This window comes from Micromonospora endophytica (assembly GCF_003236305.1).
In the GTDB taxonomy this organism is placed as follows: domain Bacteria; phylum Actinomycetota; class Actinomycetes; order Mycobacteriales; family Micromonosporaceae; genus Micromonospora; species Micromonospora endophytica.
In genome coordinates this window covers 1-57,235 of the sequence record NZ_POTX01000005.1, presented here as the reverse complement: position 1 = coordinate 57,235, position 57,235 = coordinate 1, and the positions used below count along the sequence as shown (strand labels likewise).

The 57,235-nt window shown below is 69.4% G+C and carries 51 protein-coding genes (1 of these 51 cut by a window edge); 25 read left to right on the top strand and 26 right to left on the bottom strand.

The genetic code is table 11. The features are described 5' to 3' along the window. The 7 genes from C1I93_RS01795 to C1I93_RS01765 form a co-directional block, all read right to left on the bottom strand. Window positions 1-1,507, bottom strand: the 5' portion of a protein-coding gene (locus C1I93_RS01795) for a putative phage tail protein (RefSeq protein ID WP_111241428.1). The gene continues 575 nt to the left of window position 1, outside the view; the window shows 1,507 of its 2,082 coding nt (coding positions 1-1,507); the start codon lies at window positions 1,505-1,507; its stop codon lies off the left edge, out of view. An 84-nt stretch (window positions 1,508-1,591) separates the two neighbouring features. Further along, window positions 1,592-2,527: a carbohydrate ABC transporter permease gene (locus C1I93_RS01790; RefSeq protein ID WP_223256429.1), complete on the bottom strand. Its 936-nt coding sequence runs from the start codon at window positions 2,525-2,527 to the stop codon at window positions 1,592-1,594. Continuing rightward, a complete protein-coding gene (locus C1I93_RS01785; protein WP_111241426.1) occupies window positions 2,524-3,462 on the bottom strand; it encodes an ABC transporter permease in 939 nt (312 codons plus the stop codon). The genes C1I93_RS01790 and C1I93_RS01785 overlap by 4 nt, the downstream gene beginning before the upstream one ends. Window positions 3,463-3,515: 53 nt before the next feature. Beyond that, window positions 3,516-5,129, bottom strand: coding sequence for an extracellular solute-binding protein (locus tag C1I93_RS01780; protein WP_111241425.1), 1,614 nt, complete (start codon window positions 5,127-5,129; stop codon window positions 3,516-3,518). Next, window positions 5,122-8,664 carry a glycoside hydrolase family 38 N-terminal domain-containing protein gene (locus C1I93_RS01775; protein ID WP_111241424.1) on the bottom strand — a complete coding sequence of 1,181 codons (3,543 nt, stop codon included), beginning with the start codon at window positions 8,662-8,664 and terminating at the stop codon, window positions 5,122-5,124. Before C1I93_RS01775 ends, C1I93_RS01780 begins: the two co-directional genes overlap by 8 nt. A 5-nt stretch (window positions 8,665-8,669) precedes the next feature. Then, the gene (locus C1I93_RS01770; protein ID WP_111241423.1) at window positions 8,670-10,196 is read right to left on the bottom strand and encodes an FAD-dependent oxidoreductase; all 1,527 of its coding nucleotides are present in this window, start codon (window positions 10,194-10,196) and stop codon (window positions 8,670-8,672) included. Window positions 10,197-10,255: 59 nt separating this feature from the next. Next, entirely contained in the window at window positions 10,256-11,944 is a 1,689-nt protein-coding gene (locus C1I93_RS01765) for an FAD-dependent oxidoreductase (RefSeq protein ID WP_111241422.1), read from the bottom strand. A gap of 192 nt (window positions 11,945-12,136) precedes the next feature. On the opposite strand from C1I93_RS01765, the gene C1I93_RS01760 reads away from it, so the two are divergent. Together C1I93_RS01760 and C1I93_RS01755 are read left to right on the top strand one after the other, a co-directional pair. Then, window positions 12,137-13,690, top strand: coding sequence for an FAD-dependent oxidoreductase (locus C1I93_RS01760; protein WP_181444966.1), 1,554 nt, complete (start codon window positions 12,137-12,139; stop codon window positions 13,688-13,690). Between the two features lie 16 nt (window positions 13,691-13,706). Further along, window positions 13,707-14,783: a LacI family DNA-binding transcriptional regulator gene (locus C1I93_RS01755; protein WP_146603401.1), complete on the top strand. Its 1,077-nt coding sequence runs from the start codon at window positions 13,707-13,709 to the stop codon at window positions 14,781-14,783. A gap of 61 nt (window positions 14,784-14,844) precedes the next feature. Here the strand turns inward: C1I93_RS01755 and C1I93_RS01750 are convergent, their stop codons facing one another. The 6 genes from C1I93_RS01750 to C1I93_RS01725 are packed head-to-tail and all read right to left on the bottom strand — an operon-like array spanning window position 14,845 to window position 21,045. Continuing rightward, window positions 14,845-15,795, bottom strand: coding sequence for a class I mannose-6-phosphate isomerase (locus C1I93_RS01750; RefSeq protein ID WP_111241419.1), 951 nt, complete (start codon window positions 15,793-15,795; stop codon window positions 14,845-14,847). Further along, window positions 15,792-17,009, bottom strand: a complete 1,218-nt coding sequence (locus C1I93_RS01745; RefSeq protein ID WP_111241418.1) for an ADP-dependent glucokinase/phosphofructokinase — start codon at window positions 17,007-17,009, stop codon at window positions 15,792-15,794. Before C1I93_RS01745 ends, C1I93_RS01750 begins: the two co-directional genes overlap by 4 nt. A gap of 1 nt (window position 17,010) precedes the next feature. After that, window positions 17,011-17,874 carry a ketose-bisphosphate aldolase gene (locus tag C1I93_RS01740; RefSeq protein ID WP_111241417.1) on the bottom strand — a complete coding sequence of 288 codons (864 nt, stop codon included), beginning with the start codon at window positions 17,872-17,874 and terminating at the stop codon, window positions 17,011-17,013. A 49-nt stretch (window positions 17,875-17,923) separates the two neighbouring features. Then, complete coding sequence (locus C1I93_RS01735; RefSeq protein ID WP_111241416.1) at window positions 17,924-18,766, bottom strand: carbohydrate ABC transporter permease; 843 nt, start codon at window positions 18,764-18,766, stop codon at window positions 17,924-17,926. 3 nt (window positions 18,767-18,769) lie between these two features. Next, a complete protein-coding gene (locus C1I93_RS01730; protein WP_111241415.1) occupies window positions 18,770-19,705 on the bottom strand; it encodes a carbohydrate ABC transporter permease in 936 nt (311 codons plus the stop codon). Window positions 19,706-19,761: 56 nt separating this feature from the next. Further along, window positions 19,762-21,045 (bottom strand): ABC transporter substrate-binding protein, encoded by a 1,284-nt coding sequence (locus C1I93_RS01725; RefSeq protein ID WP_111241414.1) that lies wholly within the window; start codon window positions 21,043-21,045, stop codon window positions 19,762-19,764. A 269-nt stretch (window positions 21,046-21,314) separates the two neighbouring features. Here C1I93_RS01725 and C1I93_RS01720 point away from each other — a divergent pair, with 269 nt between their 5' ends. Continuing rightward, entirely contained in the window at window positions 21,315-22,160 is an 846-nt protein-coding gene (locus C1I93_RS01720; RefSeq protein WP_111241413.1) for a DeoR/GlpR family DNA-binding transcription regulator, read from the top strand. Here the strand turns inward: C1I93_RS01720 and C1I93_RS01715 are convergent. Beyond that, entirely contained in the window at window positions 22,157-22,912 is a 756-nt protein-coding gene (locus C1I93_RS01715) for a hypothetical protein (protein WP_111241412.1), read from the bottom strand. The genes C1I93_RS01720 and C1I93_RS01715 overlap by 4 nt on opposite strands. Window positions 22,913-23,104: 192 nt before the next feature. Here C1I93_RS01715 and C1I93_RS01710 point away from each other — a divergent pair, with 192 nt between their 5' ends. Both C1I93_RS01710 and C1I93_RS01705 read left to right on the top strand, forming a co-directional pair. Continuing rightward, on the top strand, window positions 23,105-23,881 hold the full coding sequence (locus C1I93_RS01710) for a hypothetical protein (RefSeq protein WP_111241411.1): 777 nt from the start codon (window positions 23,105-23,107) through the stop codon (window positions 23,879-23,881). Beyond that, window positions 23,878-24,243: a GntR family transcriptional regulator gene (locus C1I93_RS01705; RefSeq protein ID WP_111241410.1), complete on the top strand. Its 366-nt coding sequence runs from the start codon at window positions 23,878-23,880 to the stop codon at window positions 24,241-24,243. The genes C1I93_RS01710 and C1I93_RS01705 overlap by 4 nt, the downstream gene beginning before the upstream one ends. Window positions 24,244-24,309: 66 nt before the next feature. Here the strand turns inward: C1I93_RS01705 and C1I93_RS01700 are convergent, their stop codons facing one another. Then, window positions 24,310-24,915 carry a cadmium resistance transporter gene (locus C1I93_RS01700; RefSeq protein WP_111241409.1) on the bottom strand — a complete coding sequence of 202 codons (606 nt, stop codon included), beginning with the start codon at window positions 24,913-24,915 and terminating at the stop codon, window positions 24,310-24,312. 89 nt (window positions 24,916-25,004) lie between these two features. Next, complete coding sequence (locus C1I93_RS01695) at window positions 25,005-25,475, bottom strand: RICIN domain-containing protein (RefSeq protein ID WP_111241432.1); 471 nt, start codon at window positions 25,473-25,475, stop codon at window positions 25,005-25,007. On the opposite strand from C1I93_RS01695, the gene C1I93_RS31315 reads away from it, so the two are divergent. Both C1I93_RS31315 and C1I93_RS01685 read left to right on the top strand, forming a co-directional pair. Next, window positions 25,468-26,268 (top strand): DUF6650 family protein, encoded by an 801-nt coding sequence (locus C1I93_RS31315; RefSeq protein WP_181444965.1) that lies wholly within the window; start codon window positions 25,468-25,470, stop codon window positions 26,266-26,268. The genes C1I93_RS01695 and C1I93_RS31315 overlap by 8 nt on opposite strands. A gap of 69 nt (window positions 26,269-26,337) precedes the next feature. Beyond that, a complete protein-coding gene (locus tag C1I93_RS01685; protein ID WP_111241408.1) occupies window positions 26,338-26,946 on the top strand; it encodes a GNAT family N-acetyltransferase in 609 nt (202 codons plus the stop codon). A gap of 15 nt (window positions 26,947-26,961) precedes the next feature. Here C1I93_RS01685 and C1I93_RS01680 read toward each other — a convergent pair whose 3' ends face one another. Next, complete coding sequence (locus tag C1I93_RS01680) at window positions 26,962-27,450, bottom strand: YcxB family protein (RefSeq protein WP_111241407.1); 489 nt, start codon at window positions 27,448-27,450, stop codon at window positions 26,962-26,964. A gap of 68 nt (window positions 27,451-27,518) precedes the next feature. Then, window positions 27,519-27,953 carry a VOC family protein gene (locus C1I93_RS01675; RefSeq protein ID WP_111241406.1) on the bottom strand — a complete coding sequence of 145 codons (435 nt, stop codon included), beginning with the start codon at window positions 27,951-27,953 and terminating at the stop codon, window positions 27,519-27,521. 483 nt (window positions 27,954-28,436) lie between these two features. Here C1I93_RS01675 and C1I93_RS01670 point away from each other — a divergent pair, with 483 nt between their 5' ends. Further along, a complete protein-coding gene (locus C1I93_RS01670) occupies window positions 28,437-29,975 on the top strand; it encodes a TROVE domain-containing protein (protein ID WP_111241405.1) in 1,539 nt (512 codons plus the stop codon). 48 nt (window positions 29,976-30,023) lie between these two features. Here C1I93_RS01670 and C1I93_RS01665 read toward each other — a convergent pair whose 3' ends face one another. After that, window positions 30,024-30,452 (bottom strand): cold-shock protein, encoded by a 429-nt coding sequence (locus tag C1I93_RS01665; RefSeq protein WP_111241404.1) that lies wholly within the window; start codon window positions 30,450-30,452, stop codon window positions 30,024-30,026. A gap of 408 nt (window positions 30,453-30,860) precedes the next feature. Here C1I93_RS01665 and C1I93_RS01660 point away from each other — a divergent pair, with 408 nt between their 5' ends. Beyond that, entirely contained in the window at window positions 30,861-32,705 is a 1,845-nt protein-coding gene (locus C1I93_RS01660; RefSeq protein ID WP_111241403.1) for a glycoside hydrolase family 3 protein, read from the top strand. On the opposite strand, the gene C1I93_RS01655 is transcribed toward C1I93_RS01660, so the two are convergent. Further along, window positions 32,702-33,043 (bottom strand): hypothetical protein, encoded by a 342-nt coding sequence (locus tag C1I93_RS01655; protein WP_223256427.1) that lies wholly within the window; start codon window positions 33,041-33,043, stop codon window positions 32,702-32,704. The genes C1I93_RS01660 and C1I93_RS01655 overlap by 4 nt on opposite strands. Window positions 33,044-33,179: 136 nt before the next feature. Here C1I93_RS01655 and C1I93_RS01650 point away from each other — a divergent pair, with 136 nt between their 5' ends. The 3 genes from C1I93_RS01650 to C1I93_RS01640 are packed head-to-tail and all read left to right on the top strand — an operon-like array spanning window position 33,180 to window position 36,398. Further along, window positions 33,180-33,629 carry a helix-turn-helix transcriptional regulator gene (locus C1I93_RS01650; RefSeq protein WP_111241402.1) on the top strand — a complete coding sequence of 150 codons (450 nt, stop codon included), beginning with the start codon at window positions 33,180-33,182 and terminating at the stop codon, window positions 33,627-33,629. A 5-nt stretch (window positions 33,630-33,634) separates the two neighbouring features. After that, on the top strand, window positions 33,635-34,045 hold the full coding sequence (locus tag C1I93_RS01645) for a VOC family protein (protein ID WP_111241401.1): 411 nt from the start codon (window positions 33,635-33,637) through the stop codon (window positions 34,043-34,045). Next, complete coding sequence (locus C1I93_RS01640; RefSeq protein WP_111241400.1) at window positions 34,005-36,398, top strand: ATP-binding cassette domain-containing protein; 2,394 nt, start codon at window positions 34,005-34,007, stop codon at window positions 36,396-36,398. Before C1I93_RS01645 ends, C1I93_RS01640 begins: the two co-directional genes overlap by 41 nt. Window positions 36,399-36,467: 69 nt before the next feature. Here the strand turns inward: C1I93_RS01640 and C1I93_RS01635 are convergent, their stop codons facing one another. After that, window positions 36,468-37,115 (bottom strand): DUF4360 domain-containing protein, encoded by a 648-nt coding sequence (locus tag C1I93_RS01635; RefSeq protein WP_111241399.1) that lies wholly within the window; start codon window positions 37,113-37,115, stop codon window positions 36,468-36,470. Window positions 37,116-37,593: 478 nt separating this feature from the next. Between C1I93_RS01635 and C1I93_RS01630 the strand changes: the two genes are divergently transcribed. The 12 genes from C1I93_RS01630 to C1I93_RS01575 all read left to right on the top strand — a co-directional run bounded on the left by C1I93_RS01630 (window position 37,594) and on the right by C1I93_RS01575 (window position 50,323). Next, window positions 37,594-38,247 carry a DUF4360 domain-containing protein gene (locus C1I93_RS01630; RefSeq protein ID WP_181444964.1) on the top strand — a complete coding sequence of 218 codons (654 nt, stop codon included), beginning with the start codon at window positions 37,594-37,596 and terminating at the stop codon, window positions 38,245-38,247. A 154-nt stretch (window positions 38,248-38,401) separates the two neighbouring features. Beyond that, window positions 38,402-39,982, top strand: a complete 1,581-nt coding sequence (locus tag C1I93_RS01625) for a GGDEF domain-containing protein (protein ID WP_111241397.1) — start codon at window positions 38,402-38,404, stop codon at window positions 39,980-39,982. 331 nt (window positions 39,983-40,313) lie between these two features. Next, window positions 40,314-41,909: an alpha/beta hydrolase gene (locus C1I93_RS01620; RefSeq protein WP_111241396.1), complete on the top strand. Its 1,596-nt coding sequence runs from the start codon at window positions 40,314-40,316 to the stop codon at window positions 41,907-41,909. Window positions 41,910-42,027: 118 nt separating this feature from the next. Beyond that, complete coding sequence (gene pdxY, locus C1I93_RS01615; protein WP_111241395.1) at window positions 42,028-42,879, top strand: pyridoxal kinase PdxY; 852 nt, start codon at window positions 42,028-42,030, stop codon at window positions 42,877-42,879. Window positions 42,880-43,133: 254 nt separating this feature from the next. After that, window positions 43,134-44,669 carry a cellulase family glycosylhydrolase gene (locus tag C1I93_RS01610; RefSeq protein WP_111241394.1) on the top strand — a complete coding sequence of 512 codons (1,536 nt, stop codon included), beginning with the start codon at window positions 43,134-43,136 and terminating at the stop codon, window positions 44,667-44,669. A gap of 94 nt (window positions 44,670-44,763) precedes the next feature. After that, the gene (locus C1I93_RS01605; protein ID WP_111241393.1) at window positions 44,764-45,321 is read left to right on the top strand and encodes a dihydrofolate reductase family protein; all 558 of its coding nucleotides are present in this window, start codon (window positions 44,764-44,766) and stop codon (window positions 45,319-45,321) included. A 56-nt stretch (window positions 45,322-45,377) separates the two neighbouring features. Continuing rightward, window positions 45,378-45,704 (top strand): DUF2071 domain-containing protein, encoded by a 327-nt coding sequence (locus C1I93_RS01600; protein ID WP_111241392.1) that lies wholly within the window; start codon window positions 45,378-45,380, stop codon window positions 45,702-45,704. Window positions 45,705-45,951: 247 nt separating this feature from the next. Continuing rightward, window positions 45,952-46,923: an ABC transporter substrate-binding protein gene (locus C1I93_RS01595; RefSeq protein WP_111241391.1), complete on the top strand. Its 972-nt coding sequence runs from the start codon at window positions 45,952-45,954 to the stop codon at window positions 46,921-46,923. Window positions 46,924-46,995: 72 nt separating this feature from the next. Continuing rightward, the gene (locus C1I93_RS01590; protein WP_111241390.1) at window positions 46,996-47,796 is read left to right on the top strand and encodes an ABC transporter permease; all 801 of its coding nucleotides are present in this window, start codon (window positions 46,996-46,998) and stop codon (window positions 47,794-47,796) included. Then, window positions 47,793-48,617 carry an ABC transporter permease gene (locus C1I93_RS01585; protein WP_111241389.1) on the top strand — a complete coding sequence of 275 codons (825 nt, stop codon included), beginning with the start codon at window positions 47,793-47,795 and terminating at the stop codon, window positions 48,615-48,617. The genes C1I93_RS01590 and C1I93_RS01585 overlap by 4 nt, the downstream gene beginning before the upstream one ends. Continuing rightward, window positions 48,610-49,422, top strand: a complete 813-nt coding sequence (locus tag C1I93_RS01580) for an ABC transporter ATP-binding protein (RefSeq protein WP_111241388.1) — start codon at window positions 48,610-48,612, stop codon at window positions 49,420-49,422. Before C1I93_RS01585 ends, C1I93_RS01580 begins: the two co-directional genes overlap by 8 nt. A 22-nt stretch (window positions 49,423-49,444) precedes the next feature. Further along, a complete protein-coding gene (locus C1I93_RS01575; protein WP_111241387.1) occupies window positions 49,445-50,323 on the top strand; it encodes a PaaX family transcriptional regulator in 879 nt (292 codons plus the stop codon). Here C1I93_RS01575 and C1I93_RS01570 read toward each other — a convergent pair. The 4 genes from C1I93_RS01570 to C1I93_RS01555 are packed head-to-tail and all read right to left on the bottom strand — an operon-like array spanning window position 50,238 to window position 54,129. Further along, on the bottom strand, window positions 50,238-51,767 hold the full coding sequence (locus tag C1I93_RS01570; RefSeq protein ID WP_111241386.1) for an acyl-CoA synthetase: 1,530 nt from the start codon (window positions 51,765-51,767) through the stop codon (window positions 50,238-50,240). The genes C1I93_RS01575 and C1I93_RS01570 overlap by 86 nt on opposite strands. A gap of 46 nt (window positions 51,768-51,813) precedes the next feature. After that, window positions 51,814-52,266: a MaoC family dehydratase gene (locus C1I93_RS01565; RefSeq protein ID WP_111241385.1), complete on the bottom strand. Its 453-nt coding sequence runs from the start codon at window positions 52,264-52,266 to the stop codon at window positions 51,814-51,816. A 19-nt stretch (window positions 52,267-52,285) separates the two neighbouring features. After that, complete coding sequence (locus C1I93_RS01560) at window positions 52,286-53,182, bottom strand: amidohydrolase family protein (protein WP_111241384.1); 897 nt, start codon at window positions 53,180-53,182, stop codon at window positions 52,286-52,288. A gap of 20 nt (window positions 53,183-53,202) precedes the next feature. Further along, window positions 53,203-54,129, bottom strand: a complete 927-nt coding sequence (locus tag C1I93_RS01555) for an SDR family oxidoreductase (RefSeq protein WP_111241383.1) — start codon at window positions 54,127-54,129, stop codon at window positions 53,203-53,205. Between the two features lie 83 nt (window positions 54,130-54,212). Between C1I93_RS01555 and C1I93_RS01550 the strand changes: the two genes are divergently transcribed. After that, window positions 54,213-54,680: a MarR family winged helix-turn-helix transcriptional regulator gene (locus tag C1I93_RS01550; protein ID WP_111241382.1), complete on the top strand. Its 468-nt coding sequence runs from the start codon at window positions 54,213-54,215 to the stop codon at window positions 54,678-54,680. A 115-nt stretch (window positions 54,681-54,795) separates the two neighbouring features. On the opposite strand, the gene C1I93_RS01545 is transcribed toward C1I93_RS01550, so the two are convergent. Beyond that, window positions 54,796-56,919, bottom strand: a complete 2,124-nt coding sequence (locus tag C1I93_RS01545; protein ID WP_111241381.1) for a DUF6351 family protein — start codon at window positions 56,917-56,919, stop codon at window positions 54,796-54,798. Window positions 56,920-57,235: the final 316 nt, after the last annotated feature.

Genomic DNA, 57,235 nt, shown 5'->3' with positions numbered 1-57,235 from the left:
TGCCGCCACCGGAGTAGCCGCCGGAGTAGGCGACCTCGGGAAGGTCGAACGTGGTGGGGTCGACCACCTCGATCGACCGGGTGCCGTTGGCGCCGGTGACCCCCTGGATCGAGATCCGGTCCCCGGTCTCCCAGCCGTGCGCCGACCCGGTGCTCAGCCGTACCCTGCCCGCGCCGTTGTCGGCCGCGCCGGTGATCGTCCGGGCGAAGCTCGGATGCGCGGTGCGGCCGTTGTTGCCGATCAGGCAGCCGGTGACGGTGATCCGGGTCGACGCGATGTCCAGGCCGTTGCGGCCGCAGCCTCGGATGATGCTGTTGCTGAAGGTGGCGCTGCCGGTGAAGCCCGCGCCGATCCGGACGTTGTCGTGCTCGTTGTCAGCCGAGATGTAGGTGTTGGTGAACTGGGCCTGTGCGCCCGCCTCCAGCAGCACCGGCACACCGTGGCCGTTCTCGAAGCCGCCGCCCTCGAAGTAGAGGAACTTGGGGATCGACGCGCCGGGAGTGTTCTTGAGCCAGATGCCGTTTCGGCCGAACAGGATCGCGGTGGCAATGAACTTGATCGAGCCGCCGAGACCGTCGATGACGAGGTTGTCGGTGCCCGGGTTGGCGCTGCCGGCGGCGATCCCGCACTGGACGAACTCAACCGGGTCCGCGCGGGAGTCGTTGTTGACCCCGTTGAGCAGGATCACCTGCTCGCCGTTGAAGCCGTTCCAGACGCAGTTGGCGAACCGGACCGTGTTGCAGGCGCGCAGCGTCAACCCGTTGTAGCCGTCCTTGAACCGGACGTTGGTGAACGTCAGCATGTAGTTGCCGTCGGTGCCGTTGCGGCTGGTGGACAGGATGCTGCCGCCGGTCAGCCCGGCACCGCGGACCTGGAGGTCGCGCAGGCCGCCGCCGCGTACCCCGGACAGCCGGAACCCGTCCTCGGCGCCGGTGGCCAGCACGTACTGGGTGGAGTATTCGTCGTTGTCGCTCACCCCGGCGCCTTGGAACACGATCGGCACACCGACGATCTCGATGGTGTCTTCGAGGCGTACCTTGCCTGGCCCGGCGGCGATGGTGCCACCGGTCGGCAGCGCGCCGACGGCGGCCTGCACCTTCGGCGAGTCGTTCTCCGTGCCGGTGCCCCGCCAGCCGAACCAGGCCAGGTCGATCCGGGTGTCGTGGGGACGCTTCCAGCGGCCGGTGGCGACCCCGGTGACGGCGAAGACGGTGCCGCCGTTGTCGTCCTCGGTGGCGTCGGCGTCCCAGTACAGTGGCCCGCCGCCGACGCCTGGCAGGTCGGCGTGGTAGCCGAGCAACTGGACCTGTTCGCCGTCGCTGGTTCCGGCGGTGCCCCGCAGGTCGGCGACGCTGGCGCGGGCGTCGGCGCCGGCGAAGGCCCGGCCCGGCCGCGCCGGGGCGGCGACGGCGGTGGCGGGTACGAGCTGCGAGCCGGCGGCGAGGCCGGCCAGGCCGAAGGTGGCCAGGGCGCGGCGTCGGACGGTGCCGGGAGACCTTTCGTCCATGGGGATTCTCCTGTTTCCGGGCAGCCTGCGACGCGACGCCGGATCGGCGCCGGCCGCGGCCAGGGGTGGGGGTGTGGGGGTGGTTCAGCCCTTCACGGCGCCGATGACGACGCCCTTGGCGAAGTGCCGCTGGAGCAGGGGGTAGACGAGGCAGATGGGGATCAGGGAGACGACCAGGATGGCCATCTGCAACGACTGCTGCGGCGGGACGACCTCACCGGGCAGGTCGGTGCCGATCTGGGTGTTGTCGACGACGTAGGTGCGCAGCACCAGTTGCAGGGGCCACTTCTCGGTCGAGTTGATGTACAGCACCGCGTTGAAGAAGGCGCTCCAGTACGCCACCGCGTTGAACAGCGCGATGACCGCGATCACCGCCTTGGACAGCGGCAACATGATCCGGGTGAGGATCTGCAGTTCCCCCGCGCCGTCGATCCGCGCCGCGTCGACGATCTCCCTGGGCACCTCCATGAAGAAGGCCCGCATGATGATCACCTGGAAGGCGGAGGTGAGTCCGGGCAGGATGAGCGCCCAGTACGAGTCGATCAGCCCGAGTTCCTTCATCAGCAGGTAGTTCGGGATCATGCCGGCGTTGAACAGCATGGTGAAGAGCACCAGCAGCAGGATCGGCCGGTGTCCCCAACTGCCGGGCCGGGAGAGCGAGTACGCCAGCAGCGCCACCACCGACACCGACAGTGCCGAACCGACCACCGTGATGCCGACCGAGACCAGCGTGGCCCGGGTCACCACGCCACCACGGAAGATCGCCGCGTACGCGTCGAAGGACGGGTTCGTCGGCCACAGCACGTAGCCACCCGCGTTGGTGATCTGCTCCTGGTCGGCGAGCGAGGTGGAGATGACGGCGACGAACGGCAGCACCACCACGGCACAGCAGAGCAGGAGCACGATGCCTTTGAGGCCGCGTACGGCGGGGTGGGGAACGGGTGCGCCGTTGATGGTGCGGCGGCGGCCGGGCCCACCGGGTGGTCGTGGTGACGTCGTCCGGCGATCGATAGTGGTCACCATTTCGAGTAGATCCCCCTCTCCCCGAACAAGTGCGCGACCTTGTTCGCGCCCAGCACGAGAATCGCGCCGACCAAGCCCTTGACCAGTCCCACCGCCGCCGACACGCCCCAGTTGCCGCCGACGATGCCGCGGTTGTAGACGTACGTGTCGAGCACTTCGGAGGTCTCCAGGCCGACCTGCCCCTGTTGCAGCACGATCTGTTCGAAGCCGACGGTGAGCACGTCGCCGAGTTTGAGGATGAGCAGCAGTACGATGACCGACCGGATCGCCGGCAGGGTGACGTGCCAGAGTTGGCGCAGCCGACCGCCGCCGTCGACGGCGACCGCCTCGAACAGTTCCAGGTCGACCCGGGAGATCGCGGCGAGGAAGATGATGGTCCCCCAGCCGGCGTCCTTCCAGATCGCCTGCGAGGTGATCAGGGCGAAGAACAGGTCCGGGTCGCCGATGATGCCGAGCAGCGGCAGGTCGTGTTGACGGGCCCAGTTGTTGTAGATGCCGGCGTTGCCCAGCATGTGCTGGAACAGCGCGACCACGATCACCCAGGACATGAAGTGCGGCAGGTAGAGCACCGACTGCACGACGCGTTTGATCCGTTCGCTGAGCAGGCTGTTGAGCAGCAGGGCCAGCGCGATCGGGATCGGGAACACCACGACGATCTGGAGGAACGAGATGATCAGTGTGTTCTTCAGGGCGTTGAGAAAAGCCGGGTCCCCGTTGAAGATCACCTCGAAGTTGGCGAACCCGACCCAGGGTGACTCGGAGATGGTCAGATACGGCTGGTAGTCCTTGAACGCGATGACGTTGCCCAGCATCGGCACGTACTGGAACAGCAGTACCAGCGTGACGCCGGGCAGCGCGAGCAGGAGCAGGAAGCGATCCCGCTTGAAACGCTGCCAGCGGGTGTTGCGCTTGGCCGGCGCGCTGGTAGCCATACGGCCTCCGTTCCGAGTTCCGCGGGGGATGGGCGAGACGACCCGACCGGGTCCTACTGCTGGTCGGCGAGCGCCTTCTCGTACTCGCCGCGGATCTGGTCCCCGCCGGCGGCCTTCCACTGGGCGACGGCGTCGTCCCAGGCGCTTATCGGTTTGCGGCCGGCCACGATGTCCAGCTCGGCGGTGTCGATGATCTTGAGGAGTTCGCCGGACTTGCTGACCGAGGTCTCCGAGTTCAGCCCCTCGGTCGGGTTACGCAACAGGTTCGGCACCACCTTCTCCTGGTACGCGCGCTGCGCGTCGACCCGGGTGCGCTCGGCGGGACCGAGCACGTGCGGCGATTCGGCGACGTACTCCAGCGGGAGCTTGACCTCGACGTTGCCCAGGTCGGTGCGGACCGGCACGTCGTCCTGCCAGGTGTAGTGCCGGCCCTCGACGCCGAACTTGCGGAACATGTACTCGCTGGTGCCCAGCGGCGCCGCCAGCCAGTCGGCCAGCCGCAGCAGCTTCTCCAGCCGGTCCTTCTCGGTCTTGCGGAACGCGGTCAACGCGAACGTCGGCGTGCCCGAGCGATGTACCGGCGTACCGCCGTCGTAGCCGGGGGCGGGGATCCCGCCGACCTGCACCGGGTAGGTGTCGGCGAGGATGTCCCAGGCCGCGTAGCCGTCGGAGTTCAGCGCGATGGTGCCGTTGCCGAACAGGTCGCGCAGTTGCAGCCGGCCCCCGATCGCGTCCGGGTGGAAGAGCCCGGCCTGGTACATCTCGGCGACCCGGGCGACCGCCTCCTTGCGCTGCGGGGTCTCGACCTCCGAGACGAACCGGCCGCCCTCCTCCCGCCAGGCGTTGGGCACGCCGAGCATGTTCCCGACGAAGGTGATGACTCCCTTGGCGCTGCCGAACGCCCACCGGTTCGCCCGTGCATCGGTCAGGCCCCGCGCCAGCTCGACGAACTCGGCGTAGCTGCCCGGCGTCGGGTTCAGGCTCCGCTGGGCGATCAGGTCGGTCCGGCCGAACATGATCGTCCCCACCACCGACCGGGAGATCGGCACCGCGAAGATCCCCCCGCCGTACGCGGTCGACAGCCACGAGTCGCGCGGGATGTTCGCCAGGAACGGGAAGTTGGCGGCGGCCGGGCCGGAGAGAAACTCCGACAGGTCCGCGCAGAGCCGGGTGAGCACATCGGCCCGGCGGGCCAGCCGAGCCGAGATCAGCATGATGTCGGGCAGATCGCCGCTGGCGATCGTGGTCGACAGCTTGTTCAGGTAGTCGGCCGACGGGGTCATGGTGATGTCCAGGTTCGCCCCGACCCGGTTGTTCAGTTCCTGCCAGTACTGGTTGCTGCCGGCGGCCGGCGGCACCGGGTTGAACATGTTGGTCAGGATCCGGACGTCGCCGAGCCCGGCGGCCGGCTTGACGTCGAACGCGTCGACCAGTTGCCGCGGGTACCGGTAGTAGCCGGCCATGACACCTTCGGGGGTCGGTGGCAGGTCCGGGCGGACCAGTTGCGACGGCACGTAGTCAGGCAGCACGGCGCTCTTCGCGCCGTCCGGCGCGCTCGTCGACGTGGCGTCGCCGCAGCCGGCGAGGGCGCCTCCACCAGCCAGGGTGACCGCGGCGCCACCGGCCATGGTCAGGAACCGGCGTCTGTTCAATCTGTTGTCAGTCATGGTCCACGCTCCGATCTGATGCGGCGGTGGACGGGGCCGGCTCGGCCCCGTCGAGGGGGTACAGGATCAGGGAAGCGACCTGCCAGGCGCCGAGGCGGACCGGGACCGCGCCACTCGGATCCGCCGGGCAGGGGGCGATGACGCGCTCGTCGGCGTGACACCAGGCGGCAGGCGCGTCCGGGCCGGCCGGATGCCGTACGGAGAACTCGCTGGCGCGGCCGGACAGGTCCTGGAGCCGGACCAGCAGCCCGGTCCCGGCCCGCGCGGGCGCTACGCTCGCCTGCACGTGTTCCGGCAACCCCAGGTCGAGCAGACTTCCGGCGGGTCGGTGCAGTGGTCGGGGCGCGGTGTCGAACTTGTCGAGCCGGTTCACCTCGGAGACCGCGAGTGCGGCGCGTACCTCCCGGCCGAACCGGCCGGCGGCCACCAGGTCGGGCGTGGGCAGCGGGGTGAAGGCGTACCGCAGCCGCAGTCGTCCGTCCTGCTCCGGCGGGGTGTTGGTCGGCCAGTAGTTGTTCAACACCCAGGAGAAGACCGCTCCGCCGGCGGGGGTGAATCGTTCGTGCCAGTGCCCGCGCACGATGTCCCCGGCGGTGAACAGTGGGGCGTGGGCGGAGGTCCAGGCCACCGCGGGCCCGTCGACGCCGTCCTGCACGAGCACCCCGTACCCGGTGGTGAACCAGTCGTGGCAGGCGCCCGGCGCGTGGTCGCTGGCCGGGTCGATCCAGCCCTGCTGCCGGTCGTAGCGGAAGCTCGGGTCGGCGGCGGCGAAGGGGAACGCCACGTACACCGACTCCTTGGCCAGCACCCGCCGCTTGTCGAGATCGACAAGCACGTCGACCCGGTCATCGGTGTCGCGCAGCAGCACGTCGACCTCGATCCGGGGCAGGCTCGGCGCGTCGCCGACGGTCCGCAGCCGCCAGCCGTCGTACGTGCGGCGCAGCCCGACCGGCCGCATCGTCGCGGGCAGCACCGTCAGCTCCGGAAGGTTCTGGTCCGGGCGTCGGCCGAGCAGGGTGCTGCGCGGGTAGGGGGCATGATGGTGTGGCCGCCCGCTGTGCTCGATGCCGTCTCCGGCGGCCGACACCGCACCGCCGTCGCCACGGGTCACCGTCTCCGGGCCGTCGAGCACGTACAGCACCTGCCCGAGGGTCCACTGCGTGCTGTCCAGCAGGTCTCGGCCGGTGGCCCGGTGCCGCAGCCCGCGTACCGCACCCGTCCGGGGGTCGAGGGTGACCTCCCAGCGGGCGGTGACCAGCGACGACGGCACCGGACGCCAGCCGTCGGCGGAGTCGACCGCCGCCGGCCCGGGCTCGACCGCCGCCGGGTCGCTGGCCGGGGTGCCGGCCTCCTCACCCGGCGACAACGTTCGGGCGGCGTCCATCGGCAGGGCCCGGTAGCCGAAGGCGGGCACGTCCGGCACGGTCACCCGCAGCGTCCGCAGCCCGTTGCACTCGGCGAGCACCTCGACCGGCAGCGGCCCGTCCGGCCCGACCGGATCGGCCCGGACGGTCTCCACGAGCACCTCGATGTCCCGCCGCCAACCCAGCGGATTGTGCACCAGCAGCGTCGGGCCGTCGGTGCTGACGAGTTCGCCGAGCTGGCTCAGGGCCCGACGGACCTCGTCGAGCGCACCCCGGTAGGCGCCGTGCACCTGGTGTCGTTTCCAGTCCAGTTGGTCGTCGACCTGGTGCCCGTGCGGGTGGGCGGTGCCGTGTGCCCAGGTCCAGGTGTGTTCGCAGCCGTAGAGCGCACCCTCCCACGCGGCGTCCAGCGCCGCCCGGTTCGGCCGGTAGACCGGGTCGACCAGCCGGACGAGGGCGGCGAGCCCTTCGGCGGTCGGCAGCAGCGACTGCACCCGGCGGTGCTCGGCGGTGACGGCCGCGCCGGTGCCCACGCCGTCCTCCCAGTAGCTGCCGCCGTCGCCCCGCCACACCGGCAGCCGGTCGGCCAGTGGCCGGACGGTGGCGAGGTACTCCTCCATGGTGGAGACCCGGATCCGCGGGTACGCGTACCGGGCGTTCCACCGGGCGGCGAACCCGGCGTCGCCGTCGGCCAGGTCTTCGTTGTCGGCGTGGGTGCCGATCACCGCGAGGTCGGTCGGCAGGTAGTCGGGCCGGTCGTAGCGGGCCAGCAGCCGGGGGAGGGCGTGCGCGCCGCCGACGATGGTCTGCGGGTCACCGACCATGAACCGTAGCTGCGAATATGTGTCGGAGAAGTGGGTCAGCACCCGGGCCCCGTCGACGCCCTCCCACAGCACCGGGCTGGCCAGGTGTTGCAGGTCGCTGTCGGCGTTGCCGCCGCGATGGTGGTTCTCGATGCCGACGAACGCGTCGATACCCAGCGCCCGCAGCATCGAGGGCACGGCCGCGCTGTACGACGGCACGTCGGTCAGGTTCGCGTACGTCACCGGCACCCCGTGCTGCTGCCGGAGCCGGCTGGCCAGGTACGCCGCCCGGTACACCTCCTCCAGCGACGCGATGCCGGACAGGAACAAGCTGTGGAACGCGTTCACGGCCAGCCGGCCGGAGCGCAACGCGGCCAGCACCCGCTCCGCCCGCTGCGCCGAGCGGGTCGCCAGGTACTGGTCGACGACCAGCGACCCGTCGACGGAGAACGCGAAGTCCGGGTCGCGGTCCAGCGCGTCCAGCGCCCGGTCGAGGTTGCGGCTGTGCAGTTCGAGAACCTTGCCCTGCACGTCGGTGTAACCGACATCCAGATGCACGTGCGGGACCAGGTGCAGCGTCCACCGCCGGGCCGCGACCAGGTCGAAGACCTTCGGCGGTACGTCGTCGAGCCGCACCTCGGCGGTGGCCGTGTCGAAGGCGGGCACGGCGAACCTGACCCGTACCTGGCCGAAGTCGCGGCCGGGACGGCGCAGGTCGAACTCGTAGTGGTGGCCGGCGAGTTCGACCCGGGCCACCCGGGGCCAGGTGGGTGTGCCGGCCGGCACCGAGACGGTCAGCTCGACCAGTTCGTGCAGCTCGCCGTCGCGGTCCAGGTAGAGCGGGGTCGCGGTGAGGTCGACGGCTGCCCTGGTCGGGTGCGGCGCGGTCGCGTCGAGGCTGAGCCGGTGCCAGGTGATGCCGCTGCCGAAGTGGTTGCCGAACTGCTCCCGGTGCCGGCGTTGCTCACCGGCCGGCGGCTCCACCGGCCCGGTCGCCGCCGCCGGGTCGACGGTGGTGGTGATCGTGACGAGGTGGTCGCCCTCGGCCAGCCAGCCGGCCGGCAGCGGCACCTCCAGCAGCACGTCACCGGCGATCGGGCCGTGCCGGTAGGTCTCCGACCGGTCCTCGCGGCGCACCACCGGGTGGAAGAACCCCCGGTGTACGCCGTCGATCTCGATCTCCAGGTCTGGGCAGGGTCCGTGCCCGGCGGCGAACTCCAGCCGCAGCAGATAACCGGCGGCGTGGTCGGCGCCGATCCGCACCGGCAGCTCGACGCGGTGCGGCTGCCAGCCGGTGGACGCGTTGAGCGGCCCCGGCTGGAACGCCGGCAGGTCGACGCCGGGCACGGCGAGGATCAGTGGGAACATCGCCGTCAGTCCAGTCCGGGCAGCGTGAGCACGCTGCCGTGTTCGACTAGGGCGGCGGCCAGCTCGGCGTACCCGAACTCCTGCACCGGCCGCCCGGTGGCGATCGACTGGGCGGCGAGTTCGCCGCACGCCTCGCCGAGCATCCCGTAGTTGGGTTCCATCCGGGGCGAGGTGTAGCCGACATGGCTGGCCGAGAAGCAGATGCCGACGGTGATGTTCTCGATCCCGCCACGGGCCGGGAAGAGACACTCGGCCGGCATCTGGTACAGGTCGACAGGTGGGTTGGTCTCGTCGCCGCTGAGCGTGCCCTCACCGACAATCGTGTCGTCGCCCTCGGGGTAGTACTGCACCAGGTGGCTGTCCATGCCGTACTTCCAGCAGCAGACCGGCTGGGCCTTGGTGTTGTTCGGCTTGAGCAGGTCGTGCTGGGTCAGCACGGAAGCGCCGATCATCCGGCGGGCCTCGCGGATGTAGAGGGCGTGTGGGAAGCCCTGCCCGTGCGGGCTGTCGACGAACTCGTCCGGTGGCAGGCCGAAGGTCTGCGCGTCGGCGCGGAACGACTCCGGCAGCGACGGGTCGTTGGCCAGCCAGTAGAGCTGCCCCTGGTGCCAGGCCACCTGCTCGGCGATGATCTCGTCGCGCCGACGCCAACTGCCGTCCGGGTAGTCCCAGTTGACGCCGGGCAGGTCGAAGCCGAAGTAGAGCGCCTGGTTGGTCTGGTACTTGCCGTTGGGCAGCAGCGCGGTGTGCGTGACGATCGACGACAGGCCGGGCAGTCGTCGCTGCCGCAGGAGCTGCCCGAGGTACGTGTACCGCGCCGGGTCGTAGTCCTCGGGCTTGGGGAACGGGATCCGGTCGGCGTTCGTCGACAGCACGCCCCGGAAGTTGTACGCCTGCGTCTTGTCGTCGCCGTCACCGGCGGCGAGCTCCGGCACCGCCCTGACCGGGTACAGGGTGTTCGGGGTGAACCCCCGCTTGCGGTACGCCTGCACCGGCTGGAAGCCGGCGAACGGCTCGTCGTAGGTGGCGCGGGGTTCCCGGCCGAACGTGTACGGCACCCCGGCGGCGGCCATCAGGTCGCCCTCGTATGACGCGTCGATGAAGAACCGAGCCCGCCGCCAGCCCTGGGTGGTGCGTACGCCTCGGATCCGCCGGCCGGTGACCTCGACGTCGTCGGGTCCGTGGATCCGCTGGTGCAGCAGCACTGTCGCCTTGGCCTCGTCGAGCAATTGCCGGGAGACCTTCGCGGCGACCTTCGGCTCGAACCGGTACTCGGGGCCGTCGAGGCCGTACTCCGCGCCGATGCCCTCGAAGAACCGGGTCAGCGTCAGCCCGGCGAGGGCCTCGGGGACGTTCGGCGCGTCGGTCTTGACCAGGCCGCCGGCGACGATGCCGCCGACGTGCCCGGTGGGTTCCAGGATCAGGCTGCTCAGGCCGCGCAGCCGCAGTCGCAGCGCCGCCATGATGCCGGCGAGGCTGGCGCCGTAGATGATGACGTCGTACCCGTCGTCGGTGGGCTCGGGGATTGGCATGTCCGGGCGGATCCTCTCGGGGCGTCGCGGGTCGCGGCGTTCGGGTTCGCGGGCGGGGGTCAGTTCGTCCGGGTCACGGTCGGTACGCTGCGCTGGCGCGGCTTGGCCAGGACCGGCGTCGCCCCCTTGGCAGCCTGCGACGGTCGCATCCGGCGGATCTCGTCCGGCCAGGCGATCGGGATGCCGAGGGTGTCGCGCAGCAGGCGCTGCACGTCGGCGGTGCGGTCCGGGGAGTCGGCCACCGCGTGTGGCTCGCGCTGTTCGGTGACGCAGTACGCGGCCAGCGCGCCGACCGCCTCGCCGATGCTCCACTCGACCGGGTGCAGCCGGTAGCAGCCGTTGGTGATGTGCGTGGTGCCGATGTTCTTGTTGGCGGGCAGCAGGTTGCGGACGCGGACCGGGACCAGCGCGCCGAGCGGGATCTGGAACGGGTAGCACTCCAGGTTGACGTAGTTGACGCCGGCCGTGCTCGGGTGCAGGTCGATGTTGTAGTGGCCGATGCCGACCGAGTCGGGGAAGACGACGGCGCCCGCGCCCTCCGGGCGGTCGACCACGGCGACGTGCTGCTCCAGCACCGTGAACCGGGCGCGGATCCGTCGCGACTCCCGGATGTACGCGCTCTTGGCCAGCCCGTCGTCGGTGCCGGTCAGGTCGGGGCGCAGCCGCAGGCCCGGGTAGCCGTACCCGCCGTCCGGGCGGGGTGCCTCGGTCTGCATCCAGTGCAGGTACGACAGCGACAGCTCGCGGCAGCGGCGCAGCGCGGTCTGCCGAGCTTCCTGGTCGATGTCCGCGCCGACCAGTGGCGACTCCCAGTAGTCGATGTTGGGCCAGTTGACCAGGGTGATGTCGGTGTCGATCAGGGCGGGGTCGAACTGGCTGCGGGCCCGGATCCGGCGGAAGTGCCAGAGGTCCGGCAGGTGCACGCCGTCCAGATCGCCCTCGAAGATGCGGTTGGTCCGTCCTTTCATGGTGTGGATGTCGATCTTTTCCCAGGAGAGCTGGGGGCCGGGCCAGAACGGGTCGACGTGCGTCTTCCAGTGGTCGTACGACGCGGGCCGGTCGACGATGTGCTCCTCGCCGGGGCGGTACTCCAGCGGGAAGCACCAGGTGATCGCCTGCTGGTCGGTCGGGTCGGCGACCGGCGACGCGTAGGGCTCGCCGGTCTCGGCCTGCGACTCGGCGCCGACGACGTGCTCGACTCCGGCCAGGTCCAGCAGGTCGCCGAGTTCGGTGGCGTCGACGACGAACGGTGCGGTGACAGTGGTCCGGGTGCCGGTGCGGCGGTTCTCCAGGGTCACCGCGGCGATCCGGTCGCCGTCGGTGGCCGCGGCGACCGGGACGTGCTCGTACAGCACGCTGATCCGGTCGGCCGAGCGGTAGCCGGCCAGCATCTCGTCGATGACGGCGACGCCGACCCGCGGTTCGTGGCAGAGCCGGCTCACGTTGCCCAGTCCGGGGTTGAGGGTGGGCAGCTCGGCCGCGGCCGGCCGCAGCGGGTAGTTACGCCGGTAGTAGTCCCGGATCCGGGTGCGCAGCTCGTGGTAACCGGGCGAGGTGTGCCCGGACTCGATCCACGGGTGCTCGTCGGAGGGCACCGACTGGGCGGTGAGCTGGCCGCCGAGCCAGTCGGTCTCCTCGGTCAGCACGACCCGCAGCCCGAGCCGGGCGGCGGTCAGCGCGGCGGCGACGCCACCGAGCCCGCCGCCGACCACGAGTAGGTCGGTGTGCCGTTCGGAGGGATGACCCATGCTGCGCACTCCTCGACTCTGCTAATATCTGCTGATCGATTCGGTCTCGATCGATTGCGAGTACGTTACATCTCGTCATCGCCGGCATGTCAAGACGCTCGCAGCCAGGAGTTTCGGTGAAGATGCGATAACTTCGGATTAGCTTTTATTAGCGATTCCCAATCGGTCCGCAACATGTTAGAAACGCAGACCATGAAGACCGCACCAGCGTTGCCCGGGTTGCGCTACTACCTCCCGCCGGTCACCGCGCCCGACGCCGAGCCGACCCGCGCCGATGTGGTCGTCTACGGCGCGACCTCCGGCGGGGTCACCACGGCCGTGCGTGCCGCCCAGGAGGGGATGTCGGTGCTGCTGCTCGCCTTCGACGACCACGTCGGCGGTATGAGCGCCGCCGGCCTCGGCACCACCGACGTCGGCCGACCGGAGACCGTCGGCGGTATGGCTCGCCACTTCTACGCCCAGGTCGCCGCCGCCTACCACGCCCCCGACCCGCACTGGGGCGTCGAGGCACACGTCGCCGAGGAGATCTTCACCCGCTGGCTGAGTGACGCCGGTGTCCGGGTACGCCACCGCCAGCACCTCACCGGCGTCACCATGACCGATGGGCGGATCACCGAGCTACGCACCGACGACGGCAACCGGTACCGGGCCACCGTCTACGTGGACGCGTCGTACGAGGGTGACCTGATGGCCGCGGCCGGCGTGACGTACACGGTCGGCCGGGAATCCCGGGACAGCTACGGTGAACCGCTGGCCGGCGTGCAGTACAGCGACAACCACCAGTTCACCCTCGACGTCGACCCGTGGCGGGAGTCGGGGCGGCCGGAGAGCGGGCTGCTGCCCGGCATCAGTGCCGACCCGTACGAGGCGATCGGCACCGGCGACCACCGGGTCCAGGCGTACAACTTCCGGCTGCACGTCACCACCTCCGCCCGCCGGCTGCCCTTTCCCGAACCCGAGGGCTACGACCCCGACCGGTACGAGCTGCTGCGCCGCTACGTCGAGGCCGGCGGGTACGAACTCTTCGGCCGCACCACCGAGGTCCGCCCCGGCGTCTTCGACATGAACAACCACGGCGCGGTCTCCTCCGACCACATCGGCGCCAACTACGACTGGCCCGAGGCCGACTACGCCCGGCGCGAGGAGATCTTCCAGGACCACGTCCGCTATCAGGCGGGCCTGTTGCACTTCATGGCCACCGATGCCCGGCTGCCGGCGGCGGTCCGGGAGGACACCCGGCGCTACGGCCTGGCCCCGGCCGAGTTCACCGGCACCGCACACTGGCCACACCAGCTCTATGTGCGGGAGGCCCGCCGGATGGTGTCGAGCTATGTCATCACCCAGCACGACGCGGCCGGCCGGATCGCCGCCGCCGACCCGGTCGCGCTCGCCTCCTACGTGATGGACTCGCACAACACCAAGCGGGTGCTCGTCGACGGCCGGCCCCGCAACGAGGGCAACGTCCAGCATCCGGTAACCGTGCCGTTCGGCGTGCCGTACCTGTCGATCGTCCCGGGGCCCGGCGAGTGCGCGAACCTCCTGGTCACCTGGGCCTTGTCCGCATCACACGTGGCGTTCTCCTCGGCCCGGATGGAACCGGTGTTCATGATGATCGGCGAGGCCGCGGGCTGCGCCGCAGCCCAGGCGATCGAGAGCAGGGTTTCGATACCCGAGGTCGACTATGAGACGCTGCGTAAGGCTCTGCTACGCGGTGGATCGCTGCTGACGTGGCCGCCGTCGGCATGACCGGAGAGGAAACGGCGTGAGTAATCGACGGGGGCGGACCTCGCGGCAGGCCGACATCGCTCGCGAGGCCGGTGTGTCACAGTCCACCGTGTCCATGGTGCTGCGTGGCGCGGGCGACGTCAGCCGGATCTCACCGGACACCCAACGCCGGGTGCTCGGCATCGCACGTCGCCTTGGCTACCAGACCACCAACGGCAGCCAGGCACGGGCCGGCCTCGAACGACGCACCGTCGCGCCGTACCTGATGGGAGTGCACACCTTCGAGCCGATCTTCCCCACCAGCGCCGGTGACTACTACTTCGAGTTCCTCCAGGGCATCGAAGAGCAGGCCGGGGTCGAAGGCTGCAACCTCGTGCTGTTCACCGCCGCCCGCGACGAGAACGGCGTGCGCCGGATCTACCGCGACGGCGTCAACGCACTGGGCCAGGCGGCCGGCAGTGTCCTGCTCGGCCACCACGCCAACCGCGACGACCTGCTTCGGCTCGCCCAGGACGGCCACCCCTACGTCTATATCGGCCGGCGGGAGATGGCCGGCGTCGACATCTGCTACATCGGTGGCGACTACCGCTCGGCCACCGGCCGGATCGTCGACGACCTCGTCGCACTCGGCCACCGTGGCTTCGCCTACCTCGGCGAGGCCACCCGACACGAACCCCAGGTGGACCGCTGGGACGGCTTCGCCGCCGCCCTGGACCGCTTCGGCCTGCCGGTCCCCGCCCCGGCGTTCACCCATCCCGACCAGCTCACCGCGCAGTGGCTGGACACCGCGATCACCGGCGGAGCCACCGCGGTCCTGGTCGAGTCCGTCAGCCTGCTGCGAGTCCTGGCCGCGATGGCCAGCCTCCGCGGGCTGGACATCCCCGCCGACCTGTCCGTCGTGCTGCTCGTCGACGACCCGGGCGGTGAGTTCGGCCCCAGCCGATGGGCGTCGCTGAACATCCCCCGCAACGCGATGGGCCGACGCGCCGTACGCATGCTCGCCGCTCTGCTCAACGACCCGACCGGCGAACACGAGCGGCAGGTGCTGCTGCCCTGCGCACACACCCTGGCCCCGACCGTCGCCGCGCCCCGCCACGGCGTCAAACGTTCGTGAACTTGTCCGCGTGAGCGTCAAGCGTGCGGGCATCGGCGACCCGCCTTCTGGGTGAGGGAAGTCAGGGTGCTGCTGCCGCCAGGCGGATCACCTCGAGGTCACCGTCCACGCGCAGCGGGCCGGCGGCGTACGGAACCAGCAGGGTGTCTCCCCGCCGCAGCGACAGGTCGTCCTGCTCGCCGGTCAGCCGGCCCTCGCCTGCCACCACGACCAGGACGCTGAAGCCCTGCTCCAGCCGGTCACCGCCGTGCAGCCGGTGGGCGGCGAAGAACTCGTCGGCGGCCTCGGGCAGGAGTCGCTGCCCGCCCCGCAGGCGGTCGAGACGCTCCGGTGTCCACCGGCCCCGGTCGACACATCGCAGGGCCAGGTCGTAGCCGAGACCGAGATGGCCGTCGGTGAGGCCGAAGTTCTCGTATTCGAGCAGCACCGAGAAGTCGGTCGGCTCCTGGACCTCGACCAGCAGGATGCCGTCACCGATCGCGTGCGGCAGCCCGGCCGGGCAGAGGATCGCGTCGCCGGCCGACACCGGGATCTTGTTCGTGGCGTCGAGCATCTGCGCGGTCCGCTGCCCGCTCACCCAGCCGGCCAGTTCGTCGGCGGGCACGTCCCGGGCGAAGCCGAGGTGGACGTACGCGCCGGGGCGGGCCGAGACGATCACCCAGGCTTCGGTCTTTCCGTACGGCGAGGCCAGGTGGGCGGTGGCGAAGCGGCGGTCCGGGTGTACGTGCAGCGGCAGTCGCTGGCCGGCGTCGAGCAGCTTGACCAGCACGCCGGTGTCGGTGCGCTCCGGACCGAGCCACCAGCGCGGATCGGCGGTGATCGCCTCCGCGAGCACGCGCCCGTCGGAGAGGGTGGACAGCCCGGACGGGCCCAGCCCGAACCGGGTGGTCACCGAGCCCACCCAGTCCTCGGGGCGGTCGGGTAGCGCGGGAACGTTACGGAATCCGGCGATCCGGCCGGCACCCCGGTAGAACGTCTCCGGCTGGTTGGCGGGCAGCACTTCAACTGTCATCGCTCTGCGGTCCAATCAACTTCTGTCCGCGCGAGCGCGGCGAGGAAGCCGCCGACGAAGGTGTCGCCCAGCCCGACGGTGGTGGGGTTGCGGACGTCGAGTGCGAACCCGGGGACGCAGTGGACCGTGTCGCCCATCCGGGTGTGCAGCGCTGCGGCGAAGGTCACCGACTCGGGCCGGCGGGGTTGCCGGCGTAGCCGGGCGATATCGGAGTCGGTGAAGTCGTCACCGTGGCAGTAGCGGACGGCGGCCATGACGGTGCCGGTGTCGAGCGCGTCGGCGTACCGGGAGGCGGCGGAGCCGAGCGTGACCGCCCAGTACTTCGTGTGCAGGACCAGCGTCGGTACGGGGATGAGCGCGCGTACCTCGGTGAGCGCCGCCGCGACCTCCGCCGGGGACAGCAGGTCGACCGGATGCCCGAGGTACGACTGCAACTCGTCCTCGTTGAGCCCGTACACGTCGATCGCGTCGAGCAGCGTGTCGCGGACCTGGCGGCTGAACGCGGGCTCGTGGTACGCGGCGTCCTCGAAGTAGGTCACCGCCCCGGTCGGCAGCCGCCGCATGTGGGTGCGCAGCTCGGTGAGCCGGTGCGCGAGTTGGGTTGCGGAGCGCATGGCGTTGAAGCCGGAGATCAGGAACACGTCCGCGGTGCTGAGCCGGTCGCCGAGGTCGCCGCTGAGCAGCAGGTCGCTGTTGGCCGGGTCGTTGACGTAGATCAGCCGGTTCGGGTACGGCGCGGTGAGGTCGAGGTCGCCGGCGCGGATCCGCAGGCCCTGGTCGTACTGGACGATCAGGTGGGGGTGGTAGGTGTCCTCGACGCTGCTGGAGAAGTAGTCACCGCCGGCCGGCAGCAGGGTGCGGACGGTGTCGTTGACGCTCACCAGGTGCAGCGTCGACGGTATGCCCAGCCGGCTCATCAGGATCCCGGCCCGTACCGACGTGCCCCCGAGTGCCACCCGGTGCGGGAACCGGCCGGCGAAGGTCTCCAGCGCCGGGGCGGAGGCGACGAAGTGCTCGCCGCCGCCGCCCCGGGCGAGGTAGCCGAGGATCGACACCACCAGGTCCCGTTCGCTCGTCACCGTGGCTGGCGAGATCAGTTCCGCGGCGACGATGCCGTAGTCGGCGACGAGCTGTTGCAGGACGTCGGCGGTCAGCTTCAGCTCGTAGTCGACACAACCGCCGAGGCCGAGGAGCACACGGGACGCGTCCGCCATGTCAGTAGAGCGAGCCCTTGCCGGCGGCGCCGAACAGCTCGATCTTCTGGGCGGCGACCACCTTCATGGCGTCGATGCAGGCGGGCTGGATGGCGTTGGGCTCGCGCGTCTTCGGGTCGTTGCCGAGCACCTCGCGCATCTTGGCGTGGTAGGCGAGCTTGATGTCGGTCGAGATGTTGATCTTGTTGATGCCGATCTGCGCGGCCTCGCGGATCTCGTCGTCCGGGTTACCGGAGCCGCCGTGCAGCACCAGCGGGATCTGCACCCGGCTCTTGATCTCCTTGAGCAGGTCGAGCTTCAGCTCCGGCTTGAGGTGCGCCGGGTACATGCCGTGGAAGGTGCCGATCGCGATGGCGAGGCTGTCCACGCCGGTCCGCTCGACGAAGGTGACCGCATCGTCGGGATCGGTGTAGATGATCTCCGCAGCGCCCGCTTCCGCGTAGCTGTCGTTCCCGCCGATCGTGCCCAGCTCACCCTCCACTGACACGCCGACGACGTGCGCCGAGTCGGTGACCCGCTTGGTGATGGCGACGTTCTCTTCGAACGGCTTCAGCGAGCCGTCGATCATCACCGAGGTGAAGCCGAACTGGACCGCCTCCAGGAGTTGCTCGTAGGTGGCGCCGTGATCCCAGTGGATCGCGATCGGGACGCTCGAATTGTGCGACCGCTCGATGATGCCGGTGACCATTTCGCGCCCGATGTGCCGCACCTCGTCCGGGTGGATCGCGACGATCAGGGGAGCGTCCGTCTCCTCGCTGACCTCCACGATGCCCTTGAACATCGCCCAGTCGCTGATGTTGAAGGCGGGCACGGCGAAACTGTGCGCGTTGGCGACGTCGAGGATCGCCTTGCCGGTGATCAGCATTTCCGAATTTCTCCTTTGTTGCCGGTTGGGTCAGGGGTTGCCGGTCGGGTCATGCCTTCACAGCTCCGGCGGTGAGCCCGCCGATGAACCGCCGCTGGAAGAAGAGGAAGAGAAGGAGGACGGGAATGGAGCCGAGGACGCTCATCGCCATCATCTGGTTCCACTCGTACGAGTGCTGGCCCATGAGCAGCTGGATGCCGATGGGCACCGTCCGCATCTCGTCGGTGCGGGTCAGCGTGAGCGCGAACAGGTACTCGTTCCACGAGATCATGAACGTGTAGACACCGACCGCGATCAGGCCGGGCACCGCGGTCGGCACCAGGATCCGCCACAGCGCGGTCCAACCGCTGCCCCCGTCGACCTTCACCGACTCGTCCAGTTCACGCGGCAGCGTGTTCAGGTACGCGGTGATCATGATGATCGCGTACGGGAGGGTGAACACCATGTGCGTGAGGATCAGACCGAGATAGGTGTCGTACAGCCCGAGCGCCACGATGAGCCCGAAGTACGGGATGACGAGCGTGATCGGCGGCACCGCCTGGACGCTGACGATCACCGCGTTGATGGTCTTCTTGAAGGGGAACGTGAAGCGGCTGAAGGCGTACCCGGCCAGGATGGCCACCAGCAGCGTCAGGATGGTCACCGCGATGGCGACGATGTAGCTGTTGAGGAAGAAGCGCAGCTGGGCGCCGTCGCCCAGGATCGCGCGGTAGGCGTCGAACGAGAAGCCCTCGGTGATGAGCTGCGGCGGGTTCTGGAAGACCTCGCCGTTGTTCTTGAACGAGGTGGAGAGCAGCCACAGGACCGGCAGGCCGGCGAAGAGCCCGCCGACGACCAGGCCGCTGACGACGCCGACTTTCGCGAAGGTACGCCGCATCTTGACGGTGGTCATGTCTCACCGCTCCCTTTGCGAGCGTACGTAGAAGAAGGCAAGCACCATGGTGAGCAGCAGGACGATCACGGCGGCGGCGGACGCGGTGGCGAACTCGTACTCGCTGAACGCCTGCTTGTAGGTGAAGGTGCTGAGCATCTCGGTGGAGTTCAGCGGTCCACCTCCGGTGGTCATCCAGATCAGTGCGAACTGGTGCGAGGTCCAGATCAGGTCGAGCACCGCCATACTGATGATCACCGGCCGGAGCTGGGGCAGCGTGACGTGCACGAACCGCTGGAACCAGTTGGTGCCGTCGACCGCGGCGGCCTCGTACAGGTCGCCGGGGATGCCCTGCAAGGCGGCCAGCAGGCTGATCATGAAGAACGGGTAGCCGGCCCAGATGTTGACGAAGCTCACCGCCCAGAGCGCCATGCTCGGGTCGCTGAACCAGTTCACCCCCTGCTCGATGAGGCCCAGGGTCTGGAGCACGTGGTTGACCACGCCGGCCGGGTCGAGCAGCAGCCGCCAGATGACGGCGATCACCGCGATCGTGAACAGCCAGGGCAGGATGTAGACGATCCGGAAGATGGCCTTGGTGACGCCGCCGAGCAGCGGACTGTTGAGCATCATCGCGAAGGCGAGCCCGAGGACCAGGTGCGCCGCGGTGCTGACCGAGATGAAGATGGCGGTGTTCTTGAGCGCGGACAGGAAGCTCGGGTCGGTGAGCACCTTCGTGTAGTTGGCGAACCCGGCGAACACCGAGTTCTCCTGGACGATCACGTTGTCCCGGAACGAGTAGCCGATCACCATGACGATGGGGACCACCATCAGGACCACGATCAGCAGCACAGTGGGGGACAGGTAGCCGTACGGGACCAGGCGCCGGGTCAACGTGGAGCGGGACCGCCCGGGGACGGCCGGCGCGGCCCGAGTCGAGGTCTCCGGTGCTGTCAGAGTCATGGCTGTCTCCTTGGTCGGGCGCCGCGCCGGCGGGCCGGCGCGGCGCCCGGGGCGGGCTACTCGATGACCGAGGACCAGTTCTCCTGCGCCTTGGCGAGGGCCTCGTCGACGCTCGTCTTGCCGGTCAACACGAGCTGCAGCTGCTCGGCGAAGCTGCGCATCAGGTCTTCGGACTTGGGCAGACCGACGAACTCGTTGGCCGGGTAGCCCTGCTGGTAGATGTCGAAGGCGGCCTTGAACAGCGGGTCGCTGTTGCTGAAATCGGGTTCCGCGGTCTTGTTGCCGGGGAAGCCGTTGGCGATCGTGCTGAGCTTCGCGTTCGTCTCCTGGCTCATCAGGTACGAGACGAACTTGAACGCCTCGGCCTTGTGCTCGGTGGAGTCGGAGATGCCGATGCCCCAGGACGCGTACGGGATGCCGCGTTCGCCGGTGAAGCCGTCCTCGGCCGGCAGGGCGGCCACCTCGAAGTTCAGGTCCGGCTTGTTCTCCTTGATCAGGTTGATGTGCGCCAGTGAGTCGATCATCATGCCGACCTGGCCGTTGCTGAACTTCTCGACCTTGTCCTGCTCTTTCATGGTGAGCGAGCCGGGAGCGATGACGCCGGCGTCATTCAGGCTCTGCACGAACTCGACGGTGCTCTTGACCTCCGCGCTGGTCAGGTTCGGCTTGCCATCGTCGGTCAGCATGCTGCCGCCGGAGGCCCAGAGCCAGGACATGACGTCGTTCTGGACGCCGTTGGGCACGGCGGTGTCGAGCGGGAGCACCCAGCCCTTGGCGTCGCCGCCGCTCGCGCTGATCTTCTTGGCCGCATCGAGGAACTCCGTGCGGGTGGTCGGCACCTTGTCGACGCCGGCCTCGGTGAGCAGGTCCTTGTTGACGAAGAGCGGGTAGACGAAGTTGACCACCGGGATCATGTACGTCTTGCCGTCGAGCTGGATCTGGCTGGCCAGCTCACTGTCGTCGTAGCCGGCGTCGGCCATCAGCTTGGTGATGTCGGTGATCGCGCCCTGCTTGGCGAAGTCGTTGACCCAGGCGCCGTCGAGACCCACCACGTCGGGCAGGGTCTTCGAGGCCGCGCCGGTGAGCAGCTGCTGCTTGGTCGAGGCGTACGGCGCGCTGAGCAGCTTGATCTTGATGTCCGGGTTCTGGGCCGTGAAGTCATTGATGATTTTGTCGAACTCACCCGCTGGTAGTTCGGCGCCCCACCACTGGGCGAACTCCAGCGTCACGGTGCCGTCCGAGGCGGTGTCGTCCGAGCCGCATGCCGCGACGAACGCCACCATCGTCGCCGCAGTCACCGCCCCGATCACTCGCTTCAGCCGGGTAGCAGGAAGCGCCATGGCGAACTCCTTCGATATCGAGATCCTTCTGTTCTCTGCGAGATTGGCGTCACGTTAGCAACGTGTTACCAGCAAAGACAAGAGGAGAACAGCACGAAAACGCGAACTACGGCAAAGCTGTGCGGCGGGTATGAGGCCCGCGCCGGGCGGCCTGGGTGCTGGGCAGGATGTCTACGTCGCCCTCCGGTGCCGTCCGATGCTGTTCTCTGCGGCGGCCAGCGCACCTCGCGCGGGGTTGTGGCATACTGCCGCACTGACAAGGGGGACGCATGGGTGTCGACAAGGACGAGCGGCAGCGCCATCTGCCTGCCGGGCGCAAGGCGCAGTTGGCCGCGTACGTCGCCGACGCCGGTCAGGTCACGGTCGGTGAGCTGGCCGAACGCTTCAGCGTCTCCATCGACACCGTCCGACGCGACCTCGATCAGCTCAGTGCCGACGGGGTCCTCGTACGCACGTACGGTGGTGCCGTCAGCCTGTCCACCGTCTACCGCACCGACCGCGCCGTCGACCAGCGCCTCACCCTTCAGGAGCAGGAGAAGGAGAAGATCGCGGCACTGGCCGCGACAGTGGTCCAGGACGGCTCGACGATCATGATCAACGGTGGCACCACCACCCTGGCCGTCGCCCGCAACCTCGGCCAACACCGGGACCTCACCGTGGCGACGAACAACCTGCTGGTGCCCGGCGCGTTACCACCCACGGCGATCCGCGACATCTACCTCTTCGGCGGCGCGGTGCGTACCCTCACCCTCGCCACCATCGGGCCGGTCAGCTTCCGGGCCGGCGGCGGCGCCGAACTGGACATCAGCTGCGACCTGGCGCTGATCGGCGTCGGCGCGGTCGACACGGAGGCCGGCTACACGACGAGCAACCTCGCCGAAGCCGCGATGATGCAGGAGATGATTTCGCGTGCCGGCCGGGTGGCTATCCTCGCCGACTCCTCCAAGTTCGGCCGCAGGCTCTTCGCCCAGGTGTCCGAGCTGGGCAGCGCCGACTATCTGATCACCGACACCATGCCGCCCGCCGGCCTGCGGGACGCCCTCGCCGCGAACGAGGTGAAGATCATCACCCCGGCGGCCTCACCACGTCAGCGTGCGGCGCGGAGCGCGGACTAACTAGCAGGGGTGCGTTGGTGGCCCTGTGCCCCGGCGGGCTCCGCCGCGCGGGCCGGCTGGAAGGCGACGTCGGTCACGTCGGCGACCAGCTCGGTGAAGTCGGTGCCGTACGCGGCTGGTTCCACGATTCGCAGCACCAGCGCGAATGGCCGGTCAATGCCGTAGGTGCGGGCGAGTTCGGGATGGTGCGTGGCCAGGTAGCGGGCACCGGCGAGGTTGCTGCCCGCGGTCAGGCCGCCGATGAAGAACACCGGGCGTCCACCGACCGGCCCCCAGAACCGGGCGAGCAGGACGTAGCTGGTCTCCGGACTGTAGACGTACTCGGTGCCGCCGACCGTGAACGACCTCCGACGCTTCTCCTCGTCGAAGGTCTCGTACGTCACGCCACGGAGGATCGCGCGTACGTGCGTGACGCTGCGCGGGCTCGCGCCGCCGGGGCCGCCGACGCAGAATTCGGTCAGCCGGCCGATCTCGCCGGTCGGCTGGTTCTCGCCGACCCGGTCGGCGTGCGCGCCGCATTCCCGGGCGATGGTCGCCAGCTCCACCAGCGCGGCGACGTCGCGGCGGTGGACGCTGAACTCGCGCGGCGACGAGGCGTGCCGGGACACCACCAGCAGGCAGCGCGCTCCGGCGGTGAGGCCGAAGAAGGCGCGGGCCTGGTTCAGCTTGCGCCGACGCAGCAGGAAGCCCGCGAGCCAGACGGCCGTGCCGGCGATGACACTCGCCAGCAGATTGATCAGAAGGTCGCCCATGCCTCGATGATGTCCGATCCGGACTACGCTTTCGCTGGCGGTACGGACCGCAAGAGCAAGCCCACTACCCGGTGCCAAAAGGACCACCAGCACGGAGACCTCGTGAGGCGCAGCGCCCGCCCCGGGTTGACATTGTCGCATGCTATGACTCATCGTGTTGATACAAGGCATGCGACATTCGGAGGTGGTGGCATGCGACAGGCAGATCACGCGGAGGCCGGGCGGTGGCTGGCCCGGCACGGCCTGGCCGACGTCGAGCCGACCCCGCTGCTGGCGGCGCGGCTGGCGGTGCGGCGGCGTGCCAAGCTCGCCGACAGTCTCCTGCTGGCCGCGTTCCTGATCGGGGCGGCACTCACCCACGCGTTGCGACTCACCTATGCCTCGTCCTCCTGGCTGCCCCTGCTGGCGCTGACGGCGCTGGTGGTCGGATTGCTGGTGGCGCAGTGGCTGCTCCGCTGGTGGGTGCGGCGCGTCGACCAACGGGCCGGCGCGCAACTGTCCCGACGAGTCGCCCACCCGGTCAAGCTCGGCTGGCCGGCGGTGTTGGACTGGCCGTACACCGTTTTCACGGTCGCCGCCTTCACCAGCGCCGTGCTGCTCGCGGTGAGCGTGCTGCCGGTTCCCGACTCCGGCTTGCGGTTCGGGGCGATCGTCGTGCTGATCGGCCTCGCCGGCGCCGGCGCCGGCACTGTCATGCAGCTGCGCCAGGTGCTGGCGAGCCCGGCCGTGGCAGAGGACGAGGCGTCGCTCACCGCCGATGTCGTCATGCGGGTCGAGGACGCCCGCGCCCTTGTCACACCCAGCCTGGTGTGGTCGCTGCCGGCCATCTTCCTGTACGGGGAATCGCTCGGCTGGTGGAACGCCGTCGCGCTGGCGCTCGTGGTGGTGGGCGTCCTCGCGCTCAGCCTGATCCAGATCCGGACCAGCGGCGCCGGGACGGCGGCACGGCGCGCCATGGCCACCCGATGATCGTCATCGACGCGGCCTCGCCAACGCCGCCGTACGAGCAGCTCCGGGCCCAGCTCGCGAGGCAGATCCAGGACCGCTCGCTCGCTGTCGGTACGAGGCTGCCGACGGTCCGCCGGCTCGCGGCCGACCTCGGCCTCGCCGTGAACACCGTCGGCCGGGCGTACCGGGAGCTGGAGGAGGCCGGGCTGATCGAGACCCGCGGGCGGGCCGGCTCGTTCGTCTCGGCCGCCGGCGACCAGGCCCTCGAACAGGCCCGCCGCGCCGCTCGCGACTACGCAGCGGTGGTCACCAGCGTCGGCATCGATCCCACCGAGGCGATCCGGATCGTCGAGGCGGCACTCGGCCATGATTCAAAACGGTAACCACCGTTCAGCGGGACATCGCTCGACGTGGCCGGGTCGGCGGCATAGGGATGGCAGGTGCCGGTGTCAGGCCAACTGGGCGAGAACGCCGGACTCGATCACGATTACCGCACCGATCAGCATGAACACGCCCGGCACGATCCAGTGGCCGTACCGTTCGATGACGTTGACCACGGTGCGGCGGGAGCCGAGCCACGAGCCCGCCAGGCACCAGACAGCGACCCCGACGGCGAACACGGCGACCGTTACCAGACTGGCGGTTACTCCGATCGTGCGGAACATCGGCGTGTAGACGGAGATGTTGTCCGCACCGTTGGCCACCGTGATCCCGACGACGGAGAGAAGTCCGGAAGCCACCGCCGGGGCAAGCGGCTCTTCGTCGCCGCGGCTGCGGATCGCGCCGACGAGACCCCGCACGCCCAGGCCCAACGGGACCAGTCCCAGCAGCCCGACCCACTGGTCGGGAATGATCGTCAGGCCGAGAGCGGCAATTGCTGAAACGACGACCAGGGCTGCGATCCCGGTGTACTGGCCGACCCAGACCTGCCATGGCCGAGGCTTGCCCGACGCCCGAGCGGACAGGAACAGCACCGCCAAGACGATGAGGTCATCGACGTTCGTACCCGCGAAGACCCCGGCCGCGGTGGCGATGATCCTGAGGAGGTCTTCCATGGGCAGCCACTCTACGGATTGTGATCACGACACGGATTGACGACGCCGCCGGGCTCATCTGCGTAAGTCGGCTCAGATATCCGGCATCGTCATGACGTACGGTTCGCCCGCTGGGTGGCGGAGATGAAGAACTCCTGGTCGTCAGCCCCGGAGCAGGGCGTCTGCACCGCCTCGGCACCGATGTTCACCTCAGCCGGGCCGCCGAGGATGCCGATGCAGAGACCACTGTGGACCGGGCGGAGACGGTAGTTGTTTGCTGTCGAATCGTCGACCGGGTCCAGCAGATAGCGTTGATGGGTGGCTCCGACGCAGTTCGACGGGGCCAACAGCGCGCCGTCGCCGGTGTGCGCGTCGTCCACGGTCAGGCACCCCGCGCCCTCCGTCGGGTGGTGCCACTGAAGCTCGTACACATCGTCGCCGACTTCTTTCAGGTAGGTGTCCGGGGACACCTCGTCGCACGGCCGCTGCACCGCCAGCGGCCGATCGCTACGGCGGTTGCGCTCCCGGCCTTCGCCCAGGCACAGGCTGCGGTCCTCGATGTGGGGCGAGCGCGTGTTCATCAATCAGGGATGCTTCTTCCTCGACTACGGCGGGATCAGAATCGGGGACCGGGTCCTGATCGGTCCCCGGGTGACACTCAGCACGGCTGGACACCCCGTCGAACTCGACGAACGGTACGACTTCATCACCCACGCGCCCATCGTGATCGAGGACGATGTGTGGATCGGTGCCGCAGCCACGATCACGCCGGTAGCCGGAGACGGTGGAGCAGTACCGAGCGGAGGTGTCGGCCCGCGCACTGTGACGGTGCCCCATAGAGTGTGCGCCATGAAACCGAAGGAGCTGAGTTTCTCGATCTTTGGTCTCGGAGCGAGGTGGGAGTTCGGCACGACGAACAAGGACATCGCCCGTCGTACGATCCGCTTCCTTGAGGACCGTCGTCTGCTGTTCGGTCCCCGTGGCGTTGATCCCCACGACCTGCATTACTGCGTGAAGTCCGCGCAGGAGATCCGCCAGTTCCTCGGCGACCAACTGCAACAGCATGATCCGGGGCCGAAGCTCCTGCGTGCGCTCCAGGAGATGCGCGCTGCCTGCCGGCGCTTCCTGGATGCGGCTGCCGAAAGCGGCGGCACCGGCCAACTCGGCGGGCGACGGTTCCTCGTCGCGGTGGGTGAACTCCGCTCGACCTTCGGCTTCTACGTCGCCGCGCTGGCCGACCGTTACGACCTTGAAGTGGACGAAGACCTCCGGGCGATCATGCCTCCGGTGCCGGAGGACGCCAGCGGGGAGCCCACTGACCTGGCGACGCTCCTGGACAGCGCCGGCGAGCCCGACCGGCCGGGTCGCCCCTGACCGGCGGCACGCGGCAGATCGGCGGAAAAACGGATCGCGTGGGCGGCACGGTGGTGCGATCGTTGCCGCATGCCGCAGCCGATCTTGCGTACCGACCGTCTGTTGCTGGTGCCGCTCGCCGAGCGGCACCTGCAGTGGGAGATCGAGCTCGACGCCGACCCGGAGGTGCTGCGTTACATCAGCGGCCGGGCGCGATCCCGAGAAGAGGTGATCGCCTCCCACGCCCAGCGGCTGGCGCTGGCCGGCAAGGTGGAGGGCCTGGGGTACTGGTTGGCATTCGGAACTGACGGCGGTGTGCGCGGATCGAGGCCGCCTGCGGGTGAGGGCGACGGCGAGTTCATCGGGCTGATGATGCTGCCGCCGGCGCACGGACCCGATCAGCCTGACGACCCGACGGTCGCCGAGCTGGGCTACCGCCTCGTCCGTCGGCACTGGCGCAAGGGCCTGGCCAGCGAGGCGTCGCGGGTCCTGCTGCGGCACGCCTTCGACACGGTCGGGCAGCACCGGGTCATCGCCCAGACGATGGCAGTGAACGCCGGCTCCCGCGGAGTGATGGAAGCCGTCGGCATGCGCTACGTGCGTACGTACTTCGCGGACTGGGATGAACCGCTTCCGGGATCGGAACTGGGTGAGGTCGAGTACGAGATGACCCGCGAGATGTGGGCACGCATCGCCTGACGGCCCCGCCCGGCACTACCGCAGCCCACGTCCGGCCAGGAAGACACGCAACGTCTCGGCGTCGTCGGCGGACATCAACCATCGCGGGATCACGGTCGCCGGCATCTGCCCGACGTACACGATCCAGAACTCGGGGGTGTCCTTCACCTGGGTGACAGCTTCCCAGGCGATGCCGGCGGACTCCACGCCGCTGCGCATCATGATGTTGTCATCGGTGATGTCGTAGCCGCCCTCGACGGCGTAGCGACCGGAGCGACGCCGGGCGCGCCACCGCATCAACGGCCAGTAGAGCATCGCCAGCAGGCCACCCACGATCATCGCCATCCACAGCGGCGTGACCTGCGGGCCCCAGGAGAATCCCCGGGAGACGGCGAACACGACAACCCCGACCGCCGTCAGCACCGCACCGACATAACCGTACTTGCGCAGTTGCACGCCGGTGAGCGCGGCGGCCACGCGGCCCGGGTAGGTGGGATCGGCGGGTACGTCGAAACGGATGTGCACGTCAGCACCATAGTGCCCACACCGGTTGTCGTACCGTCGTGTGAGGCTTCGGTCATGGCGACTTTCGTTCAGTCGAGACAGAACTCGTTGCCCTCGACGTCCTGCATCACGAGGCACGACTCGTTGACACCGTCTGCCCGCAGCAGCCGTACGCGTACCGCGCCGAGGGCGACCAGCCGCGCGCATTCGGCCTCAAGGACGGCCACGCGCTCGTCCCCCACCAGCCCGGTGCCGACCCGCACGTCGAGGTGCAGCCGGTTCTTGACGACCTTGCCTTCCGGCACGCGCTGGAAGAACAGTCGCGGGCCCACGCCTGTGGGATCGGCGCAGGCGAACGCCGCGCCTTGGTGCTCGGGTGGCAGCGTGCGATCGAACTCGTCCCAGGTGGCGAAGCCCTCCGGTGGTGGCGGTACGACGTACCCCAGCACCTCGCACCAGAACCGCGCGACGCGCTCAGGTTCCGTGCAGTCGAAGGTGACCTGAATCTGCCTTACCGATGCCATCGGCCCACCATAGAGGCATGCTGTCGTGTTGACTTGCCTTTTTTGCGATGGGCAGGGCGGGTGTCGGCGTGCACCGGCCGACCACTCGCTGAGCGAGTTTTGTGTTTGCCGACGAAGGTGAGAGCCCTTACGGTGATCCCCGCACCTCCCGGTGCGCAGGCAACGGCTACTTCCGCTCATAACGGGGAGACGCGGGTTCGAATCCCGCCGCCGCCTCTGGCGGTGTCGACCAGCGGCCCAGGTCACCTTGGCCCGCAAGGGCCAGTCGCCGTCGCCGCTTCGATCTCGGGAGGCGCGACCACACCGCATACCCGGTGCGCAGGCAACGGTTACTTCGGGATCCGCAGGTTGGGGGTTCGAGTCCCCCGTACGCCTTCGGGCTGATAGCTCAATCGGACAGAGCGGCGGACATGTTCCGTGGCCGACTTCTGATCTCGGGTATGCGGTGTGGTGGCGCCTCGGTGAGTGACACGGGGGAACGTGATGGCCAAGTTCAACATCAAGCTGCGCCGGCAGCACCACGGAACGGGCGAGGCGGTGACCGCCGAGGGCGCGCCGGGCTTCAGCCGGGAGCCGCGCGCCGAGTTGTTTCTGCTCGCGGTGTCGAACATGGTCGGTGAGGACACCTTCTACGAGGGTGCCGCTCACCGCGACGCCCGGTTTCGTGAGCTGGTGGCCGCGGTCGCGGTCACCGACCCCGAATGGTTTGCCCGGTTCGTGCCGTGGCTGCGTACCGGTGCGATGCTGCGTTCGGCGGCGGTGGTGGCGGCCCTGGAGGGCGCCCGGGCACAGGTCGCGGCGGGTGTTCCCGGTTCCCGGGCCATCGTGGACGCGGCGTTGCAGCGTGCGGACGAGCCGGGTGAGGCGTTGGCGTACTGGCTGGGTCGTCATGGCCGGGCGCTGCCGAAGCCGGTGAAGCGGGGGATCGCGGATGCGGTCGTGCGCTTGTACCACGAGCGTAGCCTGCTCAAATACGACGCCGAGGGCAGTGCCGTGCGGTTCGGTGACGTCATCGACCTGACCCATCCGAGGGCGCGAGACGAGCGGCAGGGGGAGCTGTTCCGGCACGCGCTGGACCGGCGTCACCAGCGTGACAACCCGCTACCCGAGTCGCTACCCGTGCTGGCGGCGCGGGCCGAGCTGATGGGACTTCCGGTCGGGCAACGTCGAGAGGTAACCGACCCGGCGGTGCTCAGCGCGGCCGGCATGACCTGGGAGGCGCTCGCCGGCTGGCGGCAGTCCGCCATGGACGCCGCGGCCTGGGAGGCGATCATCCCGACCATGGGCTACCTGGCGTTGCTGCGGAATCTGCGCAACTTCGACCGGGCCGGGGTCAGCGACGCCGTGGCCGAAGCGGTGGCGGCGAAGCTCGCCGACCCGGGCGAGGTCGCGCGCTCGCGGGTACTGCCGATGCGCTTCCTGTCGGCGTACAACGCGACGCCGAGCTTGCGTTGGGCGTACCCGCTGGAGCAGGCGTTGCAGCATGCACTGGCGAACGTGCCCGCCCTGGACGCGCGGACGCTGATCCTGATCGACACGTCGTTCTCGATGAGCAGTGCGTTCAGCAAGGACGGCACGCTGTGCTGCTGGGACGCGGCCACCGTGTTCGGTCTCGCCCTTGCCGCTCGGGCGCGCAACCCGACAGTGGTGTCGTTCTCCGATGCCAGCCGGGTGTTTCCGGCAGTCGCGGGCGAGTCAGTGTTGACCGCGGTGCGTCGATTCAAGGACGGCGGCTACTTCTACGGTGGCGGAACCCGGACGGAGCAGGCTGTGCGGGATCACTACGACGGGCACGACCGGCTGGTCATCCTCACCGACGAGCAGGCGCACTGGCATGGCGAGGCAGACGTGACGGCGGCAGTGCCCGCGCGGGTGCCGGTCTACACCTGGAACCTGGCCGGGTACCGGGTCGGGCACATGCCGACGGAGGGCAACCGGCACACCTTCGGTGGCCTGTCCGACGCCGCGTTCGCGATGATCCCACTGATCGAGGTCGGATCCCGCGATCAGTGGCCGTTCTGATGCGCGTTGCGGCATCGGCCCGGCAGGCCGACGCCGCAACACCGGACCTCAGCCGTCGACCCAACCGTGGGCGCGGCTGAACTCGACGAACCGTTCCCTGATGTCGATGATCTGGGCACCGGTCAACGACGGCGAACAGCGCAGCAGCACTTCGGTTATGGCGCTGGTGAACTCGGCCGGTGCCAGCACGTCACACATCTCTTCGTCACCCTCGATGCGGACGCGGGGCCGGCGCTCGATGCCGTTCGTGGTCGCGTCCGACGATCCGATCGGCTCGATGATGCGCACCGAGGCGGCCTTCAGGCCGCGGTCGCCCTCCACCGCTTCGTATTCGACCGGCAGGCCCAGCCGCACCAGGTGGCGGTGCTCGCCGAAATCGTTCGCGTGGACGAAGATGTCCTCGCCGCCACCGGACGGGGCAATGAATCCGTAGCCGCGAACGTCGTCGAAACGGATGATTTTACCCACAGAAGCCACAACCAACTCCCACACCTACTCAACGCCAACAAACTCACACAACGCCTGTTGCAATTGTCGCAACAAACAGTAACCGGAGGGGGTGCCCGGCGCGGTCAGTCCTCCGATCGTCGCTTGACCGGCCCCTGCTCAGATGGGATCTGAGCGTAGTCAGCCACATCCTCGTTGTCGATGATGGCGTGGGTTGAGCCGACCCGGCGGGGCATCCGTTCTGCCTGTTCGTCACGGCACCGGTCTCGGCCTGATTGGCCCCTCCCGGCCCCGCCAGGGGCAGCTGTCACCTTGGCCGCCGGTATCGCCACTCCTGGGTGATTTGAAAGCGACAAACCCGCACATTCATGTCTGCTCGGGGAGGGTGCCAGGAGGTGGACGCCGACGGTCGGGGTCCTGATACGGGAGGGCAGCCCCATGTTCCGTCGGATCGGATCCGCCCTACGGGTTCCCGTCGTCCTGGTCGTCGCGTGCGGCCTGATGCTCTCCGCCGGCGGTTCGGCGGGGGTGGGCTCGACACCGGAGCGCAGCGCGTACCGAGGCGACGGCGGGCCGCCTGCCGGCCATCAGCCGGACCAGCGGGTCCGGGCGGTCATGGCGAGGATGACGCTGGCGGAGAAGGTGGGCCAGATGTTCGTCCTCCAGGTGTACGGCGACACCGCCACCACCACGAACCCCACCGACGTGGCTGCCAACCAGGCGCTCTACGGCAGCGACATCCGCAATGGCGCCCAACTGCTGCGGAAGTACCACCCCGGCGGCATCATCTACTTCACCGCCTCCAACAACCTGAACAATCCGCAGCAGGTCGCCCTGCTGTCCAACGGGTTGCAGAAGGCGGCACTGGCCGACAAGGGCGTACCGGTGCAGATCAGCACCGACCAGGAGGGCGGATTCGTCACCCGGATTCCGCCACCGTCGGCGATCTCTCCGGGCAACATGGCGATCGGCGCGACGTTCGACCGCGGGCTGTCGTACTCGACGGCCGCCGCGACCAGCCGGCAGCTGCGCGCGATGGGCATCAACATGGACCACGCACCGGTGGTCGACGTCAACACCAACCCCCGCAACACCGCCGACGGGACCCGCTCGTTCGGCGACCGGACCAGGCCGGTCTCCGCCTTCGGCGCGGCGGCCGTGACCGGATATCAGCAGAGCGGTCGGGTCGCCGCCACGGCCAAACACTTCCCCGGGCTGGGCAGCGCGGAGGCCAACCCGGACACCGGGATCGCCGTCGTCGACGAGAGCCGGGAGGAGATTCTGCGTACGGACATCCCGCCGTTCCGGGCCGCGATCGAGGCCGGCGTGAAATCGATCATGCCGACGGCGGTGATCGTGCCGGCGTTGGATCCCACCCGCACGCCGGCTCTGCTCTCCAAGCCCATCATCACCGGACTGCTGCGCGACAAGCTCAAGTACGACGGGGTGGTCATCACCGACGCGTTGCGGGCCTCGGCGCTGGCGAGCATCCCGCAGGAGCAGGTGATCCTCGATGCCGTCAACGCCGGCAACGACGAGTTGCTCCTGCCCACGGATCCGCCCGCCGCCATCGCCACAGTGCTCGACGCGGTACGCGACGGCACGATCAGCCGCCACCGCATCGACCAGTCGGTGTACCGGATCCTGCGGATGAAGGCTGAACTGGGGCTCTTCGACGACCCCTTCACCACGAGCGAGGCCGTCGACTCGTTCGTCGGCACCGCCGCCGACCAGCAGACCATGTCCGTTGCCGCGCACCGGTCGATGACACTGTTGCGCAACCGGAACCAGGTGCTGCCGTTGGCGGCGCAGTCGGGCCAACACCTGCTGGTCACCGGCTGGGGCGTCAACGCCGTCCCCGGGCTGGCCAGCCAACTGTCCAGCAAGGGGCTGGTGGCCACGCCGATGTGGACCGGATCGCCGGACAGCCAGACCATCAAGCAGGTGGTGGCGGCGGCCAGGGCCAGTGACGTCACCGTGGTGATCACCAACAACGCCTGGAACGACGTGACCCAGCAGAACCTGGTCAAGGCGCTGCTGGCGACGAAGAAGCCGATCGTGACGGTCGCCGTCGGCGGCCCGTACGACATCGCGTACTTCCCGTCCGCCCCCACCTACCTCGCGGCCTACGGCTACCGCGACGTCTCCCTCGCCGCGATAGCCGACACCATCGTCGGTGCGGAACCCACCGGCCGCCTGCCGGTCACCATCCGCACCCCCGACGGCACGAAGGTCCTCTTCCGGTACGGATCGGGCATCGGTTACCGCACCGACGCGCCCTAGTCGTCCTCCTGGTCGGTCGGCTCGTCGTTCCACCGCCACCACGCCGCGTCGCCGCTGATATGGAGGATGAACTCGGGCGCCTCGTCCCCCTCGGGGTACCGCAGCGTGACGGCGTTGCGGACCGCCCCGTACGCGCGGTCCCAGCTCTCCGCGTCGCTGCCGCCATCGAGCAGCCGCAGTTGCTCGGCGAAGAGCGGTCGGAACTCCGCGAGCCCGTCCCGGGGTTGGACACGCGCGTCCAGCCAGGGGAAATTGCCGCCGGTCACCACCAGATCAGCGATCGTCTGGCCGTCGTCGCGCCGGTGCAGCGTCCACACCACGCTGTGATCATCTTCCACGACCGACGACAATAGCCGTCGGCCGATCGAGGGCGGCGGCTCGGTCGGCCCGATTATCCGATGTGGACAACCGTGGTGGGAGCCCGGCAGCACGGCAACCCGCGGACCGGGGAGGCGAGGTGGCATGATCGGGGGAATGGCCAGCAAAGATGCCTCGGCGCAGCACCTGCGCGACCTCGCCCGGCTGCGCCGGGTCCGGGACCGGATCGATCGGGAGTACGCGCAGCCGCTCAACGTCGAGGCGCTCGCCCGGGACGCGAACATGTCCGCCGGACACCTCAGCCGTCAGTTCCGGATCGCGTACGGTGAGTCACCGTACGCGTACCTGATGACCCGGCGCATCGAGCGGGCGATGGCGCTGCTGCGTCGGGGCGATCTCAGCGTCACCGATGTCTGTTTCGCGGTCGGCTGTGCCTCGCTCGGCACCTTCACCACCCGCTTCACCGAGTTGGTGGGGGTGTCGCCCGGTGCCTACCGGCGCCAGGTGACAGCAGCGACGGCGGGCCTGCCGTCGTGCGTCACGAAGCAGGTGACCAGACCGATCAGGAATCGAGAAGTCCAGGTCAGGCGCTCGCTACTAGCCTGACCGACATGGACCTCATCATCGCGAACACCTTCCTGGCGCAGAACGACCCGGACGCCGCGCTGGCCTTCTACCGCGACACTCTCGGGTTCGAGGTGCGCAACGACGTGGGTTACGCCGGCATGCGGTGGATCACCGTCGGCCCACCCGGCCAGCCCGGGACGTCTATCGTCCTGCACCCGCCGGCCGCCGACCCCGGTGTCACCGACGAGGAGCGTCGGGTGATCGCGGAGATGATGGCCAAGGGCACCTACGGCATGATCGTCCTGGCGACCGAGGATCTGGACGACGCTTTCGAGCGGCTCCAGGCCAGCTCGGCCGAGATCGTCCAGGAGCCGACCGAGCAGCCGTACGGGGTCCGCGACTTTGCCGTCCGGGATGCCGCCGGCAACATGGTCCGTATCCAGGAGCTGCGCTGAGATGCATGCTGCCGACAGCCATGACCTGATCCGGGTCCGGGGCGCGCGGGAGAACAATCTCAAGGACGTGAGCGTCGAGATCCCGAAGCGACGGCTCACGGTGTTCACGGGCGTCTCCGGTTCGGGCAAGAGTTCGCTGGTGTTCGGCACCATCGCCGCCGAGTCACAGCGGATGATCAACGAGACCTACAGCGCCTTCATCCAGGGCTTCATGCCGACGCTGGCCCGGCCCGAGGTGGATCTGCTCGACGGGCTGACCACCGCGATCATCGTGGATCAGGAGCGGATGGGCGCCAACGTCCGGTCCACGGTCGGCACCGTCACCGATGCCAACGCGATGCTGCGGATCCTGTTCAGCCGGCTGGGGCAGCCGCAGATCGGCTCGCCCCAGGCGTTCTCCTTCAACGTCGCCTCGATCAGCGGCGCGGGCGCGGTGACCATCGAGCGCGGCGGACGCACCACGAAGGAGCGGCGTAGCTTCCAGGTCACCGGCGGCATGTGCCCGCGCTGCGAGGGCATGGGCCGGGTGAGCGATTTCGACCTGTCCGCGCTCTACGACGACAGCAAGTCGCTCAACGAGGGCGCGATCACCATCCCCGGCTACAGCACCCAGGGGTGGTATGGCCGCATCTTCCGTGGCTGCGGCTACTTCGATCCGGACAAACCAATCCGGAAGTTCACCAAGCGCGAGCTGGACGACCTGCTGTACCGGGAACCGACCAAAATCAAGGTCGAGGGGATCAACCTGACGTACGCGGGACTGATCCCGACGATCCAGAAGTCGTTCCTGTCCAAGGACCGCGAGGCGATGCAGCCACACATCCGCGCCTTCGTCGACCGCGCGGTCATCTTCACCACCTGCCCCGACTGCGGTGGCACCCGGCTCAGCGCGCCGGCCCGGTCCTCGAAGATCAAGGGGATCAACATCGCCGACTGCTGCGCGATGCAGATCAGCGACCTCGCCGACTGGGTACGGGCGCTCGACGAACCGTCGGTCGCGCCGTTGCTGGCGGCGTTGGGGGAGACCCTGGACTCGTTCGTCGAGATCGGGCTCGGCTATCTCAGCCTCGATCGGCCGTCGGGCACGCTCTCCGGCGGCGAGGCGCAGCGCACCAAGATGATCCGCCATCTCTCCTCCTCGCTCACCGACGTGACATACGTCTTCGACGAGCCGACGATCGGGCTGCACCCGCACGACATCCAGCGGATGAACAACCTGCTGCTGCGGCTGCGGGACAAGGGCAACACGGTGCTCGTGGTGGAACACAAACCGGAGACCATCGTCATCGCCGACCACGTCGTGGACCTGGGCCCCGGCGCGGGTACGGCGGGCGGCACCGTCTGCTTCGAGGGCAGCGTCGAGGGGCTGCGGGCCAGCGACACGCTCACCGGTCGCCATCTCGACGACCGGGCCACCCTGAAGGAGAAGGTACGCACCCCGTCAGGGGTGCTCCCGATCCGCGGCGCGGACACCCACAACCTGCGTGACGTCGACGTCGACATCCCGCTCGGCGTACTGGTCGTGGTGACCGGGGTGGCCGGCTCGGGCAAGAGTTCCCTGATCCACGGCTCGGTGTCGGGGCGGGACGGGGTGATCTCGATCGACCAGGGTGCGATCCGTGGCTCGCGGCGGAGCAACCCGGCGACGTACACCGGGCTGCTCGACCCGATCCGGAAGGCGTTCGCGAAGGCCAACGGCGTGAAGCCGGCGCTGTTCAGCGCCAACTCCGAGGGGGCGTGCCCCACCTGCAACGGCGCCGGTGTCATCTACACCGACCTGGCGATGATGGCAGGGGTCGCCACCGTCTGCGAGCAGTGCGAGGGGCGGCGGTTCCAGGCCGAGGTGCTGGCGTACACCCTCGGCGGTCGCGACATCAGCGAGGTGCTCGCGATGTCGGTGGCCGAGGCGGGGGAGTTCTTCGGGACCGGTGAGGCCCGGGCGCCGGCCGCGCACACCATCCTCACCCGGCTCGCCGACGTCGGGCTCGGGTACCTCACCCTCGGCCAACCGTTGACCACCCTCTCCGGCGGCGAGCGGCAGCGGCTCAAGCTGGCCACCCACATGACCGACAAGGGCGGGGTCTACATCCTCGACGAGCCGACCACGGGGCTGCACCTCGCCGACGTCGCGCATCTGCTCGGTCTGCTCGACCGGCTGGTCGACGCCGGCAAGTCGGTGATCGTCATCGAGCATCACCAGGCGGTCATGGCGCACGCCGACTGGATCATCGACCTCGGCCCGGGGGCCGGCCACGACGGTGGCCGGATCGTCTTCGAAGGCACTCCGGCCGACCTGGTCGCCGCCCGGTCCACACTCACCGGCCAGCACCTCGCCGAGTACGCGGGACCCTGAGCAGGGACCTTGGTACGAAAGCGCTCCGGAGAGGGCGCTTTCGTACCAAGGTCTAACCAGGGGCGGAGGTCACGGGCAGGCGGCCCACGCCAGGTGGTACATGGTCGTGATGCTGCCGTCGGTGGAGTCCATCGTCAGGAAGCTGGTGCCGGTCGAGGTGCCCCGACTGAGGCGCAACTCCGTGTTGATGTTGAGGTTGCGCAGCTCACCGCAGGGATGCCAGACCGCGGAGGCGATCGGCACCTCGTCGGTCACCAGCCAGTTGTCGTCCAGCGGGGCCGGGATCCGGTGGTTCGTGGTGGTGGTCTGGGTCATGCCCTGGAAGTAGTAGCTGGACAGCTGGTTGGCGGTGACGCCCCGGTTGAGCAGCCCATACCCGCGGTAGTCGACCTTGACGATCGCGAAGGTGTAGCCGTTCGGCACGTGCACCAGGACGTTGAGCTGGCAGTTCTTGCGCCCCTCGGTGACCGGCACCCCGGGGCCGGTCTGGACCAGGTAGTCGCTGTAGATGGTGGTGAAGGCCTTGTTGTCGGGGGAGACCGCGACGTCGGCGGTGCCGGGTCGGCAGCCCGAGCCGGCCATTGCCACCAGGTCGATCACGACCTGGTCCGGCGGTGGGTTGTTCATGATGGGGCTGGCCGATGCCGGTGCGCCCGCCGTCAACGACGAGGCGAGCAGCGCGAGGACTACGCCACCCCGGATGAGCATTTTTCGCATGGAACTCCCTTCAGTTCGATGCGGGGGTCGATGGTGGGCCACCAATGTAATTAGCCGCATAGATCGACGTCAAACGATTCCTGATCCATTGGCCTTTCGGGCAAGGCGAGCTGAACTCGCATCCAGCTCTCTCCCGGATCGCTCTCCTGCGAGAACGGTCATAGTGGAAGCTTCGGGCGGAGTGCCTCAATCCTGGCCGGCGCCTCGGGTGAATTGTCGGGAAATGCGGTCAATCCGATCTTGAATCACCACGCTGAGCAGGCGCTTTCCGTGTTATGGGAAGGTAAACAATCGATCACAATCAATGCTTGCTTGGGTGGCTGCCGCGCCGCTAACATTCGTCGCAAGCTATGCCGAGCATCCTCTTCCGGTGTTGGTGGCGGTGCCGTCCAGGCCGCCGGGAACGTGCGCATCCGGGTGGTCGTCGATGTTGCCTGTTCGATTGCGGTTGAGGTCACCACGTATTGAGGGGAATCGTATGAGAGAACGAGTTGCCGTCGCGAGAAAGGGCATTGTCGTCGTGCTCGGCGCGGTGCTCGCATTCGCCCTGCCCGCGCCGGTGCAGGCCAGCCCGGCCGACGCGCTCAGCGCGGTCCCCGAGGGCAACGTCACGGTCGACGTGGTGGCCGCGAACGGCTCCGGCTGTGCGCCTGGTACGGCTCGGGTCGTCGCCAACTCCGACAAGACCGGATTCCGGATCCGCTACGGCGACTTCGTCGCCGAGGCGGGCGGCGGCGCCGACGCGACAGCCCGCCGGAAGAACTGTCAGCTCGGCGTGGTGGTGACCGTGCCGGCCGGCTGGACCTTCGCGGTGGCTGCTGTCGACTACCGCGGCCGGGCCCGGGTCGCCGCGGGCGCGACCGGCCTGCAACGTACCAATTACTACTGGCAGGGGTCGTCGGCCGACAGCCGTACCGAGGTGACGTTCGCGGGCCCGTACAACGGCTTCTGGAGCACCCAGGACGTCGCCCACGCGCTTGTCTACCTGCCCTGTGAACAGCAGCGGGTGCTCAACATCAACACCGAGCTGCGGGTGGACGCGGGCAGCTCCGGCACCCGCAGCAGCATGTCGATGACGGCCACCGAGGGCGACGTGGACACCCTGTTCAACCTGAACTGGACCAGGTGCTGATCCGCTGACGCCACGCGCGACGAGGTCATGGAGGGTTCCCCGGTGCGGGGAACCCTCCATCGTCATGGGTGGTGGCGTGCCCACGGCTGCCCGAATCGGGATGCCGTGCCGTAGCATCGGTCTGTTTCTTTCTCAGGGCGGTGCGGAGGACCGCGTGGACGATGTGACCCTCCGGGCCCTGAACCTCCTCGAGGAGGCTCAGGCCGGCGCGGCGGCCCGGGTGCTGGCCGCCGCCGAGTCGGCGCTTCGCGAACCCACCGGGGAGATCCGCGACGGTCCGGCCGCGATGCACTTTGCCCGAGTCGTGGCGTTGACCCGGCTGGGTGAGCTGCCCGCAGCCATCGTCGCCGCCGATCTGATGCTGGCCGCTGCGGACCGCGAGCACAGCTCCGGTTGGCGCTCCTGCGCGCTGTCGCTGCGGGCCACCAGAAGGTTGCGCCTCGGTGACCAGGATATCGCCGAGTACGACATCGAGGCGGTGCTGCGCGATCTGGTGAGCGCGGAGACGGCCCTGCTGGCCGACGAGCCGGATCCGGTGATCCGGGGCAATGCCCACACCGGCATCGCCATCGGCTACGCCCAGTTGCGCCTCTACGAGCTGGCCGTGCCGCAGTTCCAGGCGGCGTACGAAGCGACCTGCCGGGCGGCGTACCCGGACAACGGCAACCGCGCGATGTGGCTGTGCAACCTGGCGGAGCTCAACCTCATCTGGGCGCTTGAGCTCTATCAGATCGGTCAGGTGGCCGAGGCGGAGAAGCACACCACACTCGCCGAGGAGTACGCGGTGCGCGCGGCGGCGGAGGCGTCCGGACCCCGGGCGCAGGTGTGGCGGCTGTCGGCGCTGCTGTACGCGGCCTGCTCCCGCGCCGACCGTCAGGACCCGGCCGGCGCGGCGATCGACATTCCTCGGTACATCGCGCTGCTGCAGGCCCACGGACTTCAGGAACAGCATCAGGAGCTGTTGCTGTGTCGTCCCTTCCACGCCGTCGCGTTGCGCCGTTCGGGCCGGCTGGACGAGGCGCTGCGGGTGATCCGCAAGGCTGTCGGCTCGCTGGCGCCCGACACCGACTGGCTGATCTCGGCGGCCCTCCACCGGACGCACGCGGTGCTGCTGTCGGTCAGCGGGTCAGTGGATGCCGTGCCCGGTCTCACCTACGGCGACGCGCTCGCGGAACTGCTGTGGCGGCAGCGGCAGCGTTGGCTGCACACGGCGATGACGATGCAGTCGTACGACGTCCTGCGCTGGCAGCACGAGCAGGCCGAACGGGCGGCGCAGACCGACCCGCTCACCGGAGTGGCCAATCGTCGCGGGCTCGACACCGCCCTGCGGACCCTCACCGCGTCCGGCACCGACCAGCCGATGGCGGTGTTGGCGGTGGACATCGACCGGTTCAAGCAGATAAACGACTCGCTGGGGCATGCCACCGGCGACGACGTGCTGCGGACTGTCGCGCAACTGCTCACCGGCAACGTCCGCGCGGGCGATGTGGTGGCCCGGCTGGGCGGGGACGAGTTCGTCGCAGTGCTGCCCGGCGCCGACACTGTCGCGGCCACCGAGGTCGCGCGGCGGATCGTGGCCGCCGTCGCCGGCCTGACCGGCTGGCCGGTGACGGTGAGCGTCGGGGTCTCCAGTGGCCCGGCGTACGCGATCGAAGAGGCCCTCACCCGCGCCGACGGCGCCATGTACGCCGCCAAACGCGCGGGCGGTGGCCGGGCGAACGCCGCCGCCGTCTGACCCGGGTCACCCCTGGCGCGCCGCCCGCTGGCACGGACGCGGCGCGCCGACCGCTGTGACGTCGGCCATCTTGACAGTCCGTCGACCGGCTCACCGGTCCGGTAGCTGTGGTTTCCCACGCCAGTTCCGCCCACGGCCATTGACCTGTCCATTCATCGGATACGGCAGAAATGAGCTGCATGCAGTTCTGCCGGAACTTCTGCCGGTCGATTTCCGGCTGTTAAAGCGTCGGCGTTTTTCGCGACACAATGATGTAACCACGGGCGTTTCCTCAACTCGCTAACGTCGCTTGCGTCCGGCGGTCGCCGGGTAGTGACCTGGGAGAGGGAGCATGCGCAGAAAATTGATTCGGCAATTTATTGTCGGAGTGGCGGCGGGACTGATGCTGATTCCGCTCGCCCCGCCGCCCGCCTCGGCCGAGGTGGTCGAAGGTGTGCAGTGGGTGCCCTGCGAGCAGGATGCCAGCGCCCTGTGCGGCACCCTGGAAGTGCCTGTGGACTGGGCCGATCCGGACGGGCCGACGATCGACCTGGCGCTGGCCAAGCGGCCGGCCACCGACCCGGAGGCGCGGCGCGGATCGCTTGTCGTCAACCCGGGCGGGCCGGGCGGATCGGGTGTCGACTCGGCGTTGTGGGCGTGGTACAGCGACGACCTTCGTCGCCATTTCGACATCGTCGGATTCGATCCCCGTGGCGTCGCCCGTAGTGCGCCGGTCAGGTGTGCTCTGGACAAGATTCTGGGCCTGCCCACCGGTGCGATCACAACGGCCGCCGCATTCGACGAAATGGTCGCCGCGAGTCGGGCGCTGGCCGACGACTGCCGGACGCACAGTGGCCCGGTATTCGACCACGTGGACACGCTTCAGGTGATCCAGGACATCGACGCCATCCGGGCCGCGGTCGGCGACGCCAAGCTGAATTTCTTCGGCATGTCGTACGGCACCCTGATGGCCCAGCAGTACGCGGAGCGGTATCCGGACCGGGTGGGCGCGATCGTCGCGGACAGCACGATGGACCACAGCCAGGACGCCCGCGGTTTCGCCGTCACCCAGGCGGCCACCGGGCAGGACACCTTCAACGAGTTCGTCGCCGGCTGTGCCCGGCTCTCCGAGTGCGCCCTGTACGGCCGCGACATCCGGCAGTTCTGGCACCGGTTGCTGGGGCGTGCCGAGCGCGGTGAACTGCCGGATCCGGACGACCCGAGCTACAAGATCACTCCGCGGGATCTGGTCAACTTCGTCCTGGGCAACCTGAACTACCAGCCGTACTGGCTCGCCATCGCCAGCGAGTTGGAGCGGTTGGCCGCCGGCCGCCCCTCCGGCACGTCCGCAGCCGCAGCCCGACGGTCGGCCGACGACGAGCCCACAGTTGTCGACTTCGCGTACCAGGCGGTGCTCTGCCAGGACTGGAACCTCAAGCCCCGTGACTTCGCCGAGTGGCAGTCGATCCTCGCCGACGCTCAGCTGGCGGCGCCGGACCTGCCGGACCCGCCGCGGGCGGCGACCGGCGCGATCTGCCTGGGCTGGCCGACCCCGGTGCGCAATCCGCAGCGCCCGATCACCCCGACCAACGAGACCAAGCTGCTCTTCGTCAACTCCCTGCACGACCCGGCCACCGGCTACAACTGGGCGCTGGGTGCCGCCGCGCAGTTCGGCACACACGCCGAGCTGCTGACGTACGAGGGCTGGGGGCACATCGTCTACGGCCGGGTGGCCTGCGCCGACGAGGCGATCGACAGGTACCTGATCGACGGCGTCGTACCGGCGGCAGGCACCCGCTGCGCCGCGGCCCCGCCGCCAGGCACCACCGGCGAGCAGGTCCGTGGCCGGTCCGCCGGCCCCGAGGCCGGACCCGCGCCGGAGGAGGGAGCGGCCCCGGAGATGGTGCCGTTGCGCGCGGAACCGGGGCTGCCGACCTGGCTGCGCTGAGCTGACACCTGGTGGCCGGGACCTCGATCGGGTCCCGGCCACCACTCGGCTCCCCGGTGAACCGCGAGAAACGGCGGGCGGTGCGTGCGGCACCGGCGGCAACAGCCATGATGACCTGGTGAGAATCCTGTCCATCCAGTCCTCGGTCGCCTACGGTCACGTCGGCAACTCGGCGGCGGTTTTCCCCCTGCAACGCCTCGGCCACGAGGTCTGGCCGGTGCTGACGGTCCACTTCTCCAACCACACGGGGTACGGCGCGTGGCGCGGCCCGCTGCTGGCCCCCGCCGACGTGGCCGAGGTGATCGCGGGCATCGCGGACCGTGGGGTCCTCGGCGACGCCGACGCGGTGCTCTCCGGCTACCAGGGTGATCCGGCGATGGGTGCGGTGATCCTCGACGCGGTCACCCTGGTGAAGACCGCCAATCCGGCGGCCGTCTACTGCTGCGACCCGGTGATGGGTGACGTCGGTCGGGGCATCTTCGTCCGGCCCGGCATTCCCGAGTACCTGCGGGACGTCGTCGTGCCGCGCGCGGACATCATCACCCCGAACCACTTCGAGCTGGACTTCCTCGCCGGCCGGACCACGAACTCGCTGGCCGAGGTGCTGGCGGCGGTCGACGTGGTGCGGGCGACCGGGCCACGGCACGTGCTTGTGACAAGCGTGCTGCACGAGGAGGTGCCGCCGGGATCGTTGGAGGTGGTGGCCGTCTCGGACGAGGGTGCCTGGGCGGTGACCACGCCGCTGCTGCCGATCAACCCGAACGGCGGCGGCGACGTCACCGCGGCGCTCTACCTGGCGCACCTGGCCACGAGCGGATCGCCGGCCCGGGCGCTGGAACGCACCGTCGCCGCCGTCTTCACCGTCCTGGAGGCGACCCTGGCGGCGGGCACCCGGGAGATCCAGTTGATCGCCGCCCAGGACGCGATCGCCGATCCGCCGATCCGCTTCGCCGCCCGCCGGCTGCGCTGACGACGCTGCCCGGCCCGCACAGTGCGGCCCGGGCGCGATGGTGGGCTGCGACTCCGGCTGCCAACCGGCGGCGATCAGGGCACGACGGAACTGAGCATGCGGCTTTGTCCGGGGTGTGGCGGGCTGGGATGAGCCACGCCACTGGCGTGCCCCCTGGGCGGCCTGTGGCTGGGTTACCTTGGTGCCCGTTGTCGTGCCGCACGGCAACGGGCCCGGCCTGAGGGGTCGGGCGTGACTGTCCACGGGGGATTCTCATGTCACGAAGCAGGTTCACCCTGCCCGCAGCACGGTCGGGGCACCTACCGCGTCGGCGGCGACTGTCGCTGGTGCCGGTGGTGCTGGCCCTGGCACTTGTCGGCGCTCTGCCGGCCGGGCCGGTCCGGCCCGATCTGCAACCGGTAGCCGTCGACGCGCTCGCCTTCTCGTCCTCCGATGTCGGGTTCGCCGAGGGACACAGCGTCGACGACGCCGATCTCGACCGGCGGCTGAACGAGATGGTGGCGTACGTTCCGGGGCGCTCGCCGCTGCTGCGGGTCGACCTGAACTGGTGGTACGTGCAGGACTGCCGCGACTGCCCGCTGCGGTGGGACCGGCTGGATCCGGTGCTGGCCGCCGCTCGTGCCCGGGACATCCGGGTGCTGCTGGTGCTCGCGTACGCGCCACCATGGGCGAACGGTGACCATCCGAACGACAAGTGGTTCCCGGTGCGGGACGCGGACTGGACGGCGATCGTGGCGGCCACCGCGCGGCACGTCGGCGACACTGTCGTGGCGTACGAGGTGTGGAACGAGCCGAACAACGGCGCGATCCCCGGCTACGACGGGTTCGGCAACTATGCCGGTGACCGGCGCGCCCGGTACTGGCAACTGGTCCGGTTGGCGGCGCAGACCATCAGGCCCATCTGCCCGAGCTGTGTGATCCTGGCGGGTGCCTCCGGCAACGGCACCCCGCAGACGGCCACCAGCAACCCGAACGAGTCGGGCGCCTGGCTCGACTGGGCGTACACCAACGGATACCGCGACTCCTTTGACGCGGTGGCGCACCACCCGTACCCGGCCTGGAACAGCGGCAAGGGACCGGCCGAGCCGGAGTGCGCGACCCGCTGGTGGAACCAGTTCGGGCCGCCGGGCCAGTCGCCGATCTGCGGCCAGCTCGCCAACCTGCGATCGATCATGGTGCGGCACGGCGACGCCGCCAAGAAGATCTGGGGCACCGAGTACGGCTACCCCACCTCGGGAGCGACGGCCCTGCCCATCACGACCGTCCGTGACCACCTGGCGCAGGGTGTCGGGATGTGGCGGTCGCTGAGCTACACCGGCCCGCTCTTCCTCTACTCCTATCGGGACGCCTGCGTCACGGCCACCGACCCGGAGTGTGCGTTCGGCGTGGTCCGGCGGGACTTCACCCCGAAGGCGGGACTGCACGCCGACCTGAGCCGCGTGCTGGCCGACACCTGGCAGCCGGCGCTGCGCAGCGGGGAGTCGATCCGCCGATGGGCGGCGGTGCGCTCGACCGACGACCGGTTCGAGACCTGGTTGCAGGAGGACGGCAACCTGGTGCTCTACCGGCGGCACGGCGCCGCGCTCTGGGCGACGCAGACCCGGGACGGGGTGTCCCTGGTCAACCAGGCCGACGGCAATCTCGTGCTGCGCCGGGCCAACGGCACCACCGCCTGGTCCACCGGCACCGCCGGCCAAGGACCGGCCACGTTGTGGATGCAGGAGGACGGCAACCTGGTGCTCTACCGGGACCGGGACGGTAGACCGATCTGGGCCAGCGGGACGGTCTGATCGCGGGCCTCAAATCTTTTTCCGGTCGGTTGTCGAATCCGGCGGGGCCTGTTCGACGTTCTGGTGAGAGCACGAGCGATGAAGGAGAGCAAGGATGCGTCAGCTGATCGTCACCGAGTTCATGTCCCTCGACGGTGTCATCGACTCGCCGGGCGGCGGCGATCACCCGCACGCCGGCTGGACGTTCAAGGACATCGAGATGGACGAGGCCGCGTACGAGATCAAGGGCCGCGAGCAGGAGGAGGCCGGCGCACTGCTGATCGGCCGGGTCAGCTACGACGAGTTCGCGCCGGTCTGGCCGAAGATGGAGGAGTTCGCCGAGTACAACGCGATGCCGAAGTACGTCGTCTCCACGACGCTCACCGACCCGCAGTGGCACAACACCACCGTGCTGCGCTCGCTGGACGAGGTCGCCGCGCTCAAGCGCGGTGACGGCGCCCCGCTCCTGGTGCACGGCAGCGCCAACCTCGCGCAGAACCTCGCCGCGGCCGGCCTCGTCGACCGCTACCACCTGCTGATCTTCCCGATCCTGCTGGGTGGTGGGAAGCGGCTGTTCGCGCCGCAGGACGCCGAGAAGCAGAAGCTGAAGCTGGTCGAGCACGCCACGTACGGCAACGGCGTGCAGATGGCGGTGTACGACGTCGTGCGCTGACTCGTGAGCCGTGTCCGCCCTGGCCTGCACCGGGCCAGGGCGGGCAGGATGGGCACGTGGACGTCGAACCGGTCGATGCGGCACCGGCGCAGTCGTTCCGGCGTACGGTGCTGCGGCAGCGCTGGGAGGATCTGGTCTTCCTGCACTGGCCGGTGGAGCCGGCGGCGGTGGCCCGGCTGCTGCCGGCCGGGACCCGTCCGGACACCTTCGACGGGCTGAGTTACGTCGGGCTGATCGGCTTCCGGATGGTCGGCCTGGGGTTGGGCGGCGGGCCGGGGATCCCGTACCTCGGCAGTTTCTGGGAGACGAACGTCCGGCTCTACTCGCCCGGCGTGCCCGTTCGGTTCGGTCCACTGAGTCGGTCCGGCAGCGCACACCCGTAGCGCGCAGCCTGGTACAAAGGCATCTGATTGCGTCGATCTTCGGTCACAGCGTTCGCCGGCAGCCGCCGCGAAGGGTTATTCAACCGATCCATGACGGGCGTCAGAATTTCTTGACATCTCGATCTCTGTCCCGAAGCATGACCAAGAACACAGCGGCGTGCCCTCACGCAGCGGTACCACACCTGCCGGTCCGAGGCACCGCCAGCTTTGACGCATCGACCACCTCTGCCCAGGAAGGGCCTCGTCAATGAAGAAGGTCATGGCTCTCGGGCTGGTCGCCGCCACCGCGATCGCCCTCACCGGATGCACCGACTCCGACGCGTCCCCGTCCGACCAGACCGACGGCGAGCTACGCCAGGTCCGGGTCGCGGCGCTGCCCATCACCGAGACCGCCGCACTGTGGGGCGGCATCAAGGCGGGGCTCTTCGAAAAGCACGGACTCCAGGTCGAGGTGCTGCCCGCCCAGGGTGGTGCCCAGGCCATCCCGGCCCTGCTCAACGGCGACATCGACTTCGCGATCGGCCAGCCGTTCGGTCCGTTCCGGGCCGACCTCCAGGACCTCGGCGTCGTGGTGATCGGTAACTACGCCTCGTCCTATGCCGAGGGTGACGACATCAACGCCGTGGTGGCGTCGGCGAAGTCCGGCATCAAGCGGCCCGCCGAGTTGGCGGGCAAGCGGGTGTCGGTGAACAGCCTGGGCGCGGCGGGCGACGTCACGATCATGGCCGCGGTGGAGAAGGACGGCGGCGACCCGTCTTCCATCAAGTTCGTCGAGGTCGCCTTCCCCGACGTGCCGGCCCAACTGGAAGCCGGCAACATCGACGCCGCCTGGGTGCCGGAGCCCTTCGTCACGCAGCTCAAGAGCCGTGGTGACACCTTCATCGTCGCGCCCTACCAGGCGGTCGTCCCCGGCCTGACCACCCTCACCACCTTCACCACGACCAAGAAGGCGGAGTCCGACGCCAAGCTGGTGGACGACTTCACGGCGGCCATGAAGGAGACGCTGACCTGGGCGCAGGACTCCGCCAACGAGGCGGCCGTCCGGCAGGCCATCAAGGACAACCTGGAGCTTCCGGAACCGGTCGCGGACTCGGTGAAGCTGCCGGCCTTCGGCTGGGAGTTGGACCGGGCGAGCATGCAGGCGCTCGCCGAGTTGGCGCAGAAGTACAAGGTGCTCGACAACCAGCCCAACTTCGATCGCCTCATCCAGCAGCGGTAACCGGCGCGCGTACGCCCTCCCTGGTGTCCGACATCGGGGAGGGCGTTTCCGCCGATCGAGCACGGGAGTGATATGCGCGTCTCCTCCACCCGGCGCCTGCGTACCTTGCGCAAGGGGCTGCTGGGCGTCGTCGGCCTCGCCGGTTTCCTCGTCGTCTGGCAGCTGATTCCGACCTTCGACCTGATCAACCCGCAGTACCTGCCGTACGTGACGGACGTGGCCGCGCGGTTGGCCGAGGAATCCCGGGACCTCGCCTTCTGGCGGCGGCTCGGGGCCACCATGACGTCCTGGGGGATCGGCCTGGCGGTGGCGACCTTCGCCGCCCTGGTGCTGGGCACCATCGTCGGTCTGGTGCCCGTGCTGCGGCGCGCCACCCACACCACTGTCGAGTTCCTGCGACCGATTCCGTCGGTCGCCCTCATCCCCCTCGCCGTGCTGATGTTCGGCATCCAGCGGGAGGCGGCGCTGGTCATCATCATCTACGCCTCCTTCTGGCAGGTGTTCGTGCAGGTGATCTACGGTGTCGCCGACGTCGACTCGGTCGCCCGCGACACCGCCCGCAGCTTCGGCCTCACCCACCGCGAGCGGCTGTCGCACCTGGTGCTGCCGACCGCCCTGCCGTACGTCATGACGGGCCTGCGGCTGGCCGCGGCGGTGGCGCTGATCCTCGCCATCACCGCGGAGATGGTGATCGGCAATCCCGGCCTCGGCAGCCTGATCGAACTGTCCCGCTCGGCCGGTGACTCGGTCGGCCTGTACGCCTTCGTGGTGGTCACCGGCCTGCTCGGACTGCTGGTGAACCTCGTCTTCCGCTTCATCGAACGCCGCTCGCTCTCCTGGCACCAGTCCATCCGCGGGGAGGAGGCCCGATGACCACGCAGACCAGCAGCATCACCACCACGCGACGGGGCGGTGGCGCCGGCGGCCGCATCCTCGCGAGCTTCCTCTACGCCCTGGGCCTGCCGTTCCTGCTCCTGGTCGTCTGGGCGGTCGCGGCGACCAGGTCGACGAACCGCTTCTTCCCCGAACCGCTCACCATCTTCGACGCCTTCACCGAGACCTGGATCGGACCGGCCTTCGTCGAGGACGTGCTGCCCAGCCTCTACCGGCTCGGCCTCGGCATCGGTGCGTCGATAGTCATCGGCGTCGCCCTCGGCACGGTCATCGGTCTGCTCCAGTGGCTGCGCGAACTGCTCGAACCGCTGCTGGAGTTCTTTCGGGCCATCCCCCCGCCGGTGCTGATCCCCGTGGTGATGCTGCTGCTCGGCATCACCGACACGATGAAGGTCGTCGTCATCATCTCCGGCGCGGTCTGGCCGATCCTGCTCAACACCATCGAGGGTGTCCGGGCCACCGACAGCGTGATGACCGAGACCGCGCGCTCGTTCCAGGTGACCTGGTGGGAGCGGCTGCGCTTCCTGGTGCTGCCGGCGGCCAGCCCGCGCATCATGGCCGGCGTCCGGCAGGGCCTCTCGGTCGCCCTCATCCTGATGGTCATCTCCGAGATGTTCGCCTCGTCCTCCGGCCTCGGCTACCGGATCGCCTACTTCCAACGGAACTACCAGGTCGCCGAGATGTGGAGCGGAGTTCTCCTGCTCGGCCTGGTCGGTGTCTTCCTCGCGCTGGTGTTCGGCCTGGTCGAACGACGCGTGCTGCGCTGGTACCACGGACTCAGGGAGGTTTCCCGTGCCTGATCGGAGCACTCTGCTGCGGGTCGAGCACCTGCGCAAGGTCTACGAATCCGCGAACGGTGACGTCGAGGCGATAGGCGACATCAGCTTCACCATGCACGCCGGTGAACTCGTCTGCATCGTGGGGCCCTCGGGCTGTGGCAAGACCACGCTGCTGAAGTGCCTCGCCGGCCTGCTGCGCCCGACCGACGGCCTGGTCGAGATGGACGGCTCGCCGGTGACCGGTCCGAGCCCGGCCATGGCGGTGGTCTTCCAGGAGTACGGTCGCAGCCTCTACCCGTGGCTGACCGTACGGGGCAACGTCGAGTTGCCGCTGCGGCACAAGAAGCTCACCCGCGCCGAGCGGGAGAAACTGGTCACCGACGCCCTGGAGGCGGTGGGTCTGGCCCATGCCGGGCGCAGCCACCCGTGGCAGCTCTCCGGCGGCATGCAGCAGCGGGTGGCGATCGCGCGGGCCATCGCGTACCAACCCGAAGTTATGATCATGGACGAGCCGTTCGCCGCCGTCGACGCCCAGACCCGCGCGGACCTGGAGGACCTCGTTCGCGAGCTGCATGTGACGCGCAACATGTCCATCGTCTTCGTCACGCACGACATCGACGAATCGGTCTATTTGGGGGAGCGTGTCCTAGTATTGTCGAAGTCACCGACCTGGGTGCAGGAGGATCTCGCGATCGACCTCCCGTCGGAGCGCGACCAGATCACCACCCGGGCTCTGCCTCGCTTCACGGAACTGCGGACCCACGTCTACGACCAGATCCAACGTGCCAAGCGTGGGGAGACGGTCGCCGCGCCACCCGGGCGGTGATCCATCGCCGAAGGGGAGGACCGTGCGGAGCCGTCAGCCCAAGCAGCTGTTGCTCGCGTTCTTCGGTGAGCACGTCGTCGACTCCGCCGGTGTCCTGATCCGGGCGAGTGCGCTGATCAGCGTGCTGGAGGGTGCCGGCGTGGCCGCCCCGGCCACCCGGGCCACCCTCGACCGGCTGGTGCACAGCGGCGTGCTGGCGCGCAGCCGCAGCGGCCGGGAGATCCTGTTCGCCCTGACCGAGCACGGATCGGCGGTGCTGCGCGAGGCGACCGACCGGGTCCGTGGGCCGCGGCCGTTCGACCCGCAGGGCACGGGCTGGACCCTTGTCACCTTCTCGATCCCCGAGCACCAGCGGATGCTGCGGCACCGGTTGCGCTCGACCCTGACCTGGGAGGGCTTCGCACCACTGCGGGACGGCCTGTGGTTGGCCCCGGGCGAGGTCGACCTCGCCGGGTCGCTGGAACCGTTACGGCAGGATCTGCCCGCCCACGCGGTGGTCGCCTTCCACGCGCGGGAACTCGCCGGGTTCCCGATCGCCGAGAGTGTCCGCGCCGCCTGGGACATCGAGGCGATCCGGCGGGAACATCTCGCCTTCATCGAGATCTGGGACGACCCCGCCGCGGCGTCGCTGGCGCCGAGCGCCCTCACCGTGCAGACGATGCTGGTGGCGGACTGGCTGGCGCTGCTGCGCGCCGATCCCCGCTTGCCCGGCGAGTTCATGGACGCGCAGTGGCCGGCCACCCGGTCGACGGAGGTCTACCGGCGGATGCACGAGCGGCTGGCCGAGGAGTCGGCCGCGGAGTTCGCCGCGCTGGTCACGCCGGCTCGGCGCCGAAGCGGGTACGGAGGTCACCCTTCCGCACCTTTCCCGACGCGGTCCGCGGCAGCTCGTCCACGATGACGACGTTCTTCGGCAGCTTGTAACGGGCGACCTTCCCGTCGAGATGCCTGCGTACGGTGTCGGTGTCGACGGCCGCGCCGGCCCGGACGGTCAGCACCGCCCACGGCACCTCGCCCCAGCGGGCGTCCGGGACGCCGATGACCGCCACCCCGGTCACCCCGTCGATCTCGCCGAGCAGGCGTTCGAGTTCGGCGGGGTAGATGTTCTCCCCACCGGAGATGATCATGTCTTTGAGTCGGCCGGAGATGTAGAGGTAACCCTCGTCGTCGAGGTGGCCGAGGTCGCCCGAGCGGAACCAGCCGTCCGTCGTGAACGCCGATGCCGTCTCCGCCGGCAGCCCGTGGTAGCCCGGGAAGACGTTCGGCCCGCAGATCTCGATCTCGCCGACGGTGCCGGCCGGCACCGTGGTGCCGTCGGAACCGGCGATCCGCACGTCGGTGAAGAAGTGCGGCAGGCCCACGCTGCCCTGCTTGCGGCGGGTCATCGCGGCCGGCAGGGCGGTCGCGCCCGGTGCCGTCTCGGTCATGCCGTAACCCTGGGAGAAGGACAGCCCCCGCTCCTCGTACGCGTTGAGCACCGGCACCGGCACGGCCGAGCCGCCGCAGGTGAGCTTGGCCAGGGTGGAGAGGTCGGTGCCGGCCCAGTTCGGATGCTCCGCCATGAGTTGGTAGGTGGTCGGCACCCCGCTGAGCATGGTGACACCGTGCCGTTCGATCTGCGCCAGCGCCCGCCCCGGCTCGAACCCCTTCTCCAGCACCATCGTGGCGCCCTTGAGGATGACCGGCAGCGCCCCCATGCCGAGGGAGGCGACGTGGAACAGCGGCGAGATCATCAGCGCCACGTCGGTGGAGACGACGTCGTAGTCGACGATGCAGTTGAGCGCGACCCAGGTGAGGTTCCCATGGGTCAGCACCGCACCCTTGGCCTTCCCGGTGGTGCCCGAGGTGTAGATGATCGCGGCCGGGTCGTCGAGGGTGATCTCGACGTCGACCGGGGCGGCGGGAGCCGGACCGCAGAGCCGGGCGAGCCCGGGGCGTTCCGGCGTCCCGTCGCCGGTGGTGAGCACGTACGCCGGGCCGGCCGTACCCACCGCGGCGGCCACCCGGTCGGTGAACTCGGGATCGTGCACCAGCACCCGCGCCGCGCAGTCGGTGAGCACGTGCGCGATCTCGGGCGGGGCGAGCCGGGTGTTGACCGGGACGAAGACGGCACCCAGCCGGGCGGCCCCGAACATCACCAGCAGGAACTCGGGACTGTTCTCGCCGAGGTAGGCCACCGTGTCACCCTTGCCGACCCCACGCTCGTGCAGCAGGGCCGAGACGCGATCCGCACCGTCGGCCAACTGGGCGTACGTGATGGTCACCTCGCCCTGGACGAGCGCGGCCTTGGCGGGGGACTTCAGCCGGCGCTTCGCCAACCAGGCGCCGATTCCGTGCGGGTGCATCGTCACTCTCCCGAGGGGGCGGTGGAGGTGCCAACGACGAGGGTGCTCAGGCGTGGAAGCGGTACAGTCCGCGGGCGACGACGGCGGGCTTGGTCCCGCCCTCGATCTCGATGGTCTGGTCCACGGCGATCTGGTAGCCGCCGCGCACCTCGACCACCTCGGCGATGGTGGCCCGCATGCGGACCCGCGATCCGACGGTCACCGGAGCGGGAAAACGCACCTTGTCCAGCCCATAGTTCACCTTCGTCGACACGCCCTTGACCTCCAGCAGCTCCGTCCAGAAGGGAACGGCGAGGGAGAGGGTGAGGAAACCGTGGGCGATCGGCGCGCCGAACGGGCCGTCCTTCGCCCGCTCGGGGTCGACGTGGATCCACTGCTGGTCGTCGGTGGCGTCGGCGAAGAGCTGCACCTGCTCCTGGGTGACCGTGCGGTACTCGGTGTAGCCGAGGTCGGTGCCGGCGAGGTCGGGAAGCTGGTCGTAGGCGATTGTCGTCGTCATGGGGTTCCTCCCGTGGTCGTCAGTCGGATGCGCCGGTGTCCGCCAGCCCCAGCAGTCGGGCGGCGTTGTCCTTCAGGATGCCCGGAAGCACCTCGGGCTTGAGGTCTGTGGTCTCCACGTCGCGCAGCCAGCGCTCCGGGGTGAGCAGCGGGAAATCGGTGCCGAAGAGCACCCGACGCTTCAGTATCGAGTTGGCGTGACGCACCAGCGCGGCGGGAAAATACTTCGGGCTCCACCCGGACAGGTCGATCCAGGTGTTCAGCTTGTGCGTCGCCACCGACAGCGCCTCGTCCTGCCACGGCACGGAGGGGTGCGCCATGATGATCTGAAGCTGCGGGAACTCGGCCGCGATCGGATCGAGCAGCATCGGGTTCGACAGCCCCAGCCGGAAGCCGTAGCCCCCCGGCATGCCGGCGCCGATACCTGTCTGTCCGGTGTGGAACAGCGCCGGTACGCCCGCCGCTGCGAGCAGGGCCCAGAGCGGCGCGTACTCCTCGCGGCTCGGGTCGAAACCCTGCACGGTGGGGTGGAACTTGAAGCCGCGCACCCCCTCGTCCTCGATGAGCCGGGTGGCGAGTTCGAGCGCCGCCTCCCCGGTACGCGGGTCGACCGACCCGAACGGGATGAGCACGTCGGCGTGCTCGGACGCGGCCCGGGCGAGGTCGACGCTGGACAGCGGCGGGTGCGCCAACTGGGTACGGGCGTCCACAGTGAAGACCACCGCCGCCATTCGGCGCTCGCGGTAATACTGTGCGACCGCGTCGATCGCCGGGCGCGGCCCGTCCGTGCGGAAATACTTCGACACCGCCGCCACCAGGGGGTCGGGCAGTGACTGGTGGCCGTGGTCGTCGACCTCGATGTGCACATGCATGTCGATGGCCGTGACGGCGTCGAGGTCGATGGCGGGTTCGTACATGATCGGCAACCTTCGTCGGCTCAGGAGGCGGCGGCCTTGAACTCCTCGGGCAGCTCCGGGAAGCGTTCCCCGACGCTCTGCACCGCGCCGGCGAACTGGGTAGGCCACGCCTCGACAAGCGCGTCGTAGCTCCAGCCGCCCTCGTGGTAGGCGGTCACCGCCGCCTCCGGGTGGGTCCAGAGCTGGAGCCGGTCGCCGCCGATCCCGATCACCTGCCCGGTGATGCCGGCGGCCGCGTCGGAGCCGAGGAACGCGATCAGACCGGCCACGTCGTCGGCGGTGCCGAAGCCCAGCTCGTGCCGGAAGAACGCGGGCATCGGCTCGCCGTTCTCGTCGGCACGGACGGCGGCGGCGAAGTAGGGGACGGTGGCGGTCATGGCGGTCGCCGCCACCGGCACCACGGTGTTGGCGGTGATGCCGGCGCGTTTGAGTTCGAGTGCCCAGGTGCGCACCATGCCGACGATGCCCGCCTTGGCCGCCGCGTAGTTGGTCTGGCCGAAGGTGCCGCGCTGGCCGGTGGGGGAGCCGATGCAGATGATCCGCCCACCCTCGCCGGCCGCCCGCAGGTGCCGCACCGTCTCGCGCACCGTGGTGAAGGTGCCGCGCAGGTGGACGTTGATGACGGTGTCGAAATCCTCGTCGGTCATCTTCCACAACACGGTGTCGCGTAGCACGCCGGCGTTGGTCACCAGGATGTCGAGCCGTCCGAAGCTGTCGACAGCCGTACTGACGAGCTGCTGCGCGGTCTCGGTGGGACCGACCGGGGCGACCATCGCGACGGCCTGCCCGCCGGACGCCTGTATCGCCGCGACGGCCTCGGCCGTGGCCGCGGCGTCGACGTCGTTCACCACGACGGAGGCACCCCGCCGGGCGAGTTCCTGGGCGTACGCGAGGCCGAGACCCCGACCCGCTCCGGTGACGATGGCGACCTTGCCGTCCAAGGACATGGATACTCCTTCGTGTCTCCTCCGATCTGAGCATTAACCGTTGATAAAGTCAATTATTTGTCATCCTTGGTACCATCGGCGCCATGTCCCCTGCGGAGAAGACCCGGCCGACCGGACGCGGCAGTCTGCGGGACAGCGTGCTCGGCGAGGACCTGATCTTCCTGCTCGCCCGCGCCAACGCGCTCGCTCTTGCGGCGGCGAACACCGCCCTGGCGCAGCACGGCCTCAAGGCCCGGTCCTATTCGGTGCTGGCGCTGGCCGCCGACGGAGTCAGGCCCACCCAGCGGGAGCTGGCCGAGTTCCTCCGCCTCGACCCGAGCCAGGTCGTTGCCCTCGTCGACGGCCTGGAGGAGCGTCAGCTCATCGAGCGCCAGACCGACCCCGCCGACCGGCGGGCCAACGTCCTCGTCGCCACCGAGGCGGGACGCGACCTGTTCGCCCAGGCACAGGAGTCCGCGCGTGACGTGGAGCTGGGCCTGCTCGCCACCGTGCCGCCGAAGGAGCACGAGCGGCTGGCCGAACTGCTGCGGCTGCTGGCCTTCCCCGACTGAGACCCGGCCGGCCTGCCCCGGACCGGCCTGCGGGCGTCGGAACCTCCTGTTCGTGACCCGGCCGGACCGGGCAGCGCCGCGGAGCAGGCTGCCCGGCCCGGCCGGCGGGACTGAGCTAGAAGCGGATCCAGGTGCGGGTCAGCGGCACCTGGCCGACGCCCGGCCGGGACCAGTCACAGACACCGCTGGGGAAGACCGCCCGCAGGCGCTGCCACTGGCCATCAGTGAAGGTGACCCGGTACTGCGTCCGCTTCAGCGGCTGGAGCTGGCACTTGAGCACCCCCGACGTGGTCGGTCCACCGGCCACCACCCGTGGGTTGCGGTGGTAAGGGAAGACCTGGTTGCAGCGGGCGGCCGAATGCAGCGTCAGCTTCTCCACGATCCGCTGGCCCTCGGGCGTGACACAGCTGTCGACCACGCCCCGGGGCCGGGACAACCGGGTCAGCGTGACCGGGTCCAGGTGCGGGCGGGCCGCCGCCAGCCGAGCCCGATCGGTCAACCAGGCGTCCATCTCCGCCAGCGCCCACACCTGGGTCGCCGTGGTGGCGGCCCCGGACGGGCTGGTGACGCTGGCGTGGTTGTCGGCGTGGCCGTTGGCCCGCAGCAGGCGTTCCCGCATCGTCCAGGAGCGGAACCGGTCGTGGAAGTCGCCGGTGGGGTCGGTGTAGTTGCGGGTCTCGATGATCGGCGTCCAGCGCAGCCCGCCGTCGAACTGGTTGATTCGGCCGGTCGCGTACGCCACCCGGATCGCGTCGACGTTCGCCGAGGTGCGGTGCGGCGTCCGGTTGCCCTCGACGTCCAGGCCGCCGATGCCCTCGTTGAGCCGGACGAACTGCTCCGGCGTGAGGACACCCGACCGGAGTGTCTCCAGGCCGTACTGCACGCCGACGGTGTCCGGGATGATCGGCCGGCCCGCGCCGTTGCGGTCGACGCCGTACACGTTGGAGACGAAGTCCGCCATCGCGCAGCGGATGCCGTCCGGGTTGGTGACCGGGTGGTAGCGCCGTGCCGCCGGGACGTGGTTCGGGCACGCGGTGGGCCAGTCGACGCTGTCGAAGAACTGGTAACCGGTGCAGGTGTCGGGGCTGCCGAAGCCGGTCACGGCCTGCCGCTGGGCGGTGGAGAGCCCGGCGGCGGTGGCCGCCTGGGAGACGAACCGACACTCGTGCCCGGTGATGGTGGTGGAGCGTTCGTCGGGGTAGCCGACGTGCCCGATCACCCCGTCGAGGATGCCGGGGTAGGCGTTCGAGATCAGCAACTGCTGCATGGTGCCGGCCGAGGGACCCCACCCCATGGTGAGATCCGGTACGCCGTACGTCTCGCTGAAGTGTTCCTTGACCATCATCGCGGTCTCGGCCGACGTGACGTCGTTGCAGTTGTGCGCGTACACGTTGAAGGTGGCGCTGGCGACCGCGTAGCCCCGACTGAGCAGCGTGTGGTCGAGCACCCCGCCGGTGCTGGTGGCCTGGGTGTATCCGATGCCGCAGGCACCACCGAAGGTGTAGACCAGCCGGTTGTTCCAGCCGGGGGTCGCCGTCCAGGGGTCCGGTGCCGGTGTGCCCGGCCGGTGCAGCAGCGCGATCTCGTACACCGCCCGGTTGACGGTGCCGCGTTCGATCCGTACGACGTACGGCACGGTTCGGCCGGCCGTGGTGGTGGTGCTGGCCACGTCCTTCGGCAGCGGGCCGGCGGGCAGGTCGACGAAGTTGCCGGCGGTGTTGCGGTAGCGGTAGGCCACCTGCGGCCCGGCCACGTGACAGTTCTCGTCGACTGGGCCGAGGTGCCAGGGCGGGCCGGATGCGGTGCAGAAGAGCGGGATGTGCGGGCCGGAGAAGACCGGGCCGGCGGCGGGGTGGTTGACGAGCGTCAGCGTGGCGGTGGGTCGGCCCAGGCCCGGCCCGGTGGCGCGAACCTCCAGCCGGTTGCGGCCCAGCGCGAGCCGGTCCACCAGGCCGACCAGGGTCCGCTTGTCACCGCTCGGGCGGAACCGGTCGGTGACGTCACGGCCGTCGACGCGGATCCGCACCTGCTGTGCGGCGACGGTGCGGGGCACGCCCACCCGCACCAGGGCGTTGCCGCCGCTGACGGTGTCCGCGCGGCCCGAGACGACCGCGACGTCGAAGTCACGGTCGGCGCCCTTGCCGGGAGTTGCCGCGGCGGGCGCGGTGGACCCGCCGATCAGTGCAGTCGCGACGAACGCGGCAAGCGCCATCCGCACGGATCGCTTGCCGGTGCTCACATTTAATCGATGGAAGTGCATGGGGGAACCCCTTTCAGCCGGGAACGGGCGGCTGGACCTCCTGGTCAATCAGGTCCCGGAAACGTAATGCAGAATTCGCCCACGAGTCAACGATATTGCAATGTATCGACCTCAGGCGCATACTGCGGCCGGCACCGTTGACCATGAAGTCGATGCCACGCCCTGCGGGGGCGACCACTCGTGGTCAACCAGTCGGGGCGTGCACCAGGTGCTCGAAGCGCTTCTGGGCCAGGGGAGCCAGGGCTTCGGAGATGGTGAGGAACATCGCGCGGGCTTCGGGGCGGGGGAAGGAGGG

Coding starts and splice junctions, on each gene's coding strand:
- C1I93_RS01610 (WP_111241394.1), top strand. CDS start 43,134: ATGTCACGAAGCAGGTTCACCCTGCCCGCAGCACGGTCGGGGCACCTA.
- C1I93_RS01605 (WP_111241393.1), top strand. CDS start 44,764: ATGCGTCAGCTGATCGTCACCGAGTTCATGTCCCTCGACGGTGTCATC.
- C1I93_RS01585 (WP_111241389.1), top strand. CDS start 47,793: ATGACCACGCAGACCAGCAGCATCACCACCACGCGACGGGGCGGTGGC.
- C1I93_RS01550 (WP_111241382.1), top strand. CDS start 54,213: ATGTCCCCTGCGGAGAAGACCCGGCCGACCGGACGCGGCAGTCTGCGG.
- C1I93_RS01705 (WP_111241410.1), top strand. CDS start 23,878: ATGATCGTCATCGACGCGGCCTCGCCAACGCCGCCGTACGAGCAGCTC.
- C1I93_RS01570 (WP_111241386.1), bottom strand. CDS start 51,767: ATGCACCCGCACGGAATCGGCGCCTGGTTGGCGAAGCGCCGGCTGAAG.
- C1I93_RS01730 (WP_111241415.1), bottom strand. CDS start 19,705: ATGACTCTGACAGCACCGGAGACCTCGACTCGGGCCGCGCCGGCCGTC.
- C1I93_RS01620 (WP_111241396.1), top strand. CDS start 40,314: ATGCGCAGAAAATTGATTCGGCAATTTATTGTCGGAGTGGCGGCGGGA.
- C1I93_RS01630 (WP_181444964.1), top strand. CDS start 37,594: ATGAGAGAACGAGTTGCCGTCGCGAGAAAGGGCATTGTCGTCGTGCTC.
- C1I93_RS01700 (WP_111241409.1), bottom strand. CDS start 24,915: ATGGAAGACCTCCTCAGGATCATCGCCACCGCGGCCGGGGTCTTCGCG.
- C1I93_RS01645 (WP_111241401.1), top strand. CDS start 33,635: ATGGACCTCATCATCGCGAACACCTTCCTGGCGCAGAACGACCCGGAC.
- C1I93_RS01775 (WP_111241424.1), bottom strand. CDS start 8,664: ATGTTCCCACTGATCCTCGCCGTGCCCGGCGTCGACCTGCCGGCGTTC.
- C1I93_RS01595 (WP_111241391.1), top strand. CDS start 45,952: ATGAAGAAGGTCATGGCTCTCGGGCTGGTCGCCGCCACCGCGATCGCC.
- C1I93_RS01735 (WP_111241416.1), bottom strand. CDS start 18,766: ATGACCACCGTCAAGATGCGGCGTACCTTCGCGAAAGTCGGCGTCGTC.
- C1I93_RS01785 (WP_111241426.1), bottom strand. CDS start 3,462: ATGGCTACCAGCGCGCCGGCCAAGCGCAACACCCGCTGGCAGCGTTTC.
- C1I93_RS01670 (WP_111241405.1), top strand. CDS start 28,437: ATGGCCAAGTTCAACATCAAGCTGCGCCGGCAGCACCACGGAACGGGC.
- C1I93_RS01725 (WP_111241414.1), bottom strand. CDS start 21,045: ATGGCGCTTCCTGCTACCCGGCTGAAGCGAGTGATCGGGGCGGTGACT.
- C1I93_RS01740 (WP_111241417.1), bottom strand. CDS start 17,874: ATGCTGATCACCGGCAAGGCGATCCTCGACGTCGCCAACGCGCACAGT.
- C1I93_RS01765 (WP_111241422.1), bottom strand. CDS start 11,944: ATGGGTCATCCCTCCGAACGGCACACCGACCTACTCGTGGTCGGCGGC.
- C1I93_RS01685 (WP_111241408.1), top strand. CDS start 26,338: ATGCCGCAGCCGATCTTGCGTACCGACCGTCTGTTGCTGGTGCCGCTC.
- C1I93_RS01710 (WP_111241411.1), top strand. CDS start 23,105: ATGCGACAGGCAGATCACGCGGAGGCCGGGCGGTGGCTGGCCCGGCAC.
- C1I93_RS01560 (WP_111241384.1), bottom strand. CDS start 53,182: ATGTACGAACCCGCCATCGACCTCGACGCCGTCACGGCCATCGACATG.
- C1I93_RS01780 (WP_111241425.1), bottom strand. CDS start 5,129: ATGACTGACAACAGATTGAACAGACGCCGGTTCCTGACCATGGCCGGT.
- C1I93_RS01770 (WP_111241423.1), bottom strand. CDS start 10,196: ATGCCAATCCCCGAGCCCACCGACGACGGGTACGACGTCATCATCTAC.
- C1I93_RS01720 (WP_111241413.1), top strand. CDS start 21,315: ATGGGTGTCGACAAGGACGAGCGGCAGCGCCATCTGCCTGCCGGGCGC.
- C1I93_RS01715 (WP_111241412.1), bottom strand. CDS start 22,912: ATGGGCGACCTTCTGATCAATCTGCTGGCGAGTGTCATCGCCGGCACG.
- C1I93_RS01565 (WP_111241385.1), bottom strand. CDS start 52,266: ATGACGACGACAATCGCCTACGACCAGCTTCCCGACCTCGCCGGCACC.
- C1I93_RS01640 (WP_111241400.1), top strand. CDS start 34,005: ATGCCGCCGGCAACATGGTCCGTATCCAGGAGCTGCGCTGAGATGCAT.
- C1I93_RS01760 (WP_181444966.1), top strand. CDS start 12,137: ATGAAGACCGCACCAGCGTTGCCCGGGTTGCGCTACTACCTCCCGCCG.
- C1I93_RS01555 (WP_111241383.1), bottom strand. CDS start 54,129: ATGTCCTTGGACGGCAAGGTCGCCATCGTCACCGGAGCGGGTCGGGGT.
- C1I93_RS01635 (WP_111241399.1), bottom strand. CDS start 37,115: ATGCGAAAAATGCTCATCCGGGGTGGCGTAGTCCTCGCGCTGCTCGCC.
- C1I93_RS01745 (WP_111241418.1), bottom strand. CDS start 17,009: ATGGCGGACGCGTCCCGTGTGCTCCTCGGCCTCGGCGGTTGTGTCGAC.
- C1I93_RS01695 (WP_111241432.1), bottom strand. CDS start 25,475: ATGAACACGCGCTCGCCCCACATCGAGGACCGCAGCCTGTGCCTGGGC.
- C1I93_RS01675 (WP_111241406.1), bottom strand. CDS start 27,953: ATGGCATCGGTAAGGCAGATTCAGGTCACCTTCGACTGCACGGAACCT.
- C1I93_RS01660 (WP_111241403.1), top strand. CDS start 30,861: ATGTTCCGTCGGATCGGATCCGCCCTACGGGTTCCCGTCGTCCTGGTC.
- C1I93_RS01590 (WP_111241390.1), top strand. CDS start 46,996: ATGCGCGTCTCCTCCACCCGGCGCCTGCGTACCTTGCGCAAGGGGCTG.
- C1I93_RS01650 (WP_111241402.1), top strand. CDS start 33,180: ATGGCCAGCAAAGATGCCTCGGCGCAGCACCTGCGCGACCTCGCCCGG.
- C1I93_RS01750 (WP_111241419.1), bottom strand. CDS start 15,795: ATGACAGTTGAAGTGCTGCCCGCCAACCAGCCGGAGACGTTCTACCGG.